Consider the following 57,671-nt stretch of genomic DNA (forward strand, 5'->3'; position numbering starts at 1 on the left):
TAACGGCTGGGAAGCTGAGCTTAAGACCCGTCAGGTCGATCCTAAGATTGATATCTTTTTGGCCAAAATTGGTAGTGATAAAGCGGTAAATCTCACCAAAGACAACCAAGCGCCTGATAGCAGTCCATCATTTAGTCCAGATGGCAAAACCTTGGCTTTTACTCGCCAGCTTATTCCTGGCTTCTATGCCGACAAATCACGTCTGATGTTACTAGATCTTAAAAAACGTAGCGAACGAGAGCTGGCAAAAGAGTGGGATCGCTCTGTATCGAGCTTTAGCTGGACGCCTGATAGCAAAGGTTTTTATGCCGCTATTGATGATGCTGCCACCAGACGGATTTATCACATCGATGCCAAAAATGGCAAAATAAAGCCCATCACTAAAGCAACCAACTTTGGTCAACCTGTAATGGCTAAGAATGGTGCCTTGATCGCAACTAATGACAGCTTTCTCTACCCACCACGTTTAGTCGCGATAAACCCCAAAAATGGTGAGACTTCGCGTTTAGACTCATTTAACGATGATGTGCTGGCCGATGTGGATATGGGCACCTACGAGTCCGTCACCTATAAAGGCTATCAGGGTGATGATATTCAGATGTGGGTGCACTATCCTCCGGGGTTTGATCGCAGCAAGAAATATCCCTTGATGATGCTGATCCACGGTGGTCCTCACAATGGCATCTCTGACGGATTTCACTTCCGCTGGAATGCGCAAACCTTCGCCTCTTGGGGATATGTTACCGCTTGGGCTAACTTCCATGGTTCGAGTGGTTTTGGACAAGAGTTTGCCGACAGCATCAATCCCGATTGGAAAAATAAGTCACTGGATGATGTGTTAAAAGCCGCCGATTGGTTTAAACAAAAAGAGTGGATCGATGGCGATCGCATGGTCGCCGGTGGTGGCAGTTACGGTGGTTATTTATCGTCCATTATCTTGGGTCAAGAAAACCCCTTCAAAGCCCTGTTAATTCACGCTGCGGTTTACAACATGTACTCGCAGATGTCGTCTGATTTTGCAGTCCATAGCACTCGTTTCGGCTATTACTGGGAAAAGCCTGAGATCTATCAGTCAATCTCTCCGCACTACTTTGCAGGCAATTTTAATACGCCGACACTGATCATCCATGGGCAGTTGGATTATCGTGTTCCCGTAGGCCAAGGCTTTGAGTTATTCCGCACCTTACAGAGTCGCGGCGTCGAATCAAGAATGATCTATTTCCCCGACGAAAATCACTGGATCTTAAAGCCCAACAACTCGATCTATTGGTACAACCAAGTTAAAGATTGGATGACTCACTACGCCGAGCCTGGTGGCCGCTAAACCATCCACAAGACTCAAGCTTAACCGCTTGATAAAACGCGAATCATAAAGGCTACCGACTAAGGTGGCCTTTATCATTTTTAAACTCAAAGATTGCTGATAAGGATCAGTTTTAACATCACAGATTATGGCGAACATTTAAGGCATAATAAGCCAATCTGAAACAATGAAGGTGAGCCTGCATGATACTAATTACTGGCGCCAGCAGCGGCTTAGGCGCGGCGTTAGCCAAGCTTTATGCCAAAGATAATCAAAATGTGACTATTACTGGTCGCGACCAAATCCGCTTACAAAGCATCAGTGAGGCATCGAGTAAGATCCAAGCCATCAGCGCAAATCTAAGTAATGAATCCTCAGTCTCGGCGTTACTGGATCGACTACCAGCGCAGCCTAAGAGCGTTATTCACTGTGCGGGCAGCGGCTATTTTGGTGCCATAGAAACTCAACAAGCCACGGAGATAACCAAGCTGCTGGAAAACAATGTCACCTCCACCATACTGTTAGTGCGTGAGCTAGTTAAACGCTATAAAGATCAAAAAATCAATGTGGTAATCGTGATGTCTACTGCGGCCTTAGCCGCCAAAGCGGGCGAATCGACCTATTGCGCAGCTAAATGGGCGGTGCGCGGATTTATTGAATCGATACGTTTAGAGCTGAAGAATAGTCCGATGAAACTGATCGCCGTGTACCCCGGCGGCATGGATACCGGTTTTTGGCCAAGCAGCGGTAAAACCCTGGACACCTCTAGTTTTATGTCGGCCGAGGAGGCGGCGGGAATGTTAAAGCAGGCACTGACTGCCAGCGAACATGGTTATATCTCAGATATCACCATTCAGAGAGGCTAGCTCAATCGCTTGAAAACATAAACTAAAAAGCAGAGCTAACGCCATCACTCTGCTTTTTGTTAATTTAAAATACCCCAGCAATAACCACTAAACTCAACGACTGTTTAGCTCATTGCCGTTAAGTACCGCAGTAACTCACAAATGGGCCGAAGCCCGCGGGCGCAGGCTTTGCGTAATCCTCTGCACCCGATTGCGCGGTGTATGGGTTAGCTAACACACTGATCAATTGTTCGAAAGGCTGATAATCGCCACGCTGCTCGGCGGCCTCTATCGCCTGCTCCACCAAATGGTTACGGGCAATGTAGAGTGGATTGTTCCCATTCATCATCTTGACCCTATCGAGCGTGGATATCGACTCCTTCGCTAGGCGAGTCAGCCATAATTGACGCCATTGATTGAAACTCGTGCTATCGCTGAAGAGCTGTTCGCTGTCATTGCGGCCGATTTCTAAATCACTGGCCAGCTGACGAAACAGAGAGGTAAAGTCCACCTTTTGGCCCTGCATGGACTCAAGCAGCTGCTCACCTAAATTAAAATCGGCATCATCTTCTGTGGTTAAGCCAAGTTTGGCGCGCATCCCCTTAAGCCAATGGTGTTTAAATGGGGTCCAAAAATCGCCGATCGCTTGGGTCGCCTCTGCGATCGCTAACTCCTCATCGGTGTTGATCAATGGTAATAAGGTTTCGGCTAGGCGAGCTAAGTTCCACTGGGCAATCGCGCCTTGATTACTGTATTTATAACGTCCACCGCTATCGATAGAACTAAACACCGCATTGGCATCATAATCATCCATAAACGCACAGGGGCCATAATCTATGGTTTCACCGCTGATGGTCATGTTATCGGTATTCATCACCCCATGAACAAAACCCACCAATAACCAGTTGGCAATCAGCTTGGCTTGTCTATCTCGCACCGCGCACAAAAACGCGAGATAAGGCTGCTCACTCTGCAGCACCTCTGGGTAATGACGGGCAATGGCGTGATCGGCTAAAAGCTTAACCTTATCTTGCTCACCTTGAGCGGCAAAATATTGAAAGGTACCAACACGCAGATGACTCGATGCGACTCTCGCGAGTACAGCGCCTGGCAACTGTTGATTATTGCGTAGAATGGTCTCGCCAGTGGTGACAGCAGCAAGCGCGCGAGTAGTTGGAATGTTCAGCGCATTCATCGCTTCGCTAACGATATACTCCCTTAGCACAGCGCCAATCACCGCCTTGCCATCACCGCCGCGAGAAAAACGAGTAGGGCCAGAGCCTTTAAGTTGTAGATCGAAGCGCTGTCCCTGTTTATCTAATACTTCGCCCAGCAATAATGCCCGGCCATCCCCAAGCTGGGGATTAAAGCCGCCAAATTGATGCCCAGCATAAACCTGTGCCAGTGGCGAGCTGCCAGCTGGTGCATTGCCTCCCGACAGTGCCTGAGCGACTTGTTCCCTATCTAGATTACTTAGGCCCATCTGTTGTGCTAAAGGCTCATTTAACTTGACTAACTGGGGAGCGGGCGCCAAGTCTCCGAGACAAGCGACATAAAAACCATCAAGTTCATTGGCGTAGCTGTTATCGAAGTTAAGGCCAAGATCGATAGGCGTCTGGGTCATGGTGATATCCGTAGCTGAAAAAGTGAATCGAGAATGCATGTCACTACTTTAGCTTAATTACGCCGAGAAAGAGACTGTAATTTACAGTGATAATATTGGCTCAAACCCTTACAAATAAAGAGGAATTGATTAATCGGCAGTCAAATTGTAACCGGTCTAAGATCGCCGCTGACGCTTATGCCGTCATCTCAGAGTCGAGTGACTCAAGGTTCGAGATTGGCGGAGCAAGCACAAGCCGAGTACCTTGGTTCAAGTAAGTGGTACAAGCGACTCTTAATAGAGAGCTAAAATTACTCATCTCTGGATTTTTAAGCTGTACCTCACCATAGATGCGCGTTAAGAACTCAGCAATAGTTAAGTCAGCCTCATCCGCTATCTGCTGCAAAATCTGCCAAAACACCGCCTCAAGGCGAATACTGGTAACCACACCATCGATACGAATAGAGCGAGTCTTAAGGGCAAACAGTTCAGGCTCGGCACCGGAATAGATCTCACACATGATTTTCTCCCTAATCATTACACATCCCTAGCCTGAACCCATTTGCGCTACAAGGCAATTAGACCTTTATCGCCCTTAACTCAACAAGGCGTTAAATTGAGCTAGCCATGTAGGATGTGCAGGCCATGCAGGCGCAGTCACTAAATGGCCATCGGTAATGGCATCAGTTACTGCAATATCACAGTATTCACCACCAGCTTGGCTCACTTCTGGCGCACATGCAGGATAAGCAGAAATTCGTTTTCCTTTGATCACGTTAGCCGCCGTTAATATTTGTGCGCCGTGGCATACCGCGGCGATAGGTTTATTGTTAGCAGCAAAAGTCTGTACCAGCGTGATCACCGCTGCATTGAGTCGTAAATACTCAGGGGCTCGTCCACCGGGAATTAACAGAGCATCGAAGTTGGCTTCGACTACATCCGCAAAAGTACCATTTAAACCAAAAAGATGACCTGGTTTTTCAGTGTACGTTTGGTCTCCCTCAAAATCATGGATAGCGGTTTTTAGCGTGTCTCCCGCTTTCTTGTCAGGACACACGACAGTGACTTGATGTCCTACCATCTGCAATGCCTGAAACGGCACCATTAATTCATAGTCTTCGACAAAATCACCCGCAATAATAAGTACCTTTGCCATCATTCACTCCTTGTTTATCAGTTGGACAAAATACTATCTAATCCGATCTACTTTACCTCGCTTAGATGAGTCGAGGTAATAGCCGATTACTACAAAACTGCTTGAGGGCAAGCGGCATCAATTAGGCACAAAAAAAGCGCCCGCAGGCGCTTTTAACAGATACAGATAAAAATCTATGTATAAAGATAAGCAAGAGCCTAACGAGCGACTTTTACTTCGGGTTCATTTAGCATTGCCAACAATGGATTGCTCGCCATTACTTTAGGTTTGAGCAAGATACCAATCACTAAACCAGCGATAAAGCCACCGATATGAGCCCAGTAAGCTACGCCTTCACCTGCCATCATGAGTCCAAAAATATTGAAGCCTAACCAGATCGCGAAAAAGGCTAACGGACTGAGTTTCTTCTGATAGATGACAAACATAAAGGTTAGGCTGGCATGACGGAACCACATCAAATACATACCAAATAGTCCAGCGATTGCCCCGCTAGCCCCCACCATATAAACACTCGATGCGGGATCGGCGACAATTTGTGCTGCCGCGGCTGCAAAACCACATAGCAGATAGAGACCTAAAAACTTGGCTCGGCCAAGCGCATCTTCAAGATTATCTCCTACCACATAAAGGAAATACATATTGCCAGCCAGATGCATTAAATCACCATGAAGGAACATATGGCTCACTAAAGACCAAGGATGATGCCCCGCAAGCAGGTCGCTCGATCGCATGGCGAAGTTATCAAATACCGTATTGGTGGTATTGATATCGAAGCCATAAAAAGCAAAGATCAAGATGTTCACCGTCAACAATAGATAGGTCACTATCGGACGCGATTTGGGCTTAATATTGAACTCAATTGGCATCTGAGATAAAAACTGAAACACCCAGGTTTTCACACTGATTTTTGCATCCAGTTCACCCAGTAAATTTTTCACTAACGGTGAATTCACCACCTTGCTGCGCTCATGTTCATCAATCCAAATACCACTGCATTGATGACAAACATCGACCTCTATTTGATAACCATCCATCAAATGGTAACGTTGCATGTTAAAATCGCAGTGCTGACAGCAACGCTGGGATATGCCCAGATGCTGACCTAATGTCTCTTCGACTCGCACCGCATCATCGCCATTATCGGCTTTCGATAAGGCGCCATTTAACTCACCATTTTCAAACCACATACCACCACAATTTTTACAGCTATCGACCTCTTCGCCGTGAAAGTGGTTTACTCTCATTACGCCTTGTTCACAGCCTGGACAACTTGTCGCCATCATTAAATCCCTTTATTAATCTACAAAGATATCGTTACGCTTTAGTTCATCGGCCAAGGCCGTGTAATTTGCCTTCAATGCGGGCAAAGTCTTATCGCTTACCTCTTGAGTCAGCGCTTTTAGCAGACCACCGCCATATTTCGCCCCATAGATACGCCGTTCAATCTTGTCGATGAGATCGGCTGACTGCATGTAGAAACGACGAGTCTCAGAGAGCAATTTGGGCGGAGTCTCTAAGGTGTAGGGCGAATAACGCATGTTTTCCCATACGAAGGTGGCCAATACGGGGTGATGATTCTTAATCTCATAGGGAGCCTTACCCGAAATAAAATCGGCATACTCATTAATAATATTAACGTTGTCAGACACCTCATCATATAAGGCATGACGTAGGTAATAGTTATTTTGCTTGTTGGTAAGGTTGTCAAATGTAATAGCCTGAGACAAGCCCTCTTGGGCAGCAAGATAAACCCCAACGACCGTTGCGATAATCATAAAGATCTGGCTAACCCAGAAGCTGGTTTTTATCAGCTCGGCATTATCGAGCTGAAAACGTTTGGTATGCACTTTATTGGTACTGGCATTTGAATTGATCTCCATATCCTATCTGACTCCTAAAATAGTACTGTCTAACAGATGATCTAACAGCTAGCTATTCTAGCTATTTTAAGAGGGCGAATACTAGAGCCTGTTGATCTTTCAAGGTTATTTTTGCACCGAATTCTTGATTATTTATACAAGACAGAAGCTTTGTGGTGTAGTTATTCTACATAGAAAGCTGACAACACAGTATAAATGACCAACAAACGCTGTCCGAAGGGTTCGACTAAAAACGTTTTACTCTTTGCTAAGTCAATTTTGCCCAGATGACTAGGCTGCAATCCACTCGCCGCGATTATTTCATGGTGCCAGAATCTGCTCTCCGCTTTGAGTTGTTACCCCTATTAGCCCCGTCACAACGAACAATACCACTCAATATAAATTCTAATTAATCGAATAGAATGGGCAATATTTCGCTATATTCGTTCGATACAATAGTTGTTAATCTCAGCTTATTCACCTGCAGCGACACGCTACTGCCACAGCTGAGTTACAAAGCTTAGCTCAATGGTATAGCTCATCGACATAGCTGGTGTATCTATTTGGTCTCGATCGAGGAAACAGAAATGAAAGTATCAAGTCAATTTAGTGCCAGACCCGCAATGGACGGCGACGGTGTCAACATCCGACGAGTCGCCGACTTTGCAAATACCAAATTCGATCCCTTCTTGATGCTTGATGAGATCAAATCTGATGATGAGCAAGATTTCATTGGAGGATTCCCCCCTCACCCACACCGTGGTATTGAAACCTTTACCTATATACGTAAAGGCGGTTTCGAACATAGAGATCAGTTAGGCAATGTCAAAGCGATTCGTGCTAGTGACGTTCAATGGATGAGCACTGGCAGCGGCGTAGTGCATTCAGAAATGCCATTAGCCGATGCAACCGATGGGCTGCATGGGTTTCAGATCTGGCTCAATATGCCAGCCAAAGATAAGATGCGTCCCGCGATCTATAAAGACAGCACAGATACTCGCAACCCAGAAATCAGTAATGGCGATGGCGCCGTGCTACGCGCCTTAGCTGGCGATTGGCAGTTTGCTGGGGGAAATACCATTAGCGCCCCAGTACAAGGGCTAGCGGGTCAAGGTATAATCGCCGATCTCATGCTCAATAAGGATGCTCGCGCCAATATTGATCTGAGTCATCGTCAGTATGCCGGGCTATATCTATATCAAGGCAGTCTGATTAATACAGAGCAGGCCGAAACCCGCCATTACCACGAAGGCCAATATCTGATCCTCGACAGCCAAACCTTACTAAGCTTGCAAGCAGGCGAGCATGGTGCAGGTGCCCTAATCTTTGGCGGAGATCCTATCAACGAGGCAATCGTCCATATGGGACCGTTTGTGATGAACACCCAAGCGGAGATCCGCCAGGCGATTGAGGACTATCAAGCGGGACGCTTCGGCTCAATCTAAACATCTATCTACTATTCCCATCAGCATAGGAGCGCGCACAATACGGCGCGCTTGCAGCATTTCAATAAGTCGTTATAGCCTAAACCTCAACATCATTTTGATTGCTTTCACAGATCCTAAAATAATTAAATATGCGACACTTGTTAGCAATAAGTTGCTTTTTGCGCATTTATTTAGCAGGTTTAAGCAAAAAGATAATAATTAAGTTAAAGGTAATACAAACAAACTTGAGCAACATCAAAATTTAAAACATCTAAGCTGTGGTAATTTTTAAGCTATTCCTAACATTGAGAACACTTGATGAAATTATTTCCGCTAGTTAAAACCCTGCTTTCATCACCGATAGCAAAGTGTATTTTAATCCTCACGGCACTGTTTACCCCTTCTGCATTTGCTAGTGCAGCCGAGGGCACGGAGCAAGTGTTAAATCTCACCGCAACAGGCGCGGGTTATGCTGCAGTGGTCATCTTCGTATTGGCTTACCTGCTAGTCATGGGTGAAGAGCTGCTCCACCTTCGAAAATCCAAGCCTGTATTAGTCGCTGCGGGGTTAATCTGGGGCATTATCGGTTTCATTTACGTGCAGCATGGGATGTCAGAACTCTCAGAAACCGCCTTTAAACACAACCTACTTGAATATGCCGAGCTACTGCTATTCCTGCTTGTGGCAATGACCTATATCAACGCGATGGAAGAACGTAATCTTTTCGATAGCCTTCGAGCCTGGATGGTAGGTCGTGGATTTAGTCTGCGGACCGTTTTTTGGCTAACTGGTTTTATGGCATTTTTTATCTCTCCGATAGCCGATAACCTCACTACCGCACTGTTAATGTGTGCAGTCGCGATGAAGGTGGGCGGTGATGATAAGAAGTTTATCGCCATCGCTTGTATCAATATCGTGGTTGCCGCCAATGCAGGTGGCGCCTTTAGCCCCTTTGGGGATATCACTACCTTAATGGTATGGCAAAAAGGGGTGGTGCACTTCGGAGAATTTATCGACCTATTTATCCCCTCTCTGATTAACTACTTAGTGCCAGCAGCAATTATGAGCTTCTTCATCGTTAACACGGTTAACCAAACTGAAGTAGAGAAAGTCGTGATGAAGCGTGGCGCGCGCCGTATCGTACTGCTATTTTTGATGACTATCGCTACCGCCGTATGTACCCATAGTCTGTTGGGGTTACCTCCAGTACTCGGCATGATGACTGGACTCGGTTTTCTACAGTTTTTCGGTTTCTATCTTCGTAAGAGCTTTCCAAAAGCGGTCGTTAAGGCACGCGAACAGGCTGAGCGAGAAAATAACCTTAAGCGTCTAGAACAGCTGGGTAATGTTGTGCCTTTCGATGTATTTAGTCGTATCGCTCGTGCCGAGTGGGACACCTTACTCTTCTTCTACGGCGTGGTATTGTGCGTTGGCGGCCTTGGATTTATGGGTTATTTAAGCCTAGTATCTGAGGCCATGTACACTCATTGGGATGTCACCTACGCCAATATTGCTATCGGACTACTCTCCGCTATCGTGGACAATATTCCAGTGATGTTTGCTGTGCTCACCATGAATCCTGATATGGCATTAGGTCAATGGTTACTCGTCACCTTAACCGCTGGTGTGGGTGGCAGCTTGTTATCGATTGGCAGCGCTGCTGGTGTGGCCCTGATGGGACAAGCTCGTGGCACCTATACCTTTATTGCCCATTTAAAGTGGTCCCCCGTCATCGCCCTAGGATATGCCGCCAGTATTTTGGTACATCTTTGGTTAAATTCAGCGCTGTTCTAATATCAATAGCCATCCACATAAGAGAGTGCACTTTGACGAATAAAAAAGGGACCTTAAATCGGTCCCTTTTTTTATGCTTGCGGTTTCTACGCCAGAATGAGGAAACCAACAAACGCAACCCCAGCAGCAATCAGAGCATAGGGAAGCTGAGTCACGGCATGGCTGACAAGATTACAATCTGAGCCTTGGGCGGCCAGCACGGTGGAGTCGGAATAGAAACACGCCTGACTACCAAATGATGATGCCGATAACAGTGCGCCAATCACTAACGGAATATTGGCATCAACCGCCTGAGCAAGTGGCATTACAATCGGAATGGAAACCGCAAAGATGCCCCAGCTCGATCCCGTCGCAAATGCCAATATCGACATAGTTAAGAACACGATTGCAGGCAAGAGCTGTGGCGTCATATAGGGGCTGAGATTACCTATCACATACTGTGGCAGCATCAACTTGTCACACACATCTTTAAATACAAAAGCGGCGATAACCGTGCCGATGGCAGGCAGCATAGACTTAAAACCATCGAGCATCTGCTCCATCATCTCTGATAGTGGCATTAGGCGCTGCACAGCATAGTAAGGCATAGTGATCGCCAATGTGGCAATCAAGCCCTTAAGCACATCGATATCGAAATAGAGGGTAAAACCCACCAGCAACAAGATAGGCACGAAGAAGTTATGCAATTTACCTAAATTATCAGCATGCTTAAACTCATCTTCAATCGCCTTAACACCATAATCATCAGGAGTTTGCACCTCTTCAGGATTACCTTGCTTCAAAGCGGGTTCCCCCTGGGCCGCGGCGAGCTGGGCTTTCTTCATCGGGCCAAATGCTGGCACAATCCCTAAGATAACCAACAGCACCATAAGCACGGCAAGCCAAGCGTAGATCATATAAGGGATCGCTGACATATAAACAGCAATACCTTGCCCTTCTGCCGCGATACCGTTGTCGACCAGCAGACCACCGAAAAATACCGCCCAAGTTGAGAGCGGTACTATCACACAGATAGGCGCCGCTGTAGAGTCAACAACATACGCCAGCATCTCACGAGACACCTTAAACTTGTCGGTGACTCGCTTCATAGTTGAACCAACGGTCAACGCATTGAGGTAGTCGTCGATAAAGATCACGACACCAAGGATAAAGGTCATAAACAGTGATGATTTAGGTCCTTTAGCAAATTTCAAGGCGTGACGACCAAATGCCATCGAGCCACCGGTTTTCACCAACAGCGCAATCAATGCACCGAAGCCGCCACATACTAAGATAAGCCAGCCAATGGTTTCATCGGCCATCACGGATAATGAAATATCAGAGAAATTGGTTAGCACTTGGTCGGGTTCAAACATCACGAGACCGACTAACGCACCAATGATTAATGAGAGAATTGGACGGCGTAACCAAATAGCTAACACCAAAACCACCACAGGTGGGATAAGACTTAAGGCTGTCGGTTCAGACATGGCTTAAGGTCCTTCTTAAATTGAGCCAATATGGCAAACTAATTTCACTAGGCGTGATTGAATAAATTTTCAACAACGCTTAATTGCTGCTTTATTATGGACATACCACCGATCCCAAGCTGGAGATCAATGCCTTTTTGTGCACCTTAGTTAAAACATCGGCGGCAAAATAATCCTCAAAGCAAGCTGAGTCAATAATAAATATTTATTTGGATAAAAAAATATTTTCCCACCAAACACAACCAAAGTTAAGCAATTGAAAAACAAGAATATAAGTAAGTGTTAAATGAACAATCAATCACCACGCGAATGCCTTGGTTATTCATCTAATCTGCTTATCTAAATGGGAGAAGGTTAGAGTTGGGATATTTAAAAGCGAGAAAGCAGGAATGTTGGATCGCTGGAATGTTAAAAGTTAGAAAACAGCAAGTTCGCTAGTCCCTAAGCGCCTTTAATCACAATTTGCGATGATAGAGATGACAATCACAAATAGCGTGTTAATCTGCCTCAGGAGTCAATCAATGGAGTATGACAATGACAAATTCAACCCCCTCAGTACATCCAACCGCGGTTATCAAACCGAGTGCATCTGCTCGGCCTATTATTCTTGATTGTGATCCTGGCCATGATGACGCGATTTCCCTCATCTTGGCGCTGAGCAGCACTCAGCTCAATCCATTGGCGGTAACTACAAGTGCGGGGAATCAGACCCCAGATAAGACCCTCAATAATGCGCTGCGCATCCTGACATTACTTAATCGTTCGGATATTCCTGTTGCTGGCGGCGCAATAAAACCCTTAGCGCGCGAACTCATCATTGCCGACAATGTTCATGGTGAAAGCGGTCTCGATGGCCCCAAACTACCCGATCCTGCTTTTACGGCTGTCAAGCAAAATGCCATAGAACTGATCGCACAAAAAGTGAGCCAAAGTAGCGAACCTGTAACGCTTATTCCGTCGGGACCTCTTACTAACATCGCACTATTTATTGCTAATTATCCTGAACTACACCATAAGATTGAGCGCATAGTCCTGATGGGCGGTGCGGCAGGCGTCGGCAATTGGACCCCAGCGGCAGAATTCAACATCTTCGTCGATCCTGAAGCTGCCGATATGGTGTTTAAATCTGGCATCCCTATTACTATGTGTGGCTTAGATGTGACCCATCAAGCGCAGATCATGGATGAGGATATTGAACGTATTCGACAAATTCCAAATCCCGTTGCCCAATGCGTTGCCGAGCTGCTAGACTTTTTCATGATCTATCATAGAGATCCTAAATGGGGCTTTACTGGTGCTCCCCTGCACGATCCATGCACTATCGCTTGGTTACTCAAACCTGAACTCTTTACCGCACAAGATTGTTGGGTAGCGGTAGAAACCAAAGGCGAACATACCCAAGGTATGACACTAGTCGACCGTTATCTACTCACAGATAAACCCAGTAATGCAACGGTGTTATTTGATATCGACCGAGAAGGGTTTGTAGATCTTATCGTTGAGTGTTTAACCGCTTATAACCAATAAGTCACCTAACGAGTAGGAGGAAAACCCTCCTACTTGGGACGAGGAAACCATGACTAGACTTCTTATTTTGGGCAGCGCTAATGCCGATCATGTAATGAACGTGGAATATCTACCCTGCGCGGGCCAAACCTTATTAAGCCAAAACTACCGTCTCGAACATGGCGGTAAAGGAGCTAATCAGGCTGTCGCTGTTGCTCGCCTACGAAACTCCAACACTCGGGTCGATTTTATTTGCCACCTTGGTAATGACGCCATTGGTGAAGCGATGGCGAACTCTTGGCTTAGTGATGGTATTGAGTCTGATGGGGTAAGCAAACAATCGGATTTCGCAACAGGAACGGCGATGATTTTTGTCGCTAATAATGGCGAAAATATGATTGGAATATCGGCGGGAGCAAACGCATCTCTGACCCCTAAAACACTCGAAAAACATCGCCAGCTTATTTTTGATGCTGACTATCTTTTAGTGCAGCTAGAAAATCCTGTAGTCACCATTGTTTCCGCCTTAGCCATAGCAAAAGAGCATGGTGTAACCACCATTCTCAATCCTGCACCAGCCACAGTGGTAGGCAAAGAGCTATTTCGTTTAGTCGATATTATCACGCCCAATGAGACCGAGGCCGAAGCGCTAACGGGAATCGAAGTCACCGACGAAGACAGTGCTAAATTTGCCGCGCAGATGCTACATCAATTCGGCCCCAAGACGGTGATTATTACCTTAGGTCAGCAGGGGGCGCTGCTAAGTTGCGAGGGTTTTAGTGGTATCATCCCCACGGTTGAGGTCAAGCCTATCGACACTGTGGCGGCGGGCGATACCTTTAACGGCGCACTAATGGTTGCATTGAGTGAAGGTAAGGATATGGTTAGCGCAGTAAAGTTTGCCCACCAAGCCGCTTCACTGACTGTCACCCGAGAAGGTGCCCAGCGTTCGATTCCCTATCGTCACGAAATTGAGGATTAAGGAGCCTCTCGGCAATCGAGTAGTATTTGACGAAAGTGGCCACCGAGATCTTCACTCGCAAACGCACCACCAGAACGGGCCAACTGTTCGACACTCTGCAGGGCTTGCTCTAAGCCTTGCTGATCGACCAATACTGACGCATACGCTGCTAAATCAGCACCTTGCTGCAACAGTGAGATGAGCTGAGCCAGACTAAACTCTTGCTCCATCGCCCCTTGAAGGTCGCCCATGAGCTCGGTAATTTTTGCCGATTCAGCTAATGCCCCCTCGACACCGACAAGATGGCCTAAGGGATCATTAGCTAATGTCATCGCGACGCATTGAGACAGAGAACCCGCTTTCGCCCCCTTAGCCACAACATCAATGCCTTGAGTGCGGATCTCATCGACAATGGTTTTAAGTTGTTGATCTTTATCGAGCCAAGCCTGCTCTATTTGCGCCTTATCGCTACCGATAAAACCGCAACCGGAAAGAAACAGCAGCCCCAACACTGTCATTGATTGAGTTATCATATTCATCTATTGCCACTCCTTTATAAACTTAATAGCACTATAACAATCCATGTTGAAATGACTATTAAATTAGTAGTGCTTTCAGTGCTCAACGCCCACTTCCCCCTTCATCGGAGCATCACGCTCACGACTAGTAAAGGCTGGTCTCTGATAGCGCTCTTTCCCAATCTCTGATTGAAATAGCAAAAAACAACAGAAACAGAAACAGAAACAGAAACAGAAACAGAAACAGAAACAGAAACAGAACTTTATTATGTGTCATAACGCCTGCTTATTATCAACAACCTCTGCATCGACACTAAAACCCACCTATCTCAAATTCAAAGCGATATTGATACAAAAAATGCGATTTTCGCTCATTTTTTGATTGATTTATCACCAAAAGCGGCGTACTGTTCGGCGATCTCAGCAAAGATAAGTCGCGTTAACAGGCTCACTCGTCGATGCAATGGATAAGTTAAATAGATAGGTAACAAAAGAGGATCTCCTATGAGTAAACATCGCAATAAGAGCGATGCCATCCCCCACGAGAGTGGTCGAGGCATCATTAAAGACAACGCCCTAAAGGCTATCGTTACCAGTGAGTTATTTAGAATGCGCACTGAGAAGCCAAGAAAAGGCAAAGGTTCATACAACCGCAAACAACAAAAGGGGCAGATGCTGAAGGGCGTTGCCCCTTTTGACTTTTTAGGCTTGATAGGTTCAAACAGCCTAACGCTTCATTAATTAAAACTAATTTCAATCCACCAGCATTATCCCATAGCAATAAAAGCTAAACTCAGTCAAAATCAGCCTTCATCACTCTTTGCTTAATCAGTTAAATGCGTTAGTTGCAGTCATAAGGGCGCAGTTGTCTATGTCATCTCAACCGATTCTCCCCAAATTAGTCCCTATCTCATTTTTGGCTGTGGTGTTGATCTGGTCTACTACGCCACTGGGTATCGTGTGGAGTAGCGAGTCGGTACATCCAACCATGGCGGTTCTGCTGCGAATGGTCATAGCACTAGTGATTGGCTCTGTGATCATCTTGTTCTCCAACATCCGCCTACCTTGGAACAGAACGGCATTTAAGCTCTACGGCTTCTCTTCAATCGGCATTGTCGGCGGCATGCTGCTTAGTTATTTTGCCGCACGCTATCTGCCCTCGGGCACCATGTCGCTCATTTTCGGGCTATCGCCTTTGCTTTCAGGGCTCTTGGCACAGAAATTACTTAATGAACCTAAATTCAGTCGGATGAAGATCATCGCATTGGTGGTCGCATTCACAGGTTTAGGTGTCGTTTGCTCGGCAAAACTCTCGCTTGCAAGCGACAGCTGGATAGGCTTAGTGCTTATCTTATGTGCCGTATTTTTATTTAGCCTAAGTGGAGTGCTGATTAAGACGGTAAACATCGCCATTCACCCTATCGCGAGTACCGTGGGCGCCCTGCTATTTTCGACGCCGCTATTTGCATTAGCCTGGCTGCTATTTGATAGCACGGTTCCAATCGATACTTGGTCAATACGCTCAATGGCGGCCATTATCTATTTAGGCCTATTTGGTTCGTTAATCGGATTTATTGCTTATTTTTATATTTTACAGCACCTTAATGCTAGCACAGTGGCATTAGTGACTCTGATAACGCCTGTGTTTGCCATGGGCTTGGGCGCAGTGCTAAATGGAGAGGCAATAACAGATGCGCTCATGGTTGGCGCAGGCTTAGTGCTCGGAGGCTTAGGCTTGTATCAATTTGGCAATAAAATGTTGCTGAGCCTTAAACCCTCAAGCGCTCACAGAAAAAAACAATAAAGCTTATCGCTTCTCACCCTTGCGCGGTTTGCTCCCGACGAGTGTGGGGGCAGATTTGCTGCTCGCAATAACAACGACGCTGTTGCTGCAACTTTCGAATATAGTCGATACGTTGACGATACGCCTCACAATCAAGATACAAGGCCTGATTCACCACAAAGCCTAGCTCAGATACATTACAGGTTTTCATATTCAGCTCCTCATTCTATTGACGTAAAACGTCATAGAAACTGGATTCACACAACCAGAATATATGCAGCATAAGTCGTACCAAAATAAGCTTGAATGAACTAAGTCACTTATTTGGCTGAATTATAGCTGACCTATAAATAGATACGTTGAATATGAGCGAACCGATCAAGCGTCAAAATCTGAGCAGCTCACTCCTCTTCGGCAATTGAGATATGCATTCTGCTAATGTCGCGATTCCATAGCTGAATAATTTTGCGCGTTTTCTCCTTATTCCAAAAACATTTGCCAAAAATGATAATGCCAGCCCCTTCGAGATCTCGACGAGAGTTGACCCCAAAACGCTGCTGCAATTCGGTTTTAAAGCCATCGATAGGAATACCGACATCTTTGCAATCGGCAGGATTGAGCCAAAGCAAGGCTTTGTCACTATGGGAAATCGTCCCCCAATACATGCGCGGCGCGCCATTGTCAGTAGGCTCAGCCTCACTAAAATTGACAAATAGATTTTTGGCTCGCCAACGATATTTTTCATCTGTGTACACCCACAGATCTGATGTCGCTAAATCACTACCACGCAGTAAACTATGCAGTAGTTTCTCTAAGCCTTCGCTGCCAATTTTGGGGGCTGGAATGGGCGTGTCTTCACTCGCCTTATAGGTAGGTGGAGTCTCATTAACTTCAGTCTTAATAGGCTTGCTCGAGGCAGGCGTATCAGACTGACACTCTTCGATTTTATCCTTAGTATCCGTTGTTTTATAACGTTTATTCGCAGCGCTGCGTTGCCTTGGCGCTTTAGCAAAATCGATTATCAAGGCTTCGCTATCGACAATAAGCTGATTCACCTCAACCGCATCTAGTTCCTCTCGTTGACGGCTCAAAGAGGGCTTAAACTCTCTGCAGTCAAGCTGGTGATAACGAGAGCCAAAGCAGGCCACTTTACCATCGCTTGAGGCTTTCCTGAAATAGGCTTTACCATCACATACAGGACAATATAGATGCTGGCGTAGCCGCTCAATTTCCGCTTCATCTAGGGTTTGGAACTTAAACACCGAATAGGTGATTTGAGGAAGATCATCTATCCGGCAAATAGCATCTAACATTGACTACCTCTGCATTAACACTCATGCCAGCGTTAAGGATTTAGATTAAAATGAGTATACCTTTTAGGTGAGTGCGACCACTAGATAAAAGCAACTCACCAGCCTCTCACTTGCCGCCAGTCTCTTGGCTGTCGCCGGCTAAAATCCCCTCTTGCTCAGCGACCTCTCCATTGCCTAACCAGGTAATAAACAGCTCATACCAAATAGCCAAGATCACCGCGCCCAAGAACAGACCTATGCTCCCAGCCGTCAACATACCACCAATAGCGCCAATAAGAATAACAGGCATAGGCACATCGACATCACGTCCCATCAACAAGGGTTTAAGAAAATTATCAGATAAACCAACGACTAAAACCCATATACTAAATATGGTCGCCGATAGTTGGGCCAGCAATACTAATATCTCCGCTTTGCAACACCTCAATGGTACGTGCCACACCATCAAAAATTGAACCCGACACAACAACTGGGGGAACTAACAGCATTATCCCCAGCAAAGTCAATACTACTGCCGCTAATCCCCTACGCCCTTTAAAGGCACGTTCGAGACGGTGAGTTAATGGCATTAACGCCACAGCGATGATCGCGCCCCATAAGACAGGAATGACAAAGGGCCTAACAATATCGTATGTCCATACAATTAAAATGAACAACAATCCAATGCGAATTGCCGATTCCATCATATTGCTAACAAAAAATTTTTTGTGCACCTAGCTCCTGATTATCCATGACTCATTCCCTACTATTTTTAGTTTGCGATAAACCCGCACTGACTAAACTTGCAACGACAATTGCCATGTAAAATACACCAGCAATCGCCTCCATATAAACCATCACCTGAGCAAATGGTGTTCGAGGGCTAATATCACCGTAACCTAAGGTAGTTAATGTGACAAAACTAAAATAGGTCAGTTGTGAGAGATTATGCCTCCAAGGCCCTCCATCAACGCCGTTAAATGCTTGAGGAGATACAACAATAATTAAAATATAGATTATGGACCAAATTAACCCAATCAACAGAAACAAGACGATAGAGCCAATAACTTTATTGGTATCAACATCACCAACAAATAAAATTTGCCGCGCAATCGACCGAAACGTTCCCCAAAAAAATACCATCATCAAAACGAGTATCAGGTAATCGAGCATTTCGATAGCAAATAGACGATAAAGTAGCGTGGCAGCAAGCCAGCAGATGATGATACTCACCATAAAACGGGTCCACGCCTTGTCAAAGCGTAAACTCAATATACACACCCCAAATGTCAATAGGGTGAAGCCCTCGATAATATACTCGAGTATTCCCTCGGGCATCACATTAACCAAAGAGGCGCTGATCAGTAAAGCAATGAGCGCCAGCGCGGTATAAATAAAGTTATTACTCTGAGTAATTTTCCCAGACATCTCCGCTCCTTACACCATCATCAGATTTCCATTAAGGCTTTCGACTACTCTAACTTCACGTTCGACGCCGATTTTAACTCAACAAATCAAATATAAATTACTGTCTCACTCTTAAAGTGATCATCACAGGCGCATGATCTGTACTGTGGCTGTCTCGGGCATACTCAGGATTAATCAAATGACGATCATAGGTATGATAGTGTTCGACCTCAGCAAGACATTGATCATTATGTGGATCGAACTCGCTGGATAACAAAATATAATCGATCACTGCCCCTTGGTTTTGATGATAATGGGTGGCAGGTCTTGCAACCGCTGCGGGGCAATAGTGAGAGTCTTCAAAGAGTTGATAAGCATCTTGCAAGCGATACTCTTGGAAGTCTTTATCCGAGAAGCTCGATAATAACCGAGTATCATCTAAGGTAAGACCCACCAACACGCCATCATTAAGGCTGTCATTAAAATCCCCCATCAACACCACGGCATGCTGTGTTTCGGCTCGGCGTTTGGCAATGGCATATCTAAGCAAATAGGCCTCACTGCCTCTGACAATGGCTGCACTCCATTTGGCCGCGGCCTCAATCGCAAAGCTAGATTGCATCTCAGTGACGACGCCCCCAAGAGACTCAAGCCCTTGCTCGACACCAAACTGCCCACGTTTAGACTTGAAATGCACCACATAACAATCACACAAACCTATGTAGGGTAACGCAAGTGTCGCCCGTAATGGCGTGCGGCTAAATTGAAAACTATCACTCAATCCCATCAGCGCCGCTAACTTAGACTCTAGCTTACAGGGCATGATATCGACGATAGGATGCTTAGACGCTAACGCCACCACTGGACTTCGATAGATAAAATCATCGATCACCTCTGGTTGATCAACGACCGCAAAATAGGGGTAGCCAGCATCGAGCATTAAGGTGCGCAGCGCATCGATGGAAAATACCTCTTGAAAACCGACAACGTCAGGCTGATGGGTCAACACATAGCGCGTGATCCAATCACACTTTTTCTGCCACTGCTCTTCGGAATAGATATTAATAAAATCATAATATGCAGCGGGAGGCGCAATAAAATTAAATAGATTAATAGTGGCAATTTTTAAGCGTTGCTCCGCTATGAAATCGATAGACAATCCGCCTCCTTAACACACCTAATCAAAGCTCACGATCTCAAAAGCAAAGCTAACTCCCAATACATCATCCCAAGCCATAGACCATCTAAGTTAAACATTATTACCATGGCATGTTAAATGAGACCTGCACCAGTAGGTCCTTATTCCATGGCAAGATAGGCAGATAATCAGGATCATCGGTCACCCCTCTGGCATAGGGCTCTAAGTTATATTCGGTATATTTAAGGCTCACAATCAACAAACTGTCATCACGCCATTCATGAGCGTCGTATCTGAGGGTCACTTCAGCTTCATTCTCAAGCCAAGCACTTCCATCGTTCCAATGTTGCAGTGATAGACCTAAATCAAACGAAGTGCCGAGATCAAAATGCGTATTGGCTGCAATGGTATAAGCCCCGGTTTTATTTTGAAAATCTTCTCTGTCATAGCCCCGCATACGCGGTACGTCATCATCAATTTCTAAGAAGTAATAGCCCGGGCCGACTTTTAACTCAGCCGAGAAGGGATCTGTTTGATATTGATAGCTTATGGTAGGAAAGAGTTTTAATTGTTTCTCAACGGAACTCACGGTATTACGCTTACCACCGACAGTGACATCCCAGTTAATGGAACTCGAAGGCGAAAGTTGAAATAGCTCACCTTCAGCAGCATATTCCGAGCTAAACCAAATAGGAATATGATCGGGATCGAGTTCATCCACATCATTATCGATGTAAATGTTGAGCTTACCCGAGAGCAAGATATCGCTTTGGGTCATATGTTCGAGCGAAAGATGAACTTGGGCACCAAAGGTATGCGAATCAGCCTCATCTACATAATAATCATGGCCGCCAATGCCTAAGCGCCAATCTAAAGCTTGAACAGAGGGTGAAATAAATCCTACCGCTAAGGCTCCGCTAATTAATACACGTTTCGATCTATTCACAATAATTCCCTCTATATAATTTTCACCGAAAAAACACCTAGCGACCTTAAAGCATCGACAACTACACTCTGACAAATTTAAGCACGATTTACCTTAATTGTCAGTAAATTAACACGCAAAAACCACAGTGTTTTGTGTATTTTTAGATGATTGCCAGTGTTATTTTGAGGTCATTTATTATGCTAATCGATTTTGCCCCTAATGACGGGATTAATCCCGTAAAATTAACTAACCTGAACTTAAACTAAATTGGATATTAGCGGGTTATGCGACAGGGTAAATAGCCCGAGTTATCCTTGCACTAGGGCATCAAAGATGAAGAAAACGATAACGTAAACTAGCTAACACTGAACAACATTTTTACCCCGTGATAATTTCAACATCAATAGTACCTTAGCCTTATCACGCCCAAAGTATAGCGATGAGCCTAGGATTTAAGGCTTGCGTTCTTTTTATGCTATTGCCATAGTAGAAATCATCGCCAATCACGGATGACTAAACCTATGTTGCCAGCAAAACCTTCTCTGATGAAAGCTCAGATCGATGATGAGAGCGCCGCAGGCTCCATGTTCTCAATCAAAGGCGACAACCCCCTTATTTGGCCACTACTTTCGCTACTCCAGAGTTCAAATCACAGCTGGAAAGTACATCACCTTGCCGCAGAACTGCAGCAAAAAGGCCTGTTGCAGAACCTAGATGAGAATGCCCAAAAAGCCCTGTTTAAACAAAACTTCTTACTAATGAATGCGCTGTTTGAACTACAACAGATGCTACTTCCGGGTAGCTGGCTGCAAGTAAAATCGATGGAGATCCAAATTTTCAGGATCATCCCTAGCGATCTCAACCAACAGTTATCTGAAGCCGATGCGTTACGGGATTACTATATGGATTGGCGTAACTACGACACCTGCCCAAACATTATCCAGGAGATGTTAGAGTCATTTTGGAATCGTTATGAACAATACATAGGCGCTAACCCCAATCTTATGCACAAGAGTCAGGCGTTACGGGTATTTGAACTCGATGACAGTGCCACAGACAAAATGGTGCGAAAACAGTGGCGTAAGTTAGCACTCATATGGCATCCGGACCGCGAAGGCGGCGATGCGGCCAAATTTCGACAGGTTTGTGAGGCTTGGCAAACTTTGCGCGTAAAGTTATAAAAAATCACCTCAATATACAACTTAGCTCACACTGTAGGCGCTGTTTCTTAGCGCCAGTTCAGTCATGCTTAAGCTTTCGCTATTATGCTAAAAACAATTCTGTTTTTACGCTTAACACTTTTGCACAGCGCAGCTGTCACTAGAGGACTCTATGATTAAACATATCGCATTAGCGCTCACCTTAGCCGTCGCGCCATTAAGCAGTTTTGCTGCACAATTTGTTGAAGGTAAACATTTCACTACGGTATCTGAAAAAGCCCCCAGCGCAGAACCCAAACTGACCGAGTTCTACTCTTTTTATTGCCACAACTGCTTCAACATGGAGACGCAATATCTTGGCGATATTAAGGCAAACCTAAAGCCAGAAGTAAGCTTCGACAGCAAGCATGTTGACTTTATGAACAGCGATATCGGCACCGAAGTGATGCGTTCGCTGGCAGTGATCCAAGATCTAAAAGTACAAGATAAGATGATCCACGCGATGTTTGCTGCCATTCAGGGTGATGAGGGGGCCAACGGACATGGTCATGACCACGATCATAGCGCCCACGACAAACCAGAAATCAACAACCGCGCCGATATCAAAAAAGTCTTTGCCGACAAAGGCATCGACATCAGCAAATATGATGAAATCGCCGACAGCAAAGCGGTAAATGAGAAAATAGCCCTATGGCGTGCCCAGCAACGGGAGTTCCGCATTCAAAGCGTGCCAACCTTTATCGTTAACGATAAATACTCCGTTAACCTCAGCGAAATGCGCACCCTTGGTGAGCTTATCGACCTCATTAACTATCTCGCGGTAGAGCACAAGTAAGCCCAGTGCTTAGCATCGATTTTATCTCAAAGGCTCCCATGGAGCCTTTTTGTTATACGCTTTGTCATTTAAATAATGCATATAACGGAATAACGATCTAAACATTAAACAATGGTATTTTAACCTTAGCATCATGATATGCCGCTAGCAGGAACAAAATGTGTGTTTACACATCATTTTGTCAAAATTTGTCGCTATCATCCGTATCAGGCGACATATAGTCAAATTACTACAAGGAGTATCTATGTCCCTTAGCCACAAGCAAAAAGTGTACATTCCAAAGGACGTGAGAAGTAATCAATATATCACTGCGGAGATCAAGGTAACCGATGAGTTACTAAGCCATTACCCTGACTACAACACATGTTACCAAACACTGAGTCGCACTATTTTCAACCTCGCCATTGAAGAAGATATTCGCAATATTCATGTGATCACCAATGATAAGTTACCCGTCGTCCGCTTCCATACCGAGGCGTATTGCTTCCCAACTGCAGAGCAGATAGTGTTTTTCTATAATCCTCAATACCATGAAGCGCAAACCCTTCATAGTCAGGAAGGTTACCGCGCACGTAAGATCAGAATTGTGTTCTTAGCCACGGGTGATGAAATTCGCAGTAACTCGGCTAATTTTCACATTAAAGTGCGCTCTTTTCTCGGAAAGTTAGCGCCACAACTGCCTGAAGCCGATCTCAAAATAAAGATCCGTGATCATCAACATCTCTCTTACGATCTTTTTGCAAAAGCCAAAGGTAACAAAGAAACCTACGGCTATAAGCTGCGCCCTATCGACCTAAGATATAAAGCAAGAAACTGCCCCCTGCCTGACGATCATGGCTCCATTTGCTATGTCACGGTAAAACTGCCCCTAAGCCGCAAACTTAAACAAGAGATATTACCAACGCATAGCGAAGACTACACACCGCTGTACCAAAAACTAGAGGAGACATTTGTCCAAGCGGCATCGACCAAGCAATTGAAGCAAATAGCTATGGTTGCCAATGGCTTAACACCGCTGGTACGCAACAGTAAATATGATCTGGTTGAAAGCACCGATGAAGTACAGATGCTGGGTTTCGATCCCAATCAAGAAGCGCAGCAATTTGTGAGTCATTGGGATGGGAAACGCTTAGTCGAAATGGTGAATTTTATTATCGTCGCCGAGCCAAAAGACTGTAAAGATGCGGGTTTAGGTCGTTTTCTGAATCAGGTCGAAGATGCACTCAAGCTGCTGACCTCAGATCTAGCATTAGATAAATCTCGTGAAAGCTTAATCGTGCGATTCCATCAGCACATTAGCTATCACACCGCTAAGTAAAGTCAGGTCACAAACCGCTAACTCATAGCCTTAACGCATGAGTTAGCGGCAAAATAAGTCAACACAAGTATCTTGAACTTCGAATCAAGGTTGGCAAATTCACTAAGCCTCTATTGTTGCATTCCCAGTTGTTATCGTTGATGCCAAAGACGGTGCAAAACATTTCTATGAACCCTATGGCTTTCAGGCACTTAAAAATGCTGAACAATAAAAGTGAAAACAGAGTGAAAACTAGCAAAAGTGAAAACTAGCCACCCATTATAAAACAAAAACATAATAAGCTTTCTGTTCATGTTCACTCACCGTGATGTGATTTGCTCATCTCTAGGTCGATACGATATTGCCGGAATATTGATGTATGACGACATTAAGCCTGCTGACTTGAAATGGCGTATTTCAGCAGCACTAAACCAACCTATTGCACGAAAAGAACAACAGGTTTTGTTTGCAATAAAGCGTTAATATCAGTCTATTTTGAAATGCTGACAGCTCGTTGCAAAGTGCCGTCGTCGCTTCTCTAAGTGTTCACAGTAATGGGTGAGTGCTTGTAATGTGCCCACCGGGCCATGAAAAAATTGACCAAATTCGCTAATGAGCTTAACCCAATTTTCATGGGGGATATTCAATCTTGTCAGTACGTTAACACTGTTTTCATTGATGGCGCCACGTTTATCGTCACGAATATTACGTCCAGTATCATCTACCAGTTCAAGATAGTCTGTTAACGAGAAAGCTATACCATTCGGTTGATTATCGCGTTCATTGCCGATAAAAGGGAGTAGCTTTTTGGGCTGTTCCCCCTTTAAGGCAGCCTGAATGCGTAGTTGAACACTGGTATGCTCTGAGCCCTCAGGGGTTGCGGCCATCTTGACTCGAATGGGGTTCAAATCAACGTAGGCCATGCAGGCTAAAACCGCGGCTTCATCTAACAAAGCTTGGGATTTAAAGCGTCCTTCCCAGAATCGACCCGTACAGTTATCTTCTTGATTTGCTTGCCGAGCAATGGGTTCGTTTAAACATCGCATGAACCAACTAAGGTCACACAGCCGACTTCGGTAAATCGCAATCGCATGCCTTAGCCTGACCACTTCGTGAGGTTCAACTAACTCACCTTTTGCGAACTTTCGCGTTAAGTCATCGCCGTTAAACAGCTTATGCCACTGCTCAACTACTTCGCGGTCTGTCCAGCGATTTGCGGTTTCCACATCGATATACAACACCACGTGCAGATGATTCGACATTACGGCAAATGCTGCCACATCAATGGCAAAAACGGTTTCAAGTTCAAACAGTAGCGTTTCAATCCAACTACGGCGATGGTCATAATTCTTGCCTGAAAACTTATCATCGCCGCACAACGCGGCTTCAACAATGGTAGTAAGGTGTGTCTTCAAGGCTAATTTGGGTACGGCGAGGGCGCGGCATAAATACCTCCTTGTTAAATGCTTAATCAAAGCATAGCGGAGGTTTGCTACTGTGCCATTAATTCAGGGTGTCCTATTAATACTACTGAACACGGTGACGTGAAAGATCGAAGGTGTACATATGTTGCTATTTTGTTTTCATTGTCGTTGAATTCGTGGTATTCAATTTGCCTGTGCACCAAGGTTATGCGGTCATCCTTGATGAAATCCAAGGAAAACTTTATATTTCGCACATTTATTTTCAATTAAATTAATGACTTACACTGGGGCTTTTTAGTAACTCGCACAAAAAGGAACTTGGATTGACTCATTTTTTGGCAAAAAAAGGCCATTTGTGGAAATGAAATGATCAATTCAATTCTTCCTTGCCGATGCAGTATCTTTACAACGCCCGGCAACAAAATACAGGGAAGAACAAGGAGGAAACCGAATGTCTTTATCACCAGCTTTTTTAAGCCGGATCCATCGTCTGTACACAGGGTTGACCAATTTCACTCATTCATCGAAACCGGCAGGCGCGGGGCTCTTCATAGTGCTCGCCTGCTCCATGGGAGCACTGCAGGGCTGTGACGGAAATGAAAACGCTCCGACTGCGCGACTTACGGCAATGGAATCGTCTAACGTGCCCGGCCGAATGGAACTCGATGGCAGTTTTTCCGTTGCAGGCGGTGAGAGAAAACTGGTTTCTCATACTTACACAGTAAAAAACCAGGATACGGGCGAAACCGTCTATGGGCCGGTTACCATTGAGGGCGGGCCGAACCGGGGGCCGCTGAAAGTCCATCCCTACGCTGATACCGCCTCAACCCAGGGGGTCAAAGACGTTTCGGGGAACTACCAGGCGACGCTCACCGTCATGGACGATGTGGGCCAGACGCACACCGCAGTGACAAATTTCGCCCTGGGTGGAGCAGTTTCTTACGCTATCGAGGACTGCGATGCAACCTGTTCTCTTGCCTCCGGCAATTCAAACCAGGTGGTATGCACCCTAAACACCAGCTGCAACCAAGCAGTTTTCTGGACCAACATTGTCACCCAGGCAAGCCCCCTCAACAGCGCCGTAGACGAGAATACAACTTTATGGATACAGGCTATCGGCGCCGGAGGAGGTAATGGCACTAACGCGACTTTCGGCGGAGGATCGGGATCAGGCGGAAAAGGAGGCTTTGCCCAGGTGGTAACCACAGGCAACAATTATGGAAATATCTTCGGAAACGCGATTTTCTACTACTACCTAGGGCAAGCGGGAAGTCACGATGACAGCGGAGGGGCCGGAGGCGCCGCCACGATCGTGGCGAGCTTTGAGCCGAACGGCTCCCTGCCGCACAGCGATATTGTTCTGATAGCCGGCGGCGGTGGCGGTGGCGGCGAGGGCAGCTCTCTCTTCAGCGGTTCCATTCAAGGCGGCGGTGGTGGCGACGGCGGCTTTGCGTATTCAAGCCTGGTCGGCAAGTCGGCTATCGGTGTAGGCACAGCCGCGTTTTTTGATGGTTTGGATGATTCAGTAAGCGGTCTGGGCGGTGGTGGAACCGCTTGTACTGAAGGTGTGGCCTGCGGCGGTGGCGGTTATAACACTGGATATCAGGGTTTCGGCGGAGCGTCGGGCGGTTCGGGTTCCGAAGGATCAAAGGGCTGGATAAATGGTGGCCCTAATCTTGCGGTCAATGCCGGGAAAGGTGGCGAGGGCGGTAACCCGGCCAGCTGCGGTGGGGGCGGTGGAGGCGGCGGCTACGGAGGCGGCGGTAGTGGAACCATAGATGGCATGTACTCTAAGGACGCTTACCGATGCTATGGCGGTGGCGGGGGCGGCAGTTATGCGATGCCTTCAAGCAGGACGGACAGCAAGGCCCCGACTTCTTATGCCGGAAACTCCGGAAACGGTGAAGTCCTTTTCATCTTCAACACAGATCCCTCATAGAAGGTGCCTGAAACGTGCTGGCTTGAAAGACATCAAGATTAGCAAGTCGACTAAAGTCGTTTGAGTCTTTTGTCAAAAAGCAACTAACAAATAAGAATAAGTGTCGCATCGCCGACACTTTATTTGGCTGTAGAACAAGCCCGTCGCTTTATTAAGTAAATTGCTCGGATGGGCACAGGAAGGAAGAGCGCCCGCCACTGTTTGACAGGCGAGCGTCGCCATGAAGCATATGAGCCAATGCTCTCAAACAACAAAGTCGTCTGCTTCCTTTTTCCCAATTTGAAGTTATCCGAAGCAGACTGTTTCGATAGCAATTCCTAATTCGAAACTGTCTAACAACGCTTTAGAACGACCACTTTACATCGATAATGCCCCATTTCGCGTTATAGGGCTGCTGAAGCTAACTCTACAAGCAGTAAGTTGACCAAATTTAAGTAATGCTACAGAGTTTCTTGAATACTCCGGCTTTAGTAAGTGTCTAAAGGACTTGTTGTCCCCACGAAATGTTGGCCAAGTACATGTGTATAGATTTGTGTTGTACTCACGTCATTGTAGCCAAGTAACTCTTGAACACTTCTGATATCACGACCTGCTTTAAGCAGATGAGTTGCAAAGCTATGACTAAACGTGTGACAGGTGACGCGTTTATTTATTTGAATACTACGCACGGCATTCCCGAGCGCTTTACGAATAACACTTTGATGCAAGTGGTGCCTGCAAAGCGTTCCAGTATAAGGATTAATGCCGGTTGATTTTGAAGGAAAAATAAACATCCATCCGGGTTGCCTAAACACATTGGGGGACTTACGTTCTAATGTATTTGGCAGAGATGGACCTATCCCTTGTAGATTGTCATGCTGTTGGATCTTAGTAGCCTTTTCAATATATGTAGTGAGCTTTTCTGCGCATTTATGGCCGAGGATGGTTTGCCTATCTTTTCGCCCTTTTCCATCTCTAATCGTCAGTGTAGCCCGCTCCATATCAATATCTTGTACGCGTAACCGGAGGCATTCTGAAACTCTCAATCCTCTACCGTAGTGTAACTCTATGATTCGTCGTTCCCTCACATCCTTGTGATCACGCCATTGGTACTTCCATGCACAGCACCCACTGGACAGACATAAAGTAACTGCGAAGGTGAGACCTTCAAACGCCTTTAATCAATCCTCACTCAGCCAGACGCTAAAGCTCGCATCTTGAAACCCGTAGCTCGTAGCTCGTAGCTCGTAGCCCAAAGCCTAATCACTTTGGTTCTATCTGCTCCACCATAAATTGCAGACTCTCATTGCCCCTAAATTCATTAATATCCAGCTTATAAGCTACCTGAGCAAACTGGATGGTGGCGTCGGGCCAGGTTTTCAGGTCGACATTAAAGGCTATCGCATCGACCATAGTCTGGCCACACTCAGTCTCCAGCACCAGTTTGAGATGACGCTCACCAACGATGCGCTGCTGCACCACCCTAAAATAGCCATCAAATACTGGCTCAGGGAAGTTCTGCCCCCAAGGACCTGCACTTCGTAACTCTCGAGCAAGATCCATGGTCATCTGATGAGGTAAAAGCTCACCATCGCTAATGATCTCTCCGGTTAACTGCTCTGATGCCAATAGCTCTCGCACCGCTTCATCATAGGCTTTGGCAAAACGGCCAAACTCACCCGCTCTAAGGGATAATCCCGCCGCCATCGCATGACCACCAAATTTGATGATCATTCCCGGATGTCTGGCATTGATCAGCTCAAGTAGGTCGCGCATATGCAAGCCTTTTATCGAGCGCGCTGAGCCTTTAATTTCGCCCTCGTTTGCCTCGGCAAAGGCGATAACGGGGCGGTGATATCTGTCTTTAATGCGTGAAGCTAAAATACCGATCACCCCTTGGTGCCAATCGCTCTGATAGAGCGCGATTCCCCAAGGTAGGTCCGATTCATCCAGCGCTAACGCTTCTAGGCTTTTTAGTGCCTCTTGCTGCATATCAGTCTCGAGATCACGTCGCTCGGCGTTTAGACTATCGAGTTCACTGGCCATACGCCGAGCTAGCATGATGTCATCACACAATAAGGTTTCGACGCCCAGCGCCATCTCATCTAAACGCCCTGCGGCATTCAGCCGTGGGCCAACGGCAAAGCCGAAATCAGATGCGACAATGCGTGAGGTATTGCGCTTAGCGACTTCGAGTAACGCGGTGATCCCTGGGCGGCAACGTCCTGCTCGTACCCGCTTTAAGCCCGCATCGACCAAAATCCGGTTGTTGGTATCGAGCGACACCACATCGGCCACGGTACCTAGGGCAACAATATCGAGTAGGCTCGCTAAGTTAGGCTCAGCAATAGCTAACTGATGATACCAATCTCGCACCCTCAGTTCGGCGCGAAGCGCTGACATCAGATAGAAAGCAACCCCAACCCCTGCGATCGATTTACTGGCAAACTGACACTCGGCCTGATTAGGGTTGACGATCGCATCGGCATCGGGAATGGTTTTACCCGGTAAGTGATGATCTGTGATAACCACATCCATCCCCAGCGCTTTGGCCGCCGCGACCCCCTCAATCGATGAGATACCGTTATCGACAGTGATCAGCAGCTGCGCCCCTTTTTGATAGGCAACAGTAACTATCTCAGGACTCAGGCCATAGCCATAATCAAAGCGGTTGGGAATGAGGTAATCCACCTGCTGCGCGCCCATCATTCGCAGCGCTAACAGGCAGACACAGGTTGATGTCGCGCCATCGGCATCGAAATCGCCCATGATCAAGATCTTGCGGTTATTGGCTATCGCATCGGCAATGATCTTAGCGGCAACATCAAGGCCTTTCATGGTGTCGGGACGCAATAGGTTAGCCAGCGCTAACTCGCAATCGGCATCGCTACAACCACGGCTGGCATAGGCCTGTTTTAAAATGGGAGAAAGATGGGCTGGTAGATGATTATCATCGACCTTAGGACGGCGAACTATCTTATGGATCACAACAGAGACAACCTAAGAAAACAATGGCAATAGCATAACAAAGGCGGCGGCAGAACACACAGCAAAACTGGCTTTAAGAATGAGCAAAGAGGAGGGAATCGATATTTGTGCCAATAAAAAAGGTGAGCCTTCGCTCACCTTCTCACTGACTCAACAAGGACTATTGCGCGCGCTCTAATGCTTGGAACAGCTGCTGCGGAGGTTGATAGCCAGGGATCATAGTGCCGTCTTCTAAAATAATCGCTGGCGTACCGTTCACCCCAAGAGTTTGGCCAAGATTATACTGCTGAGCAATTTTTGCATCACAGTTTTTAGCCGAGCTAACAGACTTACCCGCTTTAGCATCGTTCATCGCTTTAAGAGGATCGGCTGCACACCATACCGCTTCCATGTCGTTAGCATTCTTTGATGGAACGCCTTGGCGAGGAAAGGCTAAATAACGCACAGTAATACCAAGGTCATTGTATTCCGCCATCTGGTTATGCAATTTACGGCAATAACCACAGGTGATATCGGTAAATACGGTAACAACATGCTTTTCATCTTTAGCTTTATAGACCAGCATATTATTTTCAAATGGCTTAATCATCTCCATGCGAGGCCCAGCTAATGCCGCTTCGGTAAGGTTTTTCATACCATTATCGAGATCATATAAATTGCCATGAAACAACTTAGAACCATCTTGACTAATGTAAAGCACACCACGGTTGGTTACCGCTTCATAGAGGCCAGGCACCGCAGATTGAGTCAGACTCTGTACCTCAACGCTTAAGGCATCTGATAATTTTTGTTTTAGTTGCTCGCCGTTATCAACGGCGCTATCAACGGCGCTATTCGATGCTGCAATCGCAAATGGCATTACGAGCATGGCGCATAATAGGGTAAGAGCTCGAGTAAAGTTCATTAGATATCCTGTACAGTATTTGGGCTACAACAATAAAACCAAACATGGTCGTGTTAATTAGACCCGACTAAGGGCTGAAAAGTTACATGCTCAACGCATTTAAAGCAAATTATTCGCTTAACCTCTTGGATGATGCTGTTGATGCAGTTGTGCTAATCTCGCTTTCGCCACATGGGTATAGATTTGAGTCGTGGATAGATCACTATGGCCTAACAGCAGCTGCACGACTCGGAGATCCGCACCATGGTTAAGCAGGTGCGTCGCAAATGCATGGCGCAAAGTATGCGGTGATAGATGTACAGCGATGCCCGCTCGCAATGCATAGAGCTTAATCCGATGCCAAAAGGTTTGTCGGGTCATCATAGTGCCGCGTTTCGATGGGAACACAACATCACTACTCTTACCCTTAAGTAAATCGAACCGCGCCGAGGCTAAATATTGCTCAATTTCACTAACCGCCATTTCACCTAAGGGCACTAACCGCTCTTTACTTCCTTTACCGACAATTCGCACCAGCCCCTGACGCAGACTCATCTGATCCATGGTTAAGCCGACAAGTTCTGATACCCGTAATCCGCTGGCATAAAGTAGCTCCAGCATGGCTCTATCTCGGCATTCAATAGGATCATCAATATTCGGTTCGCTAAGTAATCTATCGACATCCGCCTCACTGAGCGAATCGGGCAATTTCCTAGCAAGCTTAGGCTGTTTAATCATGACTACAGGATCGACATCGATAAGCTTTTTAGCCACAAGGTGCTTATAAAAGGCCCGCAGACTGCTGATCAACCGAGCACTGCTGGTTTTAGCAAATCCTTGTTCAAATCGTGCGCTAAGATAATCTCGAATTAATTCCTGACCAACATCAAGCAGCTGCCGATGCTGTTTCTGCACAAACTTATCGAAATGACAAAGATCGCTGCGATAAGCTTGCAGGGTATTGTCGCTTAATCCTTTTCGTGACCATAAATCGTCGAGAAATGGCTCAATTAAAGGATCGGCTTGGTAGGGCCGCTGAGATTCAGTCACTTTGACTCCAGATAAAAAAACGGTGCTAACTCAGAGGAATTAACACCGTTAGTTTACGCGACGATTAGTCACTATATCAATTAAGAACCGCTTCAGCCTTAGGGCCTTTAACCATCAAACAGATAAAGATAGTGAATGCCGTTGGCAGTAACCATGCCATTCCCTCAGCATGCAGTGGCATATTTTGAAATGCACTCATATCTAATCCAGCCGCTTTCATGCCATCGATAAGCCCAAAGAGCAGCGCCACGCTTAGCACCACGCGGTGAGCAAGAGCGGGTCTAGAAAAATACTCGGTCAGATAGGTCACCGCCACAAGAGCGATCGCAACAGGGTAGACGGTCACTAGCACTGGAATACTGATATTGATCAACTGAGCTAATCCAACATTGGCGACAACAGCGCAGGCTAAGCTCATCACGACCGCTAATAAGCGATATGAAAGTGTCGGCATCAACTCGTTAAAGTACTCGGCACATGCAGACACCAATCCCACCACAGTGGTCAAACAGGCCAATGTGACCACCATGGCTAAGAGTAACTGACCAAGATCACCAAAATGCATGTTGACATAGTTAGTGAGGATGATTCCGCCATTATCGGCCCCGGCAGCCAAATCGCCAGCACTCGCACCTAAGTAGAACAGTGAGATATACACGAAAGCCAAACCAGCAGCGGCAATTAAGGCAGCCCTCACCAAATATTTGGTCTGTTCTTTCGGTGAGTCGATACCCTTTTTACGTAAAATATCGATAATCAACATGCCAAAGATCAATGACGCCAAGGTATCCATGGTGTTGTAGCCCTCTAGAATACCTTTGGTGAGAGGGTTAGATTGATATTCACCGACGGCGAGGCCCACATCCGAACCCGGCAAAACCAGCACAGAAACAGCAAGGCCAACCAGCAGTAAAATCATGATAGGGGTTAAGATTTTGCCTACGCTATCGAGTAACTTACCTGGAAAAAGTGATAACACCATGGCAAGCCCAAAAAAGATGATGGTATACAGTAACTGTGAGCTATTGAGCACAATCCCAGCCAGCTCAAAAGTCGAACTACTATCGGCAATAAACGGCTTGTAACCCATCTCATAAGCAACTAAGCCAGCACGCGGCGCAGCAAAAGCAGGGCCAATAATAATATAGATTGAGATAGCAAACAGTGTGGCAGCAAACGCAGGCAATAATCCCATCACCTTACCGTTAGCCTTTGCAACGGCAATCAAGGTGATCAGCGGCAATGTCACCGCTGTGAGCAAGAATCCAAGCATCGCCAGTGACATATTTTCACCCGCTAAAAAACCCGCTAACGGTGGAAAGATAAGGTTCCCAGCGCCTAAGAAAAAGGCAAAGGTCATAAAGCCTAAACCTAATGTATCGGTGAAACTCATTTTACTCTTCTGCACACAACGCCTCGTTAATCTGCTTTTATATTTATCTCAATAGCTTGCAAGCGTAAAACCAACACCGCTCCCAAGCTTATTAATATGTAAAGATAGAATTACACTATTCGATGGTAAATCTAGCCAGCGCATGACTAATTTTTGAACTACAGCAGGATTAACTAACGCTAAAAATGCATTCAAACTGGTTTACCTCTACCAATTTGGCCCTTCAAGCGCCAAACCGAGGCCATACTATTAACAAAAACATTTCAAATTAACAAGCAAACCACAGGCAGGAACAGCAATTAACACCAATAATTTAACAACCCACCTACACTCAGATTGCACCTTTCACATCTAACGCTCATTTCCGAGTGTAGATCATGCTGTACCCCTGACCACTTCAGCCTTTTTACTCTAGATGCGATATCGTACAATGACGCCTCAATCTCACATAGCCAGTTAACGCCATGCCCTTTAGCTTTAAACAGTTTCATATCGACGATAGCCATTGCGGCATGCCAGTCAGTACAGACGGTGTTCTTTTAGGAGCGTGGGCTCCTCTGCCCGATGCAGAGAGCATCCTTGATATTGGTGCTGGAAGTGGATTACTTTCTTTGATGGCAGCCCAGCGCTCTGCTGCTAAGGTCACCGCTATCGAAATTGATACTCACGCTGCAATGGATTGTCTGTATAACATCAACCAGAGCCCATGGCGTGATCGTATTGCGCTCACAACCCAATGTGTCACCCAATGGCTGAAGACAGCTAGCGAGCAGTATGACCATATTATCTGCAATCCGCCCTATTTCGATAATGGCCCACAATCTAACGATCAACGCCGCGCGCAAGCACGGCATACCGACAGTTTGAGCTTCAAGATGCTGCTAAGCACAATAAAACGACTCCTTAGCCAAGATGGCAAGGCAAGCCTTATTCTACCGCAGCCCAGTTTATCGCGATTTGTATCATTGCTTGACGATTATGGGCTGACACTCGTAGAACAGGTCGATGTAACGAGCGTGGAGGGAAAACCACCACAGCGTCACTTACTCTTGCTCAGCCACCGCCCGGCGCAGCCTAGCCAGGTTAAAGTTAGCCAGCTAACCATAAGAACGCGCTTTGGCGAGTACACCCAAGAGATGATTGAACTCACTCGGGCGTTCTACCTAAAGATGTGACCGCGATTGAGCCAAAGGTAGGATCCGTTATATCTCCCTTGGGAATCTCGCACTTTGCCCTAATTTGAGTGTATAATGCCGCGCTATTATTCATTGAGACGCTGCGCATGCAATTTGAAGATTTCCATCTTGACGAGACCTTACTAAGGTCACTCAAGGCGATGGGCCATAATACGCCCACCACAATCCAGCAACAGACCATCCCACTTGGGCTTGAGCAACAAGATATTTTGGCTCGTGCACCTACAGGAACAGGGAAAACTGCAAGCTTTTTGTTGCCTGCGCTGCAACACTTAATCGACTTCCCTCGCCGCTTTTCAGGCCAAGCCCGGGTGTTGATCTTAACCCCAACCCGCGAACTTGCCAGCCAAGTGCATCGGTATGCCTCGCACCTTGCCACCGACTTAGATCTTGATATCGCCATTATTACGGGTGGTGTCCCCTATGCGCCGCAAGAAAAAGCCTTGAGTGGCAATGTCGATATTCTAGTTGCAACCCCGGGTCGCTTGATGGAGTACTTGGATAAGGGCCAATTTGACGCGCAAGAAGTCGAGATATTAGTTATCGATGAAGCCGACCGCATGCTTGATATGGGCTTCACCTCTATCGTGCAAGCTATCGCTATCGAAGCCCAAGGCCGTAAGCAGAATATGCTCTTCTCGGCGACGCTGGAAGGTGGTGGTGTCAGTCGTTTTGCACAAGAGCTGCTTACAAACCCTGTGACTATTGAGACTAAACCGCCTCGCAGCGAGAAAGCCAAAGTTCACCAATGGATCCATTTAGCCGACGATAAAGACCACAAGTTTGCACTACTTTGCAGTATCTTAAATCGTGAAGATGTGACCCGCGCCATCGTGTTTGTAAAAACCCGTGAAGTGGTTGCTAGCCTCGAAGGCCAACTAAAGCGTGTTGGCATTGACTGCGCCTTTATGCGCGGAGATATGGAACAAAAAGCACGTTTTCAAGCCTTAGGTCGATTCACCAAAGGCGAAGTTAATGTGCTGCTAGCGACAGATGTTGCAGCCAGAGGAATTGACGTCGACGATATTAGTCACGTGATTAACTTCGATATGCCTCGTAGCGCCGACACCTATGTTCACCGTATCGGTCGTACCGCTAGAGCGGGAAACAAAGGAACTGCTATCTCGTTAGCCGAAGCCCATGATATGCGCATCGTCGCAAAAATTGAGCGCTATATTGAGCAACCTTTAAAACGCCGAATTATCGAAGAGTTACGTCCTAAGCATAAAGAAGCGCGCCCACCATCAAAGAAAAAAGTCAAAGCGGGCGACGCTAAAAAGGTCAGCAAGAAATACAAAGCGAGCAAAAAGAAGAAATAACCGAGTAGATCTTATTTCACTCAACAAAAAGCGCCTCTCAATAGGCGCTTTTTTGTGGCTAACTTTCACCGATAAAACCTAAGTTCAGACTGAGTAACTTAGGCTTGCTTGAATATCAATATGTTAAGGAGAACGAATATCACTCAGTTTGAAACATTTATTTTACAAAAAGACTTTTGACCCTAGGCAAGACTCTGGTAATTTATAGAGCAAGCAGCTCAGCATGGAATAGCATGAAATCAATGATAAAAAAAATTATACGTAGAGTTCTTCCTCCTTGTCTCATCTTGATCGTTTTTGGTGGTCTAGCCGGATTACTAATGAGCACTCAAGAAGCACCTGAACAGAAAGAAGATGAGATTCCAGTCCCCATCGTTGACGTTATCTCTGTGACTCAAGAAACAGCATCACTGAACCTCCCCTCTTATGGTGTGGTAACGCCAAAGAACAAGACCCAATTAGTGACTGAAGTTCAGGGACGTATGTTAGCTATCTCTGAGAAATTCGTCGCCGGTGGTATTGTGAAGCGAGGCGATAAACTCGCAGAAATTGAGCCTTCAGACTATCAAGCCGATCTCATGCAAGCTCAAGCCACTCTGGCACAAGCAAAAGCTCTGCTAGATGAAGAGATTGCTCGCGGTGAAGTCGCTAAAAATGATTGGGACGGCTATGACAGCGGTCCAGCTCCCGAACTTGGGTTACGTGTCCCACAATTGAAAAAAGAACAAGCCAATGTCAAGTTTGCCGAAGCGGCACTTGCCCGTGCACAGCGTAATCTTGAGCGAACCATTATTCGCGCGCCATTCGACGGTATCATCAAGGCTAGAAATGTCGATCTTGGTCAATATGTTACCCTCGGCACCAATCTTGGCGAACTGTATGATACTCGTATAGCCGAGATACGTTTGCCTCTTGCCAACAACGAATTAGCTTATCTTGAGTCAATCGATAACCCTGACACTGAAGTCACCCTGAGCGCCGAACTTGCCGAGCGAACCGTCACTTGGGTCGGTAAAATAGTCCGCAGTGAGGGGGTCATCGATGCCGAGAATCGCATGGTGTATCTGGTCGCAGAGATCAAAGACCCCTACCTCAGAGAGCAGAAGCTGCCAGGACAACTCCCCCTTAAATACGGCAGTTTTGTCAGTGCGGTGATCAAAGGGCGTACCGTCGATGGTATCGTTAAATTACCTCGCTACATAGTTCGGGGAAATCAGGTTGCAGTGGTCCGAAATGACAACACTCTCGAGATGCGTGAAGTCAACGTGGTGCGCACAGATATCGAAAGCGTCTATATCAAAGATAGCCTTGCCGATGGCGAACGTGTTTCTCTGACCAACATCAATAATATGAGCACGGGTCAGTTGGTTAAAGTGATTGGAGAGCAAGATAACTCTAACACTGATACCGATGAGAGTAAGCCGGAGAGTACCCTAGTTGCTGCGGGTGAATTGTAATGGATAGTAACAAAGGAATTATCGCTTGGTTTGCCCGTAACGGCGTGGCGGCAAACCTGCTAATGGTCATCTTGCTCGTTGGCGGACTATTTAGCACAGTATTGATTAACAAAGAAGTTTTCCCCTCTTTTGAACTCAACTATTTGCAAATATCGGTTGCCTATCCCGGTGCCGCCCCCCAAGAGATTGAGGAAGGGATCAACATCAAGATAGAGGAGGCGATTCAAGATATTAGCGGTATAAAAAAGGTCACCTCGGTCGCGAGTGAAGGTTTCGGTAATGTCACCATTGAAGTTGAGGATGGCTTCGATGCACAAGATATTCTCGATGAGGCTAAACTGCGAATCGATGCCATCGCCACCTTTCCAGAGAACATTGAAAAACCGAATATTTTCCGCCTGAAGCCAGAAAATAACGTTATCTGGGTGTCGGTCTATGGCGACATGGATCTGCATCAGATGAAAGAGTTGGCCAAATCGATACGCGAAGAGATAACCGCCCTCCCCGCAGTGACCCGAGCGCAAGTGACCGGGGTTCGTGATTATGAGATTAGTATCGAGCTTTCTGAGGATAAACTGCGCGAATATGGCTTAAGTTTCGCACAGGTCGCACAGGCGGTACGCAACTCCTCCATCGATCTACCTGGTGGCTCAATTAGAGCCGAAGATGGCGATATCCTGCTCAGAACCAAAGGCCAAGCCTATACAGGCGATGACTTTGCCCAAATCGTTGTCAGCACGCGTCGTGACGGGAGTCGCATCATGCTGCCACAGGTAGCAACGATTCGTGATGACTTTGAAGAGCGATTAGAGTACACCCGATTTAACGGTAAACCGGCAGCAATTATCGAGGTGCTTAGCGTCGATGATCAAAATGCCCTCGATATTTCATCTCAGGTAAAGAGCTATATCGAAGAGCGCCGTGCCACATTACCCGCCAATGCTGAGCTCGATACTTGGGGTGATTTAACTCACTACCTCAAAGGTCGTCTCAACATGATGTTGTCGAACATGTTTTATGGCGCCCTGCTGGTATTTATCATATTAGCGCTATTCCTCGATTTAAAATTGGCGTTTTGGGTCATGATGGGATTACCCGTCTGTTTCCTTGGTGCTATGTTTATCATGCCACTAGAACCCTTCTCGCTATCGATTAACATGCTGACGTTGTTTGCCTTTATTTTGGTGCTCGGCATAGTGGTCGATGACGCCATTGTGATCGGTGAAAGTGCCTATACCGAGATAGAAAAACATGGCCACTCGCTAGAGAATGTTGTCAAAGGAGCGCAAAAAGTTGCAATGCCCGCCACCTTTGGCGTACTGACCACCATAGCCGCCTTTATGCCAATGATCATGGTATCTGGCCCTATGGCCATTATCTGGAAGTCCATAGGTTTAGTGGTGATCCTCTGTTTAGCCTTCTCATTGGTGGAATCTAAGTTGATTTTGCCAGCCCATTTGGCGCACATCAAACCCAGACGCCCTAACCCTAACCCCAATATGTTTGTGCGCTTTAAAACGGCGCTCAATAACAAGGTGCAGCATTTTATTCACCATAAATATCGGGTGTTTATCGAGCGTTGCATTCGTAATAGATACAACGTTGTAGCGACCTTTGTTGGGGTGCTAATCCTGTCCATTGCCTTGGTAGCGAGTGGCAAAGTACGCTGGGTATTTTTCCCCGATATTCCGTCGGATTTTATTCAGGTACGACTCGAAATGGATGTCGGTAGCTCCGAAGCCAATACCCTTAAGGTGGTCAAAGAGATTGAAAATGCCCTCTATACCATGAACGATAAAATGGAAGATCAGTATGGTTACCCTGTCGTGAAGCACAGCTTCATCAACATGGGAGCCAGAACCTCAGCCTTTATTTTTGCGGAGCTTACCAAAGGTGAAGACCGAGACGTCGATGGCGTAACCATTGCTGACGAGTGGCGTAAGGCGCTGCCTGAACTCATTTCTGTCAAGAAGCTTAATATCAATGCCAGCACCAACGATGCCGGTGGGGATATTTCCTTTAGGTTAACCTCGAGCGATCTCGAGCAGCTCTCACTGGCGGCAAATGAACTTAAGCAAAAGTTGAGAACCTATGAGGGTATCTACGACATCTCCGACAACTACTCATCGGGCAGTCATGAGATCCGCTTGGCGATTAAACCCGAAGCCGAAGCGCTAGGCTTAACCCTGTCAGATCTTGCGAGCCAAGTTCGCTATGGTTTCTATGGTTTTGAAGCCCAACGTATTTTGCGTAATAAAGAGGAAGTGAAGGTGATGGTGCGCTATCCATTGGAGCAGCGCCGAACCGTGGGTCATCTGGAGAATATGATGATCCGAACCCCTCAGGGGATCTCAGTTCCCTTCTCTACCGTGGCAAAAATTGAGTTAGGCGACTCTTACTCCTCTATCACTCGTGTCGATGGCAGGCGTGCCATTACTGTCATGGCTAATGCCAATAAAAACATCGTCGAACCATCGAAAGTTGTGGGTGAAATCCAGAAGGATTTTCTGCCCTACTTAGAAGGTAAATATCCACATATATCGAGTACCTTAGATGGCGGCAGCGCAGATGAACAAAGTGCGATGCTGGGCCTATTCCAAGGCTTCTTCTTCGCCATGTTTACCATCTATGCCTTAATGGCTGTTCCGCTAAAATCATACAGCCAGCCTTTGATCATCATGTCGGTGATCCCATTTGGTATTATTGGTGCGTTGTTCGGTCATTTCATTCTCGGCCTGTCGATGAGTGTCTTGAGCCTTTGCGGAATAGTGGCGCTCGCAGGCGTTGTGGTGAATGACTCACTTATCTTGGTCGATTTTGTGAACCGAGCCAGAAGCCAAGGCTTGCCGTTAGTCGATGCAGCCATAGATGCAGGATGCTATCGTTTTAGGGCAATTATCCTCACCTCTATGACCACCTTCGTGGGCCTAGTGCCGATTATTTTGGAGCGGAGTTTGCAGGCGCAGATCGTGATACCAATGGCCACCTCGTTGGCATTCGGTATTTTGTTCTCGACTGTGGTAACACTTATTTTGGTGCCAGTGCTCTATATTATCCTCGATGATATTAGGCGAACATCTCGCCGTTTCTATCACTGGTGGTGGCAACCAAAAACAGAGGATATTATCGAGCGCTAAGATAACGATAGAAAAGGGAGGCACAACCTCCCTTTTTGATCTGTTCAACATTTTAAGCCATCGAAAGTCGCTAGAATATGACTTTGATACATAAGTTTAAGCAGATAATGAGTCAATCCACCCTAGTCTACGACATCCGCAATAGTCGCTACCTCAATATTACTGGCCGCTGCACCTTACGCTGCCAATTTTGCCCAAAACATAATGGCAGCAAACAGATCCATGAATACCAGTTGGCGTTAGACCACCAACCTAAGGCCGATGAGATCATTCCATTGCTAGGTGATGTAACCCGGTTCGAGGAGTATGTGTTTTGCGGCTATGGGGAGCCCACTTTAAATCTCACCACCTTGATTGAAGTTGCGACAGAGATTAAACGTCAAGGCGGCAAAGTCAGAATCAACACCGATGGCTTAGGTAATCTATTTCATCGCCGCAACATCTTGCCTGAACTGGCGCCAGTGGTCGACGCCTTATCTATCTCGCTCAATGCCGATACAGAAGAGACCTATCTACGTCACTGCAAACCTAAATTAAAAGGCGCTTACCAAGCCGTAAATGAGTTTATAACACTGGCACCGGAGTATATTGACAAGGTACAAGTATCAGCCATTGACGGCTTGGAAGGAGTCGATATTGAACGCTGCGAAGCGATTGTCACTGCCGCCAAAGCCCAATTCAAACATCGCTATTTAGGGGTGATGGGATAAAGGGGCGAGCAGAGCGTTAGCAAGATGTAAGTGACTGTGTTAAGCCGATAGAATCATGCTAACATAGCCGCAAAAGAACTCGGACAAATACCACTTTCGATGCTGACGCAAAAAACTTCACTTCTGATCACAGGCCAAGGTTTACACTGGTCAACGCAACGTATTTTTTCTGTGGCAACACAGATCATTATTTTGCTTATCAGCGTGATCTTACTAACCAATGTGATCATTACACTCGGTGAGCGTCGTCTTCAGGAAGATTGGGCAACTCAGCGATATAGTGAGTTACAGTCTGTAGGCACCTTAATTACCGATAAGGTCTCGTTCCAGCAGTTTCGAACGCAGATGTTTGCCAACGCTGAATTATTAAAGCGCTATCTAACGATTCCCAGCGAAGTCCGTCAGAGAAAGCTGCAACAAAATTGGGCTGTCATGACCCGCAACATTCCAGGATTGCTGGATATTGCGCTGTTTGATCCTCAAGGTAAATTTAAGTTCTCGACCACCAATAATTTTAGCCGAGAATCGCTGCCCGCTTCGCTGCTAGAAGGAGCTCGCAATATGGGGGGGACAGAGGTTTATACCTCGCCACTAGAATTTACCCCGATCAATGGCAAACTTGAGCCCTATCTTTATCAATTGGCCTGGTTAGAAAACCCTAACCAAACCGTGCGCGGCTATTTGGTGACCTACCAATCGATGACTCGTATGCTAAAGAGTATCAAGCCAGCCTATTCCAGTGCCGAATCACCACTTATGATGCTAGATACCCAAGGTCTGCTATACGCTGGAGCCGAGAACAAACCTAACATCAATCGTATTCCAGAGACCATGGGAGGCAGCCTACGTCAGACCTATCCTGCGTTATGGCGTAAGATGTCAAACAGTAACTTCGGGCAGTTTCATGGCGATGATGCCACCTTTGTTTATTTAAAGGTTGAGCTAACCACTCAGTATGAAACGCGCAGAGAATATTATTTAGTGTCCTATGTCCGTAATGACGCTATTGCCGAAAATTTCTCAGAGTGGCGCAATATTCTAATCGCTGGTGCTGTGGTATTAACCCTACTCGCATTGGCGCTTATCTTACTGATCCACTCCTATCGTATTGGTCAACGTTCAAGAGCCTTTAGCATCGATTTAGCCAATAGATTATTTTATCAAGATATCGGCTGCGTCATCGTTAATGACAACAATCGCGTCGTGACCGCTAATGAAAAAGCCGCGCAATTACTAGCGATACCACTAGATGAGTTGTCAGACCGTAACCTGCAACGCATTTTACAACTAGAAAATGAGCAGTATGCAGAGATCCTTACTCAGTTAGAAAAAGAGAAAAAATGGCATGACGTAATCGACTTTGAAGAGCTTTGCGGTTGTACGTTAGCCGTGACCATAAGTTGTGCGATTCGCTCAGCAAAAAAAGACCGTTATTTGTTGGTGACCTTTGAAGATGTCACCCAGCTCAAGCAAGCCCAGCAACAGGCTCACCTGAACCAATTACTTAATGATAATGCGGTTGCCTGCGCATTAGTAAAAGCAAATGCTGAACTTGAGTTAGCCAACGATGCCTTTATGGAGCTGGTTTCCATCCACGACATAGACAATAAAAACCTAACCGAATTACTTAATAATGACCTCGATGCTCAATGGCCACGCATCACCCAGCAGCTATTACTGCAAAGCACCTGGAAGGGACAAATACTCTGTGATCCTAATGGTCATGAGAACACCTGTCTGCAAGCGACCCTTAAAGGGCACTTAGATGCGGCAGGCGAAATTGAACATATCGTCTGTACGCTAGAAAAAGCGCAGAAGAGAGCATTACTGCAAGATAGAGGGGACTTTATTCCCCATAGAAGTACTATCTTAGTCAACCTGCGTGATTTAGATGACTACTTTAACTCCTTAGATACGGTGAGCCGCAATAACTCAAGCCTACTGCTGATCGACATTACCGCCGAAAGCATGCTGAGCCACATGAGTGACATAGGTCAGCTGGAGAGCCGTCAGCGGGAAGTCGAGATCCACATTCTCAAATCACTTCCGATACGCTATCAAATGTCTCATTGGCAATTAGGCAAATTGATTGTGATCTTACCTAACACCCATTCAGATGACGCTCACCATTATGCGGTAACCACACTTTCGAGTTTAAATGAAATAGGCCTAGGCACAGGGATCTGTATGGGGGTTGCCAGTTATCAGCCCGAGCAAAACCTAGAACAATACCTTATCAATGCTGAGGTGGCGCTCAAACGTGCCAAACAGATAGGGGAACAAAATATCTGTCAGGCGTTTACCCGTAACAATTAACCTCAGGTTATCTCTTCGCAAAGGCGCCCACAGGCGCCTTTTTATCCTCTCTATATTATTGATTTAGCCGTATTTGGTGTGAATTCAGAGTTAAAAGCTAACGTGCTTTTGCCCCAAAGTTTGTTACCTTCGAATGAAGGTTTGACATTTTTTGGATTAGCCTTAGTTGCGTTTGGCTGCATCTAATTTGTTAAGTGTGTTTGAAGGTCATACCTTCAATGGGAGTTAATTGCCTGCGGCAGGCTCATGTGCAGATACTGCTTCGGGACGCTTTGCGCCATCCTTGGCCGCTTAACGAAAACATCTGACCTACATGGAAGTAGGGAATGCCACAAAATGTCGGGAACATTTTCGGCCATGATTTCGATACCCTCAGCTGCATCTACACTAGGTTATTTTCTCTCTTCGATTTTGCTTCATTTGGTGTGAGTGGCGAGTAAAAAGCTAACGTGCTTTTGCCCCAAAGTGTGCTGGTCTTGGAATGAAGAACGATGACATTTGTTTGAGTAGCGGCTGGCTGTATTTTCATTTATTGAAAGTGTTTGAAGGTCGAACCTTCACTGTTATTAATCGCCTGTCCGGCGAGGAATGTGCAAGCACTCTTTTGGCTCGCCACGAGCACTTCCATGTGGGCTCTGCGAAATCATCTGACCTCCAAGGACGGAGGGAATGCCGGAAAATGTCTGGAACATTTTCGGCCATGATTTCGAAGGCCAAAACCGCGCTTACACTGGGTCATTTTATCTCTTCGATTTGACAGTGTTTGGTGTGACTTGAGAATTAAAAGCTAAGAAGCTTTGCCCCAATTCCGTGTTTCGACTCGTTATCTCAATCGAAAATTCCTACTTTTGTGCCATACAAAATCTCATCCATTTACCTAGTGTTTGGCCTTACCAGAAATCGGCTAATAATGTATGGGTATACAGTCGTATTTAAATTTAGATTTTTTGGTATAAATTTTAGACAAAATCAGTGCGCACTAATTCCATTCGCAATAAATAAAATCCCATAAAATCAATTAACTATGGTGACAGATTTTTAGTTAATAGGTTTGGAAAACACGCATGCGCGTTTTTCCTGATGGATTACTTATATGAAAAGCGGCAGAATGCTGATAAGTTCATTACATACAGATAGTTAACTGTGCGCGTTTTCACTGGTCCAACGAGGTAAACGCGCATGCGCACTAATAAAATGTTATGTGTGCTCGATTATCCAAACTTTTTTAACACTCCAGAGATTGCAGCTTGGCTAACACCAAACATCTGGGATAGTTGAGTTTGTGTATAATTGCCAGTTTTATAGTAATGATATATCTGTGTTTTTTCAGACTCGGTGAGCTGTCCTCGCTTTACACCTTGGGACTCATTGTAGCGTGCAATATCAGCTTCAAGATCCTTGATTTGATTCATCATATCGCTGAGCTTTTTTTGCTCATCAAAAAACTCCTGCTGTGTGATTGTTCCTGCCATGCATCTCATGTTTAAGTTATTGAAATGCACGTTGTAAAAATTTTGTAGCTCTAAAAGTGCAGTTTGCAAGGAGCGGAGGCTGGATTGTGAGTATTCGCAGCGTTGGTTGTATACGTAATTCATTATGTTATAAAACTTATATTATTAGTGTTGAATATGATTATAAGTTTGTATAAGCTTGATGGCAAGTGTTGACCAATCCGGGGCATCACTAGCAGAAGGGGTAGGTAAGATGAGTAAATTGATTGATGCAGGTAAGGAAGTGCTCGGTACTGGACGTGAAGCCAAAGAAAACTTCAATTATGATCAACTAGTAAAAAAGTATGATAAGCATACAGCGGATATGCTCATTTCTAAACAGTTAGAGGCTGGCGATATTACTCTTGGTGAGTTTGATACCTACAAAAAAGTTCGCCGTTTTGTCCATAATGGCGGGTTGAATGTAGCAAAAGCCGTTGACGAAGCAGAAAAGGATGCTGCTTCAACGTCAGAGATCCAAGAAATCTTAGCTTGTTAAACTTATATGGGGCTGGACAATCCCATGTTCCATTTATAACACATAACAAACCAATGCACAGCGACCCAAACCGCTGCGTCGCTTTTGGTACTGCCGCAAGCGGCATCTTACACCAAAATCGCCCCATCAGTTTGGTCGCGTGATTGGGGCGTTATAACTCACTATGAAATTACACATAACTTTATTTATTTTAGCAACATTGGGATGTTCTTTTGGTTCATACTTTTTGGGATATAAAGTTGGTGCCGAAGACGGGGCTAAGTATACAGTTCAGACGTTTGCCAGTGACTCAATATCTCAAATGAACAAACACACACTAATTTTGGAAGCTTTTAAGCAGGAACGGTTGGACTTAGCTAGGGAAGCTGTTGAGTTACTTGTCAAAAATGATAATGAACACAGGAAAAACATTGAGTCAATCGTAGCTAAGGAGTCATTTGACTTTTGCAAGTTATAACAAGCTGCTAAATCCAGATTCACCAAGGCTGTCATGCCATTTGCTGAGCAAATCGCCCGCCAGCACTTGGTTAACTTATTAGCAGGGCGTTAGTGTTCAAGGAGTGAATTTTGGCGACAAGTTTTATAAGCGAGCATTCAGCTGAATTTGTATTGGTTCCGATCATGAAAGCCCTCTTGGAGGAGAGGTTTTCAATTGTTGTACCAATTTTTCCTTGGCTATCACGAGAGTTTGGAAATCAGGCAAAAAGCTCGCACGGATTCTCAGGGTTTCATGTCTTAGCTCTCTTTCCCAGAAGACCAAAGGTCTCTGATGAAGGCGATGTTCTCGTAACAATAAATGGCGAACTATCCGTATACAAAGAAATTGCTCTGAAACATGGAATAACGGTTCTTGCTGGATGCCCTAATGCTACCAACCTCCGGGAATTGGCGACTTGCGATGAGTGTGCATGGATAGATATAGATGGTTATTACGATTACTTGGAAAATATTAATTGTCTAGGTGGTAAGCGATTAACTGATAAAGATGTTATTGCTTGTGTATCAAGGGGAGAAGTCCATACCATGGAGAGTCTTGAGGAGTTTATCCGGGAAACTCGTTATGTGTTGCCGGCTGGTTTCTTTGGTATGCGATATAAACCAATATATTTTTTGGTGGAAGAACACTAACAATCGGCACCAGGTTCAGCCACTTCTTGGCTTGGACCTCCGTTCCGTTGGCACTTTTGTGTGGTCGGTTACCACACAAAATCACCAACTACACTCCGGCCCCTGTGCCGGGCGTTAGCCATAGAAATATTAATCTTAAACTCACATAGTAGAGCAAAAATCCTAACGCAGAAATGTCCAAAAACGATTTAACTTTTGATTGCCCGAGTGATATCCGTAAGGCTAAATCGAAGAGATAAAATGACCCCGTGTAGATGCGGCTGCGGACGTTGATGGCAGGGATGCCATCGTCGAGCCTCCACGGATAGATTCACGGCGTGTAGCAGCAGTATCTGCACATTCCTCGCCGGACAGTCGATTAGTTACAGTGAAGATACAAATTTCAAAGACACTCTGCCAACACTAATTCAGCCAAATGTTAAACCACAAAAATGCCAACCTTCATTCGAAGGCCAACAAACTTTTGTCCAAAAACAATTTAGCTTTTGATTGTCCGAGTTCCAACCTTAAGGTCAAATCGAAGAGATTAAGAATTAGGTGTAGGTGCGGCTGAGGCCTTCGATTTCAGGGATGAAATCGCAGAGCGCCCAGGGACGGGTTTACAGCGTGCCGAGGAAGTACCTGCACGAAAGGCCTGCTGCAGGCAATTGGTTGCCATAATGGTTAGCGCTACCATCAATAAATAAAAACTAACTCGACTAAATGCTACAAGCCAAAAATGCCTGCTTCTTCATTCGAAGGCAAAGTTATTTTGTCCAAAACAATTTAACTTTTGACTGTCCGAGTGATACCAGTAAGGCCAAATCGAAGAGATGAAATAACCACCTGTAGATACGGCTGAGGGTATCGAAAACATGGCCGAAAATGTTCCCGACATTCGTATATCCATATACATCACCGCCGCAGGCTTTTAACTACGACGAAGATTCGATTTCAAACACAGGTAATTGGCACCCAATCAAGCGGTGATTCACTGGCAGCATTGGCTAGCCTAGGCTTCATCTTCTTGCTCTCCCCCTATGGGCTCGACACCATCGGGTAACTGGCTTTCAGTCACTTCAACTATGGTTGAGCGGTTCATGGTGATCTTGTAACGCGCAAATTGCGGCGGATTGCGCCCTTCACGTAACATCAACAACAGGTTGACTTGATAACGACGTTCTACCGAATCATTACTGATCTTGCCATCGCTCTCTTTGTAGATCTTAGCCTTACCTCTTTCAAGGTAGCGTGCAAATGGAGCCAGACTGAAGTTCACCTGCTCTTGAATCGTCGAGTAACCCGCTAAAAAGTCTTTCTGCGATATACGCGAGCTAATGCCATAGTGCAGAATATCCGCATCAACCTTATTTTGGCTGTGGCGGCGATTTAAAATTTCATTGATCCCATCAGGCAGATCTTTGGTTTTGATAAAATCGAGCCAAACCAATTGGCGACCAATGATCGCTTGGCTGGTCGTATCACGAAGGATACGGCTCCAACGAGGCCGCCCTTTCTGGATCACCCGCCATAGGGCGTTACGAATATCTTCTTTAAAGATTTCACGAAAACCATAGATCACCGCTAAGGTCAGCACCAGTGACAGGGTTAGGCCACTGAATACACCTTGCGCCTTAATAATGAGCGCAGAGACCACCAACATGACAAAACCTGTGGCAACACCGGTTGTGAGTTTTTTTAACCCCACACCCAGCGTTTTAAGTTCCTCTTTAAGCACAACCCCTTGCTGAATAAGACGGCGCAACAGCAGCATCTTATTTGAAATGCGGTTAGGATCATCTTTGGTCTGTGATGAGTTATAGTTCTTACTCTCGCGGTAGTTTTTCTCGCTGCGACAGAGGGCTATCACCTCCTCCACGATTTCACTGTAATCGCTGCTGCGAGGAGCGTGTGACATTAACTTCAACAATCGCTGCTCACAAAACCAAGATAGATAATTATCCGAGTTTTCGAAATAGTGTTTCCACTTGGGATCGCTTGGCTCGTTACGACGAAACTTTTTCAGTAGTTGCGTCACAATCTCACTCAACTCCTTAAGCGCGGCGTAGAACTTGTCGGCATCCTCAATCTGCGCCAACTCTTTACTGTCGGTCTCAATTGCCACCGCAAATTGATAGGCAAACAGGTTGAGATACAGCCTAAACTCCTCAACGGTTCGCTTATTTTGGCTAATGAAACGCCCTTGAACTAAAGGAAGATGTAAGCCTGAAGAGTAATAGGAACGCCGACCCGCAATAGCGGCAAAGTAATACTCCTCTTCATCTAGGCTTTGGGCATTAATGCCCATCTCTTTAGGCAAGAAAAAATAGAGATCGAGTCGCCTATGATCACCCACCTTCATCTGATGGGTAAATTTTATCGACAGTGATTCTTCCTGCTTAACGTAGATCTTAGACACAGAGCCTCATAGACATTTAAATATCAGTAAGTTACAACTGGATTATAGTCGAACATATCTTAGTGGACTAGACGGCAACCACAAACTGTATTGCTGGGTTGGAATAGCACGACCGCATAATCCATGTGTGGATCAAGCTCTAAGGGTTCGATGGATAGATTATGCATCCCTTTGCTGTCTAAGTTAAAGGAACTGATATAAGAAAGATACTGCATATGTCTAGGTAACTGCGAGTCTTGATTATCGTTACTCTCCTCTTTGGTATCAACTGAGAAATTATAACGATTAGCCTGCTTATCAAAGTCAACCAGCTTACCTTGCATGCGAATGGTCCCTGCTGAGGTACCGTCAAGATTGAAGTATCGATAATTAATCTGGGCCTGCTGTTTCTTAGCCATAATATCGACCAACAAATAATGTTGCCCAGCGCCTTCCCCCGTATCGGCAGTATCAAATAGCTCTGAACTGCAACTCAGCATTAAAGTTTGTGATGGATTGAGATAGCGGTAGCTCACAGTAATACTCACGGCGAGTAACATTAGCACCAACAGATTAATGCCCCACAAGACCTTTCTATTCACAAAGCGACACCTCAGTTAACCATCTATCAGAGACAAAAGATTTTTGTTGTCGATAATCGGTCAGCTTCAGATTTCTTACCAAAGATTGGCCCAACTTTTCTCCACGCATGGTGATATTAAACACCTGCTTATCATGGGATAGAGAGAGATAAACCTGCTGCCAAGACGATGTTTTACATTGAGCAAAGCCTCTGGCTAATCTCGAAGATAAAGTGACTAACGAAGTATTGTTGGTTTTTGATTTTGCGTAACTAATAAAGGTGATTTTCTGACCAGAATCAAGGGTAATACTATGGGTACTGTAGGGTGCACTATGATGGACTACGGCTTGGGCCGCTAGGATCCATTGCACCGAAACCAGTACGAATAACACCAAGACTAATACACCGACCCAGGCTTTTAACACACGATGATGCTGACCAAATAAGTATGTGATCATGGCATTATAATTGGCTTTTAATTCACGGAACCGAGTGTGTTGATTTGACTCGGACACATACTTATCGATGTGCAATCGATAGCCCTTGCCTTTCACCGTTTCAATCATCTGCTCATGCAGAGGCCCTAAAAACGAGCGCAACATAAAGACCGCACGGGTGACCGAGGAATCGCTCAATGCTGAGTACTCTTCATCACCGGCGCCTAATATCTGCTTGGCAACGACTTTATTTTGATTATCAATGAGCAATGACAATACCTGCAGCTCGGCACGCGGCAGATGCCACTGTTCACCGCTCACTTGATTAGTCAATAAACCGCGCTGCCTATCAAATAGACAATCACCTAATAGCATGTATCGATCCGTTAATCATTTACCCGATAAGCATATTCAAAAGGATAAATAATTTCTGTGATCGCCTCTATCTCCTTAAAACTCATATGGGAATTAGCGCAAATTGACCAAGAACACTCACGATGTTGTGACAAAAATCACATTATTTATCTAGCAAATCATTCAACGAATGCTAGCTTCACGCCCCCCGAATTAACATGAAGGCAACAAATAAGGCGATCGCCATCACAAGTCAATCGAACAATAAGATTAGCAAAACTCGATAATTAGCATCAACACGATTAATCTGCTGATCAATTAAACAAGTCTTCATTAGAAAAATACGGTTTGGATTCATCAGGCTGGCATCACACTATTTGCAATCCTCTCCTCCCACAATGGCCTCAAGTTTCAAGGAGCGAACGATTTCGCACCGACAATAAAAATAACACCTATCCATGTGAGGAAATTTTCATGACTATCAATAGACGCCAAGCACTGACCAAAATCATTGGTATTAGCACCGCTGCTGCGGGAGCCACCTTAATGGGAACTTCGGCTTTTGCTGCGACAGATGAAGAGGGTAACTACAAACTAGCACTGGGTGAAAAGCTTAAATATGCAAAGCTAGATCCTATGGCGACGGCAAAGCTTGCCTATGAGACGGGTGGCGGATGTATGCACCAAGTGTTTCACGCTTTAGTCACTATGCTAGCCCAATCTGACAGTGCCGATGCAGCCAAATTTGCCACAATCCCAACCGCCCTTGCAGGCTATGGTTGGGCTGGTATCGTGGGTCAAGGCACCGTCTGTGGTAATAACAATGCCACTGGTATGTTGGTCAACATCTTAGATGATATCAATGGCCAAAATTCAGCCGTGATCGGTGCTTCTTTCCGCTACTATGAAAACACAGAACTGCCTCTCTCTAGTGATGAATTTGTTGCGGGCATAGGTTCGACAGCAGAAAAAACGGCGCTAGTTGGTAAGTCTTCTGTGGCCAACAGCATTCTTTGCCACTCTTCAATCAGTAACTGGTCTAAAGCATCTGGCTTCACCTTTAGCCAGAAAGGTGAACGTTGTAAACGTCTGTCAGCCTCTATCGCTTATCACGTAGTAGAGCTACTTAACCGCGCCCATGACGGTGAAGACCTATCTGTACTTCCAGAATCTAAGCCATCGAGCGAAGCACAGACCTGTCAAAGCTGTCATGGCGTAGATTCCACAATGGGTAGCGCCGCCAGCGTGAAAGCGGACATGGAATGTACGACTTGCCATACCGGACACTTTAACTAAGTAAGGAGCTAGTCATGAACGATAAATTAATGACCAGCCTATTGGCGACACTGCTGCTCTGTGGTGGTTGTGGTAGTGATGACAATGACACTGAAGTGCCACCTGTTGTCACGCCACCTCCTGTAGCCGATAGTGTTGATGCCAATGAAGCATTAGCGATTAACCTTTCACTGGCTGAGTTTGATGGGGCCAGTGGGGCGCTGAGTTTTACCCTTGAAGATGATGCGGCCTTAGCAATAACCAATGCTAAAGATTACAAAATCACCTATTTTGGCTTCCCCGCTGAAGGTGCTGCTTCCAGTAATGCAAAAGCATGGAAGCGTTGGCACGTAACACAAAGCTTTGAATGCGATAGTAGCGCCGGCGAATGCGAAGGCGTACTCGTGGAGTCAGAAAAAGGCACTTATAGCTTTGAGGCTCCAGGCTTAGATTGGGACCAAAATACCGCCAATGGATCGGTGCAACAGTATAAAGTTGCCATTGAAATCAAAGGAGCGATGGCAAACAACGAGATAGTATTGCTTCCATCAACCTAACCACTGCACTACTTTGAGGGCTAATATCCAAAATATTAGCCCTCTTTTTTTGACTCAGCCACATTGAAACAACAGCAGACATAACATCAGTAAGTGCAGAATCGCTAACTCATCTAAGGCAAGTAGATATAAGACTATTCAGTGTCAGACTATTCAGGGTAAAACTTGGCAGTATAAGGTGATTATTCACCAGTATCCCACATAGGCATATCGACTAACTCTTGGTTTGATCCGGGTCTAACCATCTCATTAAATATAGAGGTATCATAGGATGGTTCGAAAAACGAATACAGGAGTAACAGAAGCAATATAAGCTGAGATATCAGTAAGGTATATTGCTGCAGTGAAATGCTTTTTCCAGGGAGCCCCATTGAAAATCGCGAAGAACGTCTTATATTATCATGGAGGATAAAGCCCTGACCGTCGATAGACTCGATCAAAAGTGCACTCGGTTCCCCGAGAAAAAACGTTATTCGCTCAAACGCTTCCCTTAATCGCTCGATACTAGCTTCATCTTCTGCAATACAAGCCAGTAGTTGGTTATTAGACAACACTTGACCACGATGCTCAGCCAATTGCTTCAACACAGAAAACTCCGCATTAGGCATCATCCAACTTGTTTCATTTTCATGATTTGACAATTGTGCTTGAGACATATCAAACCAACAACTACCAATTTGCATACTAGGTCTCTCACCAATGACAATAATTCATTGTAACCTTAGTCAAATCGGGAATCTGTGATGCTTCACATTAGGTTTTAAAAATTTTCGGCTTTCGTGACCACAAGCACGTAAGTCATTAATAAAATGGAACAAATGATACAGAATGATACAGTACTGCGTAAAATAAGACGCTCAATCCCCATCGACTTACAATTGATATAAAAAAAGCGCCTATCAGGCGCTTTTTTTATACAAAATGACTTAGAAAGAATACAGCAAAGTCATGTTAGTTTCGGTATCTGTACTCTTTTTATCGTCGGCAGGTTCGCTGTTGTAACGCACAACGACCGCAAATTTCATGGCTAGTGCCCCGATAATATTTGCAGTAATCGATGTTTCAGAGCGTCCCTCTAAACTATCACCATAATCGGCAACAAAAAGCTGCTTAAACTTAGAGCTGTCGGTAATCTCGGTTTCAAAATTCATCACGCCGTGAGCAACCCAGCTCTCCTCTGTATCATAACCCGCAGCGAGTGCGCTGGCATCATCGAGACGCTTATACTGGTAACCAGGACCGACTTCAACAGCAAAAAGTGTCTTACCTGTATCTACAAACTTGTGGCCATAACCCGCTGAAACTGTGGACTTAGAATCGAAACCCGTAAAAGGATCGATTTCATGGTTGCCGTTAGCAAAGACGTAGTTTACATCGCTTAGTTTATAGTTACCTTGGATCAAGCCGTAGTAACGCTTACCAGTTTCTTCACCACTATCTTCCTTATATAAGGCCTCGAGTAGATACTGGTTTTCCCAATTACCAAGCTCATGCTTCATATCTAAACGGCCTTTTAATGAGGTCGTTTCTGTGTTGCCCGTCGTGATGGTCGCACCAAGTTCAGCATCCGCAGCGAAGGTTTTATCACCTTTAACGAAATCAGCACCTGCGTGAGCAGCGAACGGAGTCGCTAACAAAATAGCGGTAGCTGTTAGCAATTTTTTCATTGTCATGTTACCTATCTTATCCAAGTCCCTTAAAAATTGGCGCAATATTAACATCCAGCACGCAGAAATGAAAATTGACCTTGCACTATGGCATATTTCGACTAGCAGATTAGGGCGATACGAGTCGTAGTTTCGAATTTTTAGCGAATTAAAGACTCATAGTTTGATAGTAAGAAGGAAGCTTTCTGGAATATTGCGCCGCAGCCAAATGCTTTAGGCAATATTATTGCCATAAAAAAAGCCCACTTGCGTGGGCTTTTAACATCTAGAGGAAAACTAGATTAGTTAACCTGTGGATCTAACTCACCAGACTGATAAGCCTTATACATGGCTTGCAGTGACTTAGGCTTAATCTTAGATCCCATGCCCGCACAACCGAATGCTTCATAGCGCGTGGTACAGATATCGGCCATCGCTTCCATCGACGCTTTAAGGAATTTACGTGGGTCGAACTCGCTTGGGTTTTCAGCCAAGAACTTACGCACAGCGCCTGTCGATGCTAGACGTAAGTCAGTATCGATATTCACTTTACGTACGCCGTGCTTAATACCTTCAACGATCTCTTCGAGCGGTACACCGTATGTTTCAGGGATAGCACCACCATATTGGTTGATGATCTCAAGCCATTCTTGCGGTACTGAAGATGAACCGTGCATCACTAAGTGAGTGTTGGGAATACGTGCGTGGATCTCTTTAATACGGTCGATACGCAGTACATCACCGGTAGGCTTACGGCTAAACTTATACGCGCCATGGCTAGTACCTATTGCAATGGCTAAGGCATCTACATGGGTATCACGTACAAAGCGCGCCGCTTCTTCCGGCGTGGTCAGTAGTTGGTCATGACTGAGAACACCTTCAGCACCTACACCATCTTCTTCACCCGCCATACCCGTTTCTAGGCTACCTAGACAACCGATTTCACCTTCAACCGACACACCACAAGCATGAGCGAAAGCCACGGTTTTACGGGTCACATCTACGTTGTATTCATATGATGCAGGTGTCTTACCATCGGCCATCAATGAACCATCCATCATGACTGACGACATACCAAGCTGAATAGAGCGCTGACAGATATCAGGGTCTGTGCCATGATCTTGGTGAATACAAACTGGAATATCAGGGTACTGCTCAAGCGCTGCGGCCATTAGATATTTAAGGAACTGAGGACGCGCATACTTACGTGCACCCGCAGACGCCTGAACGATAACAGGGCTGTCTGTTGCTTCAGCAGCTTGCATAATCGCGCGCATCTGCTCTAGGTTGTTCACGTTAAAAGCTGGAACGCCATAACCATGTTCTGCAGCATGATCTAGCATTTGACGTAGGGAAATTAAGGCCATTTTTTACTCCAATAATAGGGTGATAAGTTAATTTCTTTGATTAACTTAAGTCACCGAGGTCACTATCGTTTGGACAGATTTTTATACTGAAGATAACCACTTAAATCCTGTTAGTGGTTATCGACAGCGGTTTTTTTTATAATATTAGTTATTCGTTTTACTTATTCAATCACGGCTAGGAGTAACAGTTATTCGCCACGGCTCTCTAGCATAGCGACGGCAGGAAGCTCTTTACCTTCAAGGAACTCAAGGAAAGCACCGCCGCCGGTTGAAATGTAAGATACCTTGTCGGCAATACCGTATTTATCGACGGCCGCCAGTGTGTCACCACCGCCCGCAATAGAGAATGCCGATGAGTCAGCGATCGCTTGAGCGATACGCTTAGTGCCTTCGCCAAACTGGTCGAACTCAAACACCCCCACAGGACCGTTCCATACAATAGTGCCAGCATTTTTAAGGATCTCGGCAAGTGCCTCTGCACTATCAGGGCCGATATCAAAGATCATGTCTTCGCTTGATACCGCGCTGACATCTTTCAATGTCGCCGCCGCTGTTGGGCTAAATTCACCAGCAACCACCACATCAGTAGGCACAGGGATATCACCGCCACGACTTTGGGCATTGGCAACAAGACGCTTAGCTTCCTCAATTAAGTCTGCTTCATACAATGACTTGCCCACTTCGTGACCAGCTGCAGCAATAAAGGTATTGGCAATACCACCACCCACAACGAGCTGATCGACGATGCCTGATAGGCTTTCGAGTACAGTCAACTTAGTAGATACTTTTGAACCACCAACAATCGCCACTAATGGACGCGCAGGGTTATCCATCGCTTTGCCTAATGCAGCTAATTCGCCACTCAGCAACGGGCCTGCACACGCGATAGGTGCATATAAGCCTACGCCATGAGTAGACGCTTGAGCACGATGAGCGGTGCCAAACGCGTCCATTACATAGACATCACACAATGCAGCTAGCTTTTTAGACAGTGCTTCATCGTTTTTCTTTTCACCAACATTGAAGCGAACGTTTTCAAACACAACCACTTCACCGACATTTGCATCGACGCCGTCAAGGTAATCACTTGCAAGACGCACAGGACAATCGAGCGCGTTTGCGAGGTAATCAACCACAGGTTGCAATGAAAACTCAGCATTAAATTCACCTTCAGTTGGACGACCTAGGTGAGACATCACCATTACCGCTGCGCCTTTTTCAAGGGCAAGCTTAATGGTAGGCAATGCGGCACGCAGACGCGCATCACTGGTGACCACACCATCACTGACGGGAACATTCAGATCTTCACGAATAAGCACACGCTTACCTTGGAGATCTAACGCTGACATATTGATAATAGCCATTTTACGCTTCCTTAAGATTTAAAGTTAAAAGACAAAAGTTAAAATTTTTTAGGTTCACTTTGGGGACAGAACACCTAAGTGAACTTGGCTGACGGCTCGGCCATCAGCCTAAATAGTTATTAAGCTCTTACCGCTTTGACCATCTCTAAGCTAGTGTCGAGCATACGGTTGGCAAAACCCCACTCATTATCACACCACAATAATAGCTTAACCAAATGGCCAGCACTGACCCGAGTCTGGGTGCCATCGACAATACTAGAGCGAGGATCATGGTTAAAATCACAAGAGACTAACGGTGCATTAGTATAGCCTACAACCCCTTGGTATGAGCCATTAGCTGCTTGAGAGAGTACTTGGTTCACTGTCTCGATATCGACACGTTTATCTAAGGTCACCGATAAGTCAATTGCGGTCACGTTTATTGTCGGTACGCGCACAGAAATCGCCTCAAATTTATCTTTCATCTCAGGCAATATACGCTCAATCCCGCGAGCCAACTTAGTATCGACAGGGATAATGGAC

At 45.7% G+C, this 57,671-nt stretch carries 51 protein-coding genes and 3 pseudogenes (2 of these 54 running past the window's edge); 25 read left to right on the plus strand and 29 right to left on the minus strand.

What is annotated here, in order from left to right; all coding sequences use genetic code 11:
- Together K0I73_RS15330 and K0I73_RS15335 are read left to right on the plus strand one after the other, a co-directional pair.
- A protein-coding gene (locus K0I73_RS15330) for a S9 family peptidase (protein WP_220061928.1) crosses the window boundary here: on the plus strand, positions 1 to 1,324 show its 3' portion. 719 nt of this gene lie to the left of the window's left edge; the window shows 1,324 of its 2,043 coding nt (coding positions 720–2,043); its start codon lies beyond the left edge, outside the window; it ends in the stop codon at positions 1,322 to 1,324.
- Positions 1,325 to 1,506: 182 nt separating this feature from the next.
- Positions 1,507 to 2,169, plus strand: a complete 663-nt coding sequence (locus K0I73_RS15335; protein ID WP_220061929.1) for an SDR family NAD(P)-dependent oxidoreductase — start codon at positions 1,507 to 1,509, stop codon at positions 2,167 to 2,169.
- A gap of 118 nt (positions 2,170 to 2,287) precedes the next feature.
- Here the strand turns inward: K0I73_RS15335 and K0I73_RS15340 are convergent, their stop codons facing one another.
- The 5 genes from K0I73_RS15340 to K0I73_RS15360 all read right to left on the minus strand — a co-directional run bounded on the left by K0I73_RS15340 (position 2,288) and on the right by K0I73_RS15360 (position 6,787).
- Positions 2,288 to 3,772, minus strand: coding sequence for a protein adenylyltransferase SelO (locus tag K0I73_RS15340; RefSeq protein WP_220061930.1), 1,485 nt, complete (start codon positions 3,770 to 3,772; stop codon positions 2,288 to 2,290).
- 175 nt (positions 3,773 to 3,947) lie between these two features.
- Positions 3,948 to 4,289 (minus strand): ribbon-helix-helix domain-containing protein, encoded by a 342-nt coding sequence (locus K0I73_RS15345; RefSeq protein WP_258405206.1) that lies wholly within the window; start codon positions 4,287 to 4,289, stop codon positions 3,948 to 3,950.
- Between the two features lie 57 nt (positions 4,290 to 4,346).
- Positions 4,347 to 4,907, minus strand: coding sequence for a DJ-1/PfpI family protein (locus K0I73_RS15350; protein WP_220064412.1), 561 nt, complete (start codon positions 4,905 to 4,907; stop codon positions 4,347 to 4,349).
- A gap of 197 nt (positions 4,908 to 5,104) precedes the next feature.
- Entirely contained in the window at positions 5,105 to 6,187 is a 1,083-nt protein-coding gene (locus K0I73_RS15355) for a rhomboid family intramembrane serine protease (protein WP_220064413.1), read from the minus strand.
- Between the two features lie 15 nt (positions 6,188 to 6,202).
- Positions 6,203 to 6,787 (minus strand): hypothetical protein, encoded by a 585-nt coding sequence (locus K0I73_RS15360; RefSeq protein WP_220061931.1) that lies wholly within the window; start codon positions 6,785 to 6,787, stop codon positions 6,203 to 6,205.
- Positions 6,788 to 7,353: 566 nt separating this feature from the next.
- On the opposite strand from K0I73_RS15360, the gene K0I73_RS15365 reads away from it, so the two are divergent.
- Positions 7,354 to 8,211, plus strand: coding sequence for a pirin family protein (locus K0I73_RS15365; protein ID WP_220061932.1), 858 nt, complete (start codon positions 7,354 to 7,356; stop codon positions 8,209 to 8,211).
- Between the two features lie 300 nt (positions 8,212 to 8,511).
- Complete coding sequence (gene nhaD / locus K0I73_RS15370) at positions 8,512 to 9,987, plus strand: sodium:proton antiporter NhaD (protein ID WP_220061933.1); 1,476 nt, start codon at positions 8,512 to 8,514, stop codon at positions 9,985 to 9,987.
- An 86-nt stretch (positions 9,988 to 10,073) separates the two neighbouring features.
- Here the strand turns inward: nhaD and K0I73_RS15375 are convergent, their stop codons facing one another.
- The gene (locus tag K0I73_RS15375) at positions 10,074 to 11,456 is read right to left on the minus strand and encodes a Na+/H+ antiporter NhaC family protein (protein WP_220061934.1); all 1,383 of its coding nucleotides are present in this window, start codon (positions 11,454 to 11,456) and stop codon (positions 10,074 to 10,076) included.
- Between the two features lie 534 nt (positions 11,457 to 11,990).
- Here K0I73_RS15375 and rihA point away from each other — a divergent pair.
- Together rihA and rbsK are read left to right on the plus strand one after the other, a co-directional pair.
- Positions 11,991 to 12,983 carry a pyrimidine-specific ribonucleoside hydrolase RihA gene (rihA, locus tag K0I73_RS15380; protein ID WP_220061935.1) on the plus strand — a complete coding sequence of 331 codons (993 nt, stop codon included), beginning with the start codon at positions 11,991 to 11,993 and terminating at the stop codon, positions 12,981 to 12,983.
- Between the two features lie 49 nt (positions 12,984 to 13,032).
- Positions 13,033 to 13,944, plus strand: coding sequence for a ribokinase (gene rbsK, locus K0I73_RS15385; protein ID WP_220061936.1), 912 nt, complete (start codon positions 13,033 to 13,035; stop codon positions 13,942 to 13,944).
- On the opposite strand, the gene K0I73_RS15390 is transcribed toward rbsK, so the two are convergent.
- Positions 13,941 to 14,462: a hypothetical protein gene (locus K0I73_RS15390; protein WP_258405207.1), complete on the minus strand. Its 522-nt coding sequence runs from the start codon at positions 14,460 to 14,462 to the stop codon at positions 13,941 to 13,943. The genes rbsK and K0I73_RS15390 overlap by 4 nt on opposite strands.
- A gap of 483 nt (positions 14,463 to 14,945) precedes the next feature.
- Between K0I73_RS15390 and K0I73_RS15395 the strand changes: the two genes are divergently transcribed.
- Together K0I73_RS15395 and K0I73_RS15400 are read left to right on the plus strand one after the other, a co-directional pair.
- Positions 14,946 to 15,182 (plus strand): ribosome alternative rescue factor ArfA, encoded by a 237-nt coding sequence (locus tag K0I73_RS15395; protein ID WP_220061937.1) that lies wholly within the window; start codon positions 14,946 to 14,948, stop codon positions 15,180 to 15,182.
- Between the two features lie 130 nt (positions 15,183 to 15,312).
- A complete protein-coding gene (locus tag K0I73_RS15400) occupies positions 15,313 to 16,245 on the plus strand; it encodes a DMT family transporter (protein ID WP_220061938.1) in 933 nt (310 codons plus the stop codon).
- Positions 16,246 to 16,258: 13 nt separating this feature from the next.
- On the opposite strand, the gene K0I73_RS15405 is transcribed toward K0I73_RS15400, so the two are convergent.
- The 7 genes from K0I73_RS15405 to K0I73_RS15430 form a co-directional block, all read right to left on the minus strand.
- Entirely contained in the window at positions 16,259 to 16,435 is a 177-nt protein-coding gene (locus K0I73_RS15405; protein WP_220061939.1) for a hypothetical protein, read from the minus strand.
- A gap of 190 nt (positions 16,436 to 16,625) precedes the next feature.
- On the minus strand, positions 16,626 to 17,537 hold the full coding sequence (locus K0I73_RS15410; protein ID WP_220061940.1) for a hypothetical protein: 912 nt from the start codon (positions 17,535 to 17,537) through the stop codon (positions 16,626 to 16,628).
- Positions 17,538 to 17,643: 106 nt separating this feature from the next.
- The gene (locus K0I73_RS19185; protein ID WP_258405208.1) at positions 17,644 to 17,934 is read right to left on the minus strand and encodes an AI-2E family transporter; all 291 of its coding nucleotides are present in this window, start codon (positions 17,932 to 17,934) and stop codon (positions 17,644 to 17,646) included.
- Entirely contained in the window at positions 17,903 to 18,250 is a 348-nt protein-coding gene (locus tag K0I73_RS19190) for an AI-2E family transporter (protein WP_258405209.1), read from the minus strand. The genes K0I73_RS19185 and K0I73_RS19190 overlap by 32 nt, the downstream gene beginning before the upstream one ends.
- Positions 18,251 to 18,272: 22 nt before the next feature.
- Positions 18,273 to 18,944: a potassium channel family protein gene (locus K0I73_RS15420; RefSeq protein WP_220061941.1), complete on the minus strand. Its 672-nt coding sequence runs from the start codon at positions 18,942 to 18,944 to the stop codon at positions 18,273 to 18,275.
- A 97-nt stretch (positions 18,945 to 19,041) separates the two neighbouring features.
- A complete protein-coding gene (locus K0I73_RS15425) occupies positions 19,042 to 20,082 on the minus strand; it encodes an endonuclease/exonuclease/phosphatase family protein (protein ID WP_220061942.1) in 1,041 nt (346 codons plus the stop codon).
- 100 nt (positions 20,083 to 20,182) lie between these two features.
- Positions 20,183 to 21,007, minus strand: a complete 825-nt coding sequence (locus K0I73_RS15430; protein WP_220061943.1) for a hypothetical protein — start codon at positions 21,005 to 21,007, stop codon at positions 20,183 to 20,185.
- 503 nt (positions 21,008 to 21,510) lie between these two features.
- Between K0I73_RS15430 and K0I73_RS15435 the strand changes: the two genes are divergently transcribed.
- The 5 genes and pseudogenes from K0I73_RS15435 (at position 21,511) to K0I73_RS15455 (ending at position 24,764) form a co-directional block, all read left to right on the plus strand.
- Entirely contained in the window at positions 21,511 to 22,170 is a 660-nt protein-coding gene (locus K0I73_RS15435; RefSeq protein WP_220061944.1) for a DNA-J related domain-containing protein, read from the plus strand.
- Between the two features lie 151 nt (positions 22,171 to 22,321).
- Positions 22,322 to 22,984 carry a thiol:disulfide interchange protein DsbA/DsbL gene (locus K0I73_RS15440; RefSeq protein WP_220061945.1) on the plus strand — a complete coding sequence of 221 codons (663 nt, stop codon included), beginning with the start codon at positions 22,322 to 22,324 and terminating at the stop codon, positions 22,982 to 22,984.
- Positions 22,985 to 23,228: 244 nt separating this feature from the next.
- On the plus strand, positions 23,229 to 24,302 hold the full coding sequence (locus K0I73_RS15445; protein ID WP_220061946.1) for a DUF3083 family protein: 1,074 nt from the start codon (positions 23,229 to 23,231) through the stop codon (positions 24,300 to 24,302).
- 115 nt (positions 24,303 to 24,417) lie between these two features.
- Positions 24,418 to 24,513 (plus strand): annotated as a pseudogene (locus tag K0I73_RS15450) (GNAT family N-acetyltransferase); the annotation flags it as partial.
- Between the two features lie 80 nt (positions 24,514 to 24,593).
- Positions 24,594 to 24,764, plus strand: coding sequence for a hypothetical protein (locus tag K0I73_RS15455; protein ID WP_220061947.1), 171 nt, complete (start codon positions 24,594 to 24,596; stop codon positions 24,762 to 24,764).
- A gap of 2 nt (positions 24,765 to 24,766) precedes the next feature.
- Here K0I73_RS15455 and K0I73_RS15460 read toward each other — a convergent pair.
- Positions 24,767 to 25,727, minus strand: a pseudogene (locus K0I73_RS15460) (transposase).
- 429 nt (positions 25,728 to 26,156) lie between these two features.
- Here K0I73_RS15460 and K0I73_RS15465 point away from each other — a divergent pair.
- Complete coding sequence (locus tag K0I73_RS15465; protein WP_220064468.1) at positions 26,157 to 27,644, plus strand: hypothetical protein; 1,488 nt, start codon at positions 26,157 to 26,159, stop codon at positions 27,642 to 27,644.
- Positions 27,645 to 28,111: 467 nt separating this feature from the next.
- Here K0I73_RS15465 and K0I73_RS15470 read toward each other — a convergent pair.
- The 5 genes and pseudogenes from K0I73_RS15470 to brnQ all read right to left on the minus strand — a co-directional run.
- Positions 28,112 to 28,714 (minus strand): annotated as a pseudogene (locus K0I73_RS15470) (tyrosine-type recombinase/integrase); the annotation flags it as partial.
- 172 nt (positions 28,715 to 28,886) lie between these two features.
- Positions 28,887 to 30,611: a single-stranded-DNA-specific exonuclease RecJ gene (gene recJ / locus K0I73_RS15475; RefSeq protein ID WP_220061948.1), complete on the minus strand. Its 1,725-nt coding sequence runs from the start codon at positions 30,609 to 30,611 to the stop codon at positions 28,887 to 28,889.
- A gap of 160 nt (positions 30,612 to 30,771) precedes the next feature.
- The gene (gene dsbC, locus K0I73_RS15480; RefSeq protein ID WP_220061949.1) at positions 30,772 to 31,515 is read right to left on the minus strand and encodes a bifunctional protein-disulfide isomerase/oxidoreductase DsbC; all 744 of its coding nucleotides are present in this window, start codon (positions 31,513 to 31,515) and stop codon (positions 30,772 to 30,774) included.
- 117 nt (positions 31,516 to 31,632) lie between these two features.
- The gene (gene xerD / locus K0I73_RS15485; protein WP_220061950.1) at positions 31,633 to 32,544 is read right to left on the minus strand and encodes a site-specific tyrosine recombinase XerD; all 912 of its coding nucleotides are present in this window, start codon (positions 32,542 to 32,544) and stop codon (positions 31,633 to 31,635) included.
- A 76-nt stretch (positions 32,545 to 32,620) separates the two neighbouring features.
- Positions 32,621 to 33,937: a branched-chain amino acid transport system II carrier protein gene (gene brnQ, locus K0I73_RS15490; protein ID WP_220064415.1), complete on the minus strand. Its 1,317-nt coding sequence runs from the start codon at positions 33,935 to 33,937 to the stop codon at positions 32,621 to 32,623.
- 464 nt (positions 33,938 to 34,401) lie between these two features.
- Here brnQ and K0I73_RS15495 point away from each other — a divergent pair, with 464 nt between their 5' ends.
- From K0I73_RS15495 to K0I73_RS15520, 6 genes are all read left to right on the plus strand, one after another.
- Positions 34,402 to 35,112, plus strand: coding sequence for a tRNA1(Val) (adenine(37)-N6)-methyltransferase (locus tag K0I73_RS15495; protein WP_220061951.1), 711 nt, complete (start codon positions 34,402 to 34,404; stop codon positions 35,110 to 35,112).
- 107 nt (positions 35,113 to 35,219) lie between these two features.
- Positions 35,220 to 36,452, plus strand: coding sequence for an ATP-dependent RNA helicase SrmB (gene srmB / locus K0I73_RS15500; protein ID WP_220061952.1), 1,233 nt, complete (start codon positions 35,220 to 35,222; stop codon positions 36,450 to 36,452).
- Positions 36,453 to 36,694: 242 nt separating this feature from the next.
- Positions 36,695 to 37,909 carry an efflux RND transporter periplasmic adaptor subunit gene (locus K0I73_RS15505; RefSeq protein ID WP_220064416.1) on the plus strand — a complete coding sequence of 405 codons (1,215 nt, stop codon included), beginning with the start codon at positions 36,695 to 36,697 and terminating at the stop codon, positions 37,907 to 37,909.
- A complete protein-coding gene (locus tag K0I73_RS15510; RefSeq protein ID WP_220061953.1) occupies positions 37,909 to 41,046 on the plus strand; it encodes an efflux RND transporter permease subunit in 3,138 nt (1,045 codons plus the stop codon). The genes K0I73_RS15505 and K0I73_RS15510 overlap by 1 nt, the downstream gene beginning before the upstream one ends.
- A gap of 107 nt (positions 41,047 to 41,153) precedes the next feature.
- The gene (locus tag K0I73_RS15515; RefSeq protein WP_220061954.1) at positions 41,154 to 41,756 is read left to right on the plus strand and encodes a TatD family nuclease-associated radical SAM protein; all 603 of its coding nucleotides are present in this window, start codon (positions 41,154 to 41,156) and stop codon (positions 41,754 to 41,756) included.
- Positions 41,757 to 41,855: 99 nt separating this feature from the next.
- Complete coding sequence (locus K0I73_RS15520; protein WP_220061955.1) at positions 41,856 to 44,072, plus strand: PAS domain-containing protein; 2,217 nt, start codon at positions 41,856 to 41,858, stop codon at positions 44,070 to 44,072.
- Positions 44,073 to 45,283: 1,211 nt separating this feature from the next.
- Here the strand turns inward: K0I73_RS15520 and K0I73_RS15525 are convergent.
- Positions 45,284 to 45,544 carry a MurR/RpiR family transcriptional regulator gene (locus K0I73_RS15525; protein ID WP_258405211.1) on the minus strand — a complete coding sequence of 87 codons (261 nt, stop codon included), beginning with the start codon at positions 45,542 to 45,544 and terminating at the stop codon, positions 45,284 to 45,286.
- Between the two features lie 232 nt (positions 45,545 to 45,776).
- On the opposite strand from K0I73_RS15525, the gene K0I73_RS15530 reads away from it, so the two are divergent.
- The 3 genes from K0I73_RS15530 (at position 45,777) to K0I73_RS15540 (ending at position 47,189) form a co-directional block, all read left to right on the plus strand.
- Positions 45,777 to 46,061: a hypothetical protein gene (locus tag K0I73_RS15530; protein WP_220061957.1), complete on the plus strand. Its 285-nt coding sequence runs from the start codon at positions 45,777 to 45,779 to the stop codon at positions 46,059 to 46,061.
- A gap of 163 nt (positions 46,062 to 46,224) precedes the next feature.
- Positions 46,225 to 46,518: a hypothetical protein gene (locus tag K0I73_RS15535; RefSeq protein WP_220061958.1), complete on the plus strand. Its 294-nt coding sequence runs from the start codon at positions 46,225 to 46,227 to the stop codon at positions 46,516 to 46,518.
- Positions 46,519 to 46,628: 110 nt separating this feature from the next.
- Entirely contained in the window at positions 46,629 to 47,189 is a 561-nt protein-coding gene (locus K0I73_RS15540; protein WP_220061959.1) for a hypothetical protein, read from the plus strand.
- A 991-nt stretch (positions 47,190 to 48,180) separates the two neighbouring features.
- Here K0I73_RS15540 and K0I73_RS15545 read toward each other — a convergent pair.
- From K0I73_RS15545 to K0I73_RS15555, 3 genes are read right to left on the minus strand one after another with little or no spacing between them, the layout of a single operon-like run.
- Complete coding sequence (locus K0I73_RS15545) at positions 48,181 to 49,587, minus strand: hypothetical protein (RefSeq protein WP_220061960.1); 1,407 nt, start codon at positions 49,585 to 49,587, stop codon at positions 48,181 to 48,183.
- A gap of 59 nt (positions 49,588 to 49,646) precedes the next feature.
- Entirely contained in the window at positions 49,647 to 50,168 is a 522-nt protein-coding gene (locus K0I73_RS15550; protein WP_220061961.1) for a hypothetical protein, read from the minus strand.
- Positions 50,161 to 50,961 carry a winged helix-turn-helix domain-containing protein gene (locus K0I73_RS15555; protein ID WP_220061962.1) on the minus strand — a complete coding sequence of 267 codons (801 nt, stop codon included), beginning with the start codon at positions 50,959 to 50,961 and terminating at the stop codon, positions 50,161 to 50,163. The genes K0I73_RS15550 and K0I73_RS15555 overlap by 8 nt, the downstream gene beginning before the upstream one ends.
- Positions 50,962 to 51,414: 453 nt before the next feature.
- Here K0I73_RS15555 and K0I73_RS15560 point away from each other — a divergent pair, with 453 nt between their 5' ends.
- Together K0I73_RS15560 and K0I73_RS15565 are read left to right on the plus strand one after the other, a co-directional pair.
- On the plus strand, positions 51,415 to 52,236 hold the full coding sequence (locus K0I73_RS15560; protein WP_220061963.1) for a cytochrome c3 family protein: 822 nt from the start codon (positions 51,415 to 51,417) through the stop codon (positions 52,234 to 52,236).
- A 14-nt stretch (positions 52,237 to 52,250) separates the two neighbouring features.
- Positions 52,251 to 52,772: a hypothetical protein gene (locus tag K0I73_RS15565; protein ID WP_220061964.1), complete on the plus strand. Its 522-nt coding sequence runs from the start codon at positions 52,251 to 52,253 to the stop codon at positions 52,770 to 52,772.
- A gap of 182 nt (positions 52,773 to 52,954) precedes the next feature.
- Here K0I73_RS15565 and K0I73_RS15570 read toward each other — a convergent pair whose 3' ends face one another.
- The 5 genes from K0I73_RS15570 to epd form a co-directional block, all read right to left on the minus strand.
- Positions 52,955 to 53,455 (minus strand): winged helix-turn-helix domain-containing protein, encoded by a 501-nt coding sequence (locus K0I73_RS15570; protein WP_220061965.1) that lies wholly within the window; start codon positions 53,453 to 53,455, stop codon positions 52,955 to 52,957.
- A gap of 243 nt (positions 53,456 to 53,698) precedes the next feature.
- Entirely contained in the window at positions 53,699 to 54,439 is a 741-nt protein-coding gene (locus K0I73_RS15575; RefSeq protein ID WP_220061966.1) for a DUF481 domain-containing protein, read from the minus strand.
- A gap of 281 nt (positions 54,440 to 54,720) precedes the next feature.
- Entirely contained in the window at positions 54,721 to 55,785 is a 1,065-nt protein-coding gene (gene fba, locus K0I73_RS15580) for a class II fructose-bisphosphate aldolase (RefSeq protein ID WP_220061967.1), read from the minus strand.
- Between the two features lie 188 nt (positions 55,786 to 55,973).
- Positions 55,974 to 57,149, minus strand: coding sequence for a phosphoglycerate kinase (locus K0I73_RS15585; RefSeq protein WP_220061968.1), 1,176 nt, complete (start codon positions 57,147 to 57,149; stop codon positions 55,974 to 55,976).
- Positions 57,150 to 57,268: 119 nt separating this feature from the next.
- A protein-coding gene (gene epd, locus K0I73_RS15590) for an erythrose-4-phosphate dehydrogenase (RefSeq protein WP_220061969.1) crosses the window boundary here: on the minus strand, positions 57,269 to 57,671 show its final stretch. 614 nt of this gene lie beyond the right edge of the window; the window shows 403 of its 1,017 coding nt (coding positions 615–1,017); the start codon falls outside the window, past its right edge; the stop codon is at positions 57,269 to 57,271.

Origin of the sequence: Shewanella mesophila, from assembly GCF_019457515.1 — a bacterium.
GTDB lineage: Bacteria > Pseudomonadota > Gammaproteobacteria > Enterobacterales > Shewanellaceae > Shewanella > Shewanella mesophila.

Excerpts from the sequence above, each read along its gene's own strand:
- K0I73_RS15345 (WP_258405206.1), bottom strand. The coding sequence starts at position 4,289 with ATGATTAGGGAGAAAATCATGTGTGAGATCTATTCCGGTGCCGAGCCT.
- dsbC (WP_220061949.1), bottom strand. The coding sequence starts at position 31,515 with ATGAACTTTACTCGAGCTCTTACCCTATTATGCGCCATGCTCGTAATG.
- K0I73_RS15400 (WP_220061938.1), top strand. The coding sequence starts at position 15,313 with ATGTCATCTCAACCGATTCTCCCCAAATTAGTCCCTATCTCATTTTTG.
- K0I73_RS15365 (WP_220061932.1), top strand. The coding sequence starts at position 7,354 with ATGAAAGTATCAAGTCAATTTAGTGCCAGACCCGCAATGGACGGCGAC.
- K0I73_RS15420 (WP_220061941.1), bottom strand. The coding sequence starts at position 18,944 with ATGTCTGGGAAAATTACTCAGAGTAATAACTTTATTTATACCGCGCTG.
- K0I73_RS15495 (WP_220061951.1), top strand. The coding sequence starts at position 34,402 with ATGCCCTTTAGCTTTAAACAGTTTCATATCGACGATAGCCATTGCGGC.
- K0I73_RS15555 (WP_220061962.1), bottom strand. The coding sequence starts at position 50,961 with ATGCTATTAGGTGATTGTCTATTTGATAGGCAGCGCGGTTTATTGACT.
- K0I73_RS15560 (WP_220061963.1), top strand. The coding sequence starts at position 51,415 with ATGACTATCAATAGACGCCAAGCACTGACCAAAATCATTGGTATTAGC.
- fba (WP_220061967.1), bottom strand. The coding sequence starts at position 55,785 with ATGGCCTTAATTTCCCTACGTCAAATGCTAGATCATGCTGCAGAACAT.
- K0I73_RS15355 (WP_220064413.1), bottom strand. The coding sequence starts at position 6,187 with ATGGCGACAAGTTGTCCAGGCTGTGAACAAGGCGTAATGAGAGTAAAC.
- K0I73_RS15455 (WP_220061947.1), top strand. The coding sequence starts at position 24,594 with ATGTTCACTCACCGTGATGTGATTTGCTCATCTCTAGGTCGATACGAT.
- rbsK (WP_220061936.1), top strand. The coding sequence starts at position 13,033 with ATGACTAGACTTCTTATTTTGGGCAGCGCTAATGCCGATCATGTAATG.
- K0I73_RS15350 (WP_220064412.1), bottom strand. The coding sequence starts at position 4,907 with ATGGCAAAGGTACTTATTATTGCGGGTGATTTTGTCGAAGACTATGAA.
- K0I73_RS15445 (WP_220061946.1), top strand. The coding sequence starts at position 23,229 with ATGTCCCTTAGCCACAAGCAAAAAGTGTACATTCCAAAGGACGTGAGA.
- K0I73_RS15335 (WP_220061929.1), top strand. The coding sequence starts at position 1,507 with ATGATACTAATTACTGGCGCCAGCAGCGGCTTAGGCGCGGCGTTAGCC.
- nhaD (WP_220061933.1), top strand. The coding sequence starts at position 8,512 with ATGAAATTATTTCCGCTAGTTAAAACCCTGCTTTCATCACCGATAGCA.
- brnQ (WP_220064415.1), bottom strand. The coding sequence starts at position 33,937 with ATGAGTTTCACCGATACATTAGGTTTAGGCTTTATGACCTTTGCCTTT.
- K0I73_RS15410 (WP_220061940.1), bottom strand. The coding sequence starts at position 17,537 with ATGTTAGATGCTATTTGCCGGATAGATGATCTTCCTCAAATCACCTAT.
- K0I73_RS15465 (WP_220064468.1), top strand. The coding sequence starts at position 26,157 with ATGTCTTTATCACCAGCTTTTTTAAGCCGGATCCATCGTCTGTACACA.
- K0I73_RS15585 (WP_220061968.1), bottom strand. The coding sequence starts at position 57,149 with ATGGCTATTATCAATATGTCAGCGTTAGATCTCCAAGGTAAGCGTGTG.
- K0I73_RS15405 (WP_220061939.1), bottom strand. The coding sequence starts at position 16,435 with ATGAAAACCTGTAATGTATCTGAGCTAGGCTTTGTGGTGAATCAGGCC.
- K0I73_RS15340 (WP_220061930.1), bottom strand. The coding sequence starts at position 3,772 with ATGACCCAGACGCCTATCGATCTTGGCCTTAACTTCGATAACAGCTAC.
- K0I73_RS15395 (WP_220061937.1), top strand. The coding sequence starts at position 14,946 with ATGAGTAAACATCGCAATAAGAGCGATGCCATCCCCCACGAGAGTGGT.
- K0I73_RS15360 (WP_220061931.1), bottom strand. The coding sequence starts at position 6,787 with ATGGAGATCAATTCAAATGCCAGTACCAATAAAGTGCATACCAAACGT.
- K0I73_RS15375 (WP_220061934.1), bottom strand. The coding sequence starts at position 11,456 with ATGTCTGAACCGACAGCCTTAAGTCTTATCCCACCTGTGGTGGTTTTG.
- K0I73_RS15440 (WP_220061945.1), top strand. The coding sequence starts at position 22,322 with ATGATTAAACATATCGCATTAGCGCTCACCTTAGCCGTCGCGCCATTA.
- K0I73_RS15525 (WP_258405211.1), bottom strand. The coding sequence starts at position 45,544 with ATGGCAGGAACAATCACACAGCAGGAGTTTTTTGATGAGCAAAAAAAG.
- K0I73_RS15515 (WP_220061954.1), top strand. The coding sequence starts at position 41,154 with ATGAGTCAATCCACCCTAGTCTACGACATCCGCAATAGTCGCTACCTC.
- K0I73_RS15520 (WP_220061955.1), top strand. The coding sequence starts at position 41,856 with ATGCTGACGCAAAAAACTTCACTTCTGATCACAGGCCAAGGTTTACAC.
- K0I73_RS15390 (WP_258405207.1), bottom strand. The coding sequence starts at position 14,462 with ATGAATATGATAACTCAATCAATGACAGTGTTGGGGCTGCTGTTTCTT.
- K0I73_RS15505 (WP_220064416.1), top strand. The coding sequence starts at position 36,695 with ATGATAAAAAAAATTATACGTAGAGTTCTTCCTCCTTGTCTCATCTTG.
- K0I73_RS15535 (WP_220061958.1), top strand. The coding sequence starts at position 46,225 with ATGAAATTACACATAACTTTATTTATTTTAGCAACATTGGGATGTTCT.
- rihA (WP_220061935.1), top strand. The coding sequence starts at position 11,991 with ATGACAAATTCAACCCCCTCAGTACATCCAACCGCGGTTATCAAACCG.
- K0I73_RS15565 (WP_220061964.1), top strand. The coding sequence starts at position 52,251 with ATGAACGATAAATTAATGACCAGCCTATTGGCGACACTGCTGCTCTGT.
- K0I73_RS15435 (WP_220061944.1), top strand. The coding sequence starts at position 21,511 with ATGTTGCCAGCAAAACCTTCTCTGATGAAAGCTCAGATCGATGATGAG.
- K0I73_RS15570 (WP_220061965.1), bottom strand. The coding sequence starts at position 53,455 with ATGCAAATTGGTAGTTGTTGGTTTGATATGTCTCAAGCACAATTGTCA.
- K0I73_RS15530 (WP_220061957.1), top strand. The coding sequence starts at position 45,777 with ATGAGTAAATTGATTGATGCAGGTAAGGAAGTGCTCGGTACTGGACGT.
- K0I73_RS15575 (WP_220061966.1), bottom strand. The coding sequence starts at position 54,439 with ATGAAAAAATTGCTAACAGCTACCGCTATTTTGTTAGCGACTCCGTTC.
- K0I73_RS15510 (WP_220061953.1), top strand. The coding sequence starts at position 37,909 with ATGGATAGTAACAAAGGAATTATCGCTTGGTTTGCCCGTAACGGCGTG.
- srmB (WP_220061952.1), top strand. The coding sequence starts at position 35,220 with ATGCAATTTGAAGATTTCCATCTTGACGAGACCTTACTAAGGTCACTC.